The organism is Lentzea cavernae, assembly GCF_014653695.1.
GTDB lineage: Bacteria > Actinomycetota > Actinomycetes > Mycobacteriales > Pseudonocardiaceae > Lentzea > Lentzea cavernae.
Window position 1 is genome coordinate 572,967 of the sequence record NZ_BNAR01000004.1, and the last position, 56,922, is coordinate 629,888.

Annotated in this window: 51 protein-coding genes and 1 pseudogene (1 of these 52 cut by a window edge); 16 read left to right on the forward strand and 36 right to left on the reverse strand. The window is 70.9% G+C overall.

Annotated features, from left to right (window positions below):
• Positions 1-533 (forward strand): annotated as a pseudogene (locus IE307_RS16565) (dihydrofolate reductase family protein); it begins 114 nt to the left of the window's first position.
• An 8-nt stretch (positions 534-541) separates the two neighbouring features.
• On the opposite strand, the gene IE307_RS16570 reads toward IE307_RS16565, so the two are convergent.
• From IE307_RS16570 to IE307_RS16580, 3 genes are all read right to left on the reverse strand, one after another.
• Entirely contained in the window at positions 542-1,042 is a 501-nt protein-coding gene (locus tag IE307_RS16570; RefSeq protein WP_191298828.1) for a methylated-DNA--[protein]-cysteine S-methyltransferase, read from the reverse strand.
• A 111-nt stretch (positions 1,043-1,153) separates the two neighbouring features.
• Complete coding sequence (locus IE307_RS16575; RefSeq protein WP_191298829.1) at positions 1,154-1,456, reverse strand: hypothetical protein; 303 nt, start codon at positions 1,454-1,456, stop codon at positions 1,154-1,156.
• Between the two features lie 136 nt (positions 1,457-1,592).
• A complete protein-coding gene (locus IE307_RS16580) occupies positions 1,593-1,829 on the reverse strand; it encodes a hypothetical protein (protein ID WP_191298830.1) in 237 nt (78 codons plus the stop codon).
• Positions 1,830-2,426: 597 nt separating this feature from the next.
• Here IE307_RS16580 and IE307_RS16585 point away from each other — a divergent pair.
• Positions 2,427-3,494 carry a glycosyltransferase gene (locus tag IE307_RS16585; protein ID WP_229904764.1) on the forward strand — a complete coding sequence of 356 codons (1,068 nt, stop codon included), beginning with the start codon at positions 2,427-2,429 and terminating at the stop codon, positions 3,492-3,494.
• A gap of 2 nt (positions 3,495-3,496) precedes the next feature.
• Here the strand turns inward: IE307_RS16585 and IE307_RS16590 are convergent, their stop codons facing one another.
• Genes IE307_RS16590 through IE307_RS16605 form a run of 4 tightly spaced genes read right to left on the reverse strand, consistent with a single transcriptional unit; the run spans position 3,497 to position 7,713 of the window.
• Positions 3,497-4,708: a glycosyltransferase gene (locus tag IE307_RS16590; RefSeq protein ID WP_191298831.1), complete on the reverse strand. Its 1,212-nt coding sequence runs from the start codon at positions 4,706-4,708 to the stop codon at positions 3,497-3,499.
• Positions 4,705-5,562, reverse strand: a complete 858-nt coding sequence (locus IE307_RS16595; RefSeq protein ID WP_229904765.1) for a DUF3152 domain-containing protein — start codon at positions 5,560-5,562, stop codon at positions 4,705-4,707. Before IE307_RS16595 ends, IE307_RS16590 begins: the two co-directional genes overlap by 4 nt.
• Positions 5,563-5,578: 16 nt before the next feature.
• On the reverse strand, positions 5,579-6,295 hold the full coding sequence (locus IE307_RS16600) for a hypothetical protein (protein ID WP_191298832.1): 717 nt from the start codon (positions 6,293-6,295) through the stop codon (positions 5,579-5,581).
• A complete protein-coding gene (locus IE307_RS16605) occupies positions 6,292-7,713 on the reverse strand; it encodes a coiled-coil domain-containing protein (RefSeq protein WP_191298833.1) in 1,422 nt (473 codons plus the stop codon). Before IE307_RS16605 ends, IE307_RS16600 begins: the two co-directional genes overlap by 4 nt.
• A gap of 172 nt (positions 7,714-7,885) precedes the next feature.
• Between IE307_RS16605 and IE307_RS16610 the strand changes: the two genes are divergently transcribed.
• Positions 7,886-8,236, forward strand: coding sequence for a hypothetical protein (locus tag IE307_RS16610; RefSeq protein ID WP_191298834.1), 351 nt, complete (start codon positions 7,886-7,888; stop codon positions 8,234-8,236).
• A gap of 42 nt (positions 8,237-8,278) precedes the next feature.
• Here IE307_RS16610 and IE307_RS16615 read toward each other — a convergent pair whose 3' ends face one another.
• From IE307_RS16615 to IE307_RS16625, 3 genes are all read right to left on the reverse strand, one after another.
• The gene (locus tag IE307_RS16615; protein WP_191298835.1) at positions 8,279-8,803 is read right to left on the reverse strand and encodes a hypothetical protein; all 525 of its coding nucleotides are present in this window, start codon (positions 8,801-8,803) and stop codon (positions 8,279-8,281) included.
• A 115-nt stretch (positions 8,804-8,918) separates the two neighbouring features.
• Positions 8,919-10,103: a putative glycoside hydrolase gene (locus IE307_RS16620; RefSeq protein WP_191298836.1), complete on the reverse strand. Its 1,185-nt coding sequence runs from the start codon at positions 10,101-10,103 to the stop codon at positions 8,919-8,921.
• A gap of 3 nt (positions 10,104-10,106) precedes the next feature.
• Positions 10,107-10,865: a lysozyme gene (locus IE307_RS16625; RefSeq protein ID WP_229904766.1), complete on the reverse strand. Its 759-nt coding sequence runs from the start codon at positions 10,863-10,865 to the stop codon at positions 10,107-10,109.
• A 276-nt stretch (positions 10,866-11,141) separates the two neighbouring features.
• On the opposite strand from IE307_RS16625, the gene IE307_RS16630 reads away from it, so the two are divergent.
• Positions 11,142-13,847 carry a penicillin-binding protein gene (locus tag IE307_RS16630; RefSeq protein ID WP_229904767.1) on the forward strand — a complete coding sequence of 902 codons (2,706 nt, stop codon included), beginning with the start codon at positions 11,142-11,144 and terminating at the stop codon, positions 13,845-13,847.
• Between the two features lie 56 nt (positions 13,848-13,903).
• Here IE307_RS16630 and IE307_RS16635 read toward each other — a convergent pair whose 3' ends face one another.
• The 8 genes from IE307_RS16635 to IE307_RS16670 form a co-directional block, all read right to left on the reverse strand.
• Positions 13,904-14,668: an SDR family NAD(P)-dependent oxidoreductase gene (locus IE307_RS16635; RefSeq protein ID WP_191298838.1), complete on the reverse strand. Its 765-nt coding sequence runs from the start codon at positions 14,666-14,668 to the stop codon at positions 13,904-13,906.
• A gap of 13 nt (positions 14,669-14,681) precedes the next feature.
• On the reverse strand, positions 14,682-16,502 hold the full coding sequence (locus tag IE307_RS16640; protein WP_191298839.1) for a glycoside hydrolase family 3 protein: 1,821 nt from the start codon (positions 16,500-16,502) through the stop codon (positions 14,682-14,684).
• A 14-nt stretch (positions 16,503-16,516) separates the two neighbouring features.
• On the reverse strand, positions 16,517-18,097 hold the full coding sequence (locus tag IE307_RS16645; RefSeq protein ID WP_191298840.1) for a glucoamylase family protein: 1,581 nt from the start codon (positions 18,095-18,097) through the stop codon (positions 16,517-16,519).
• A gap of 19 nt (positions 18,098-18,116) precedes the next feature.
• A complete protein-coding gene (locus IE307_RS16650) occupies positions 18,117-18,935 on the reverse strand; it encodes a carbohydrate ABC transporter permease (protein WP_191298841.1) in 819 nt (272 codons plus the stop codon).
• A gap of 1 nt (position 18,936) precedes the next feature.
• Positions 18,937-19,833, reverse strand: coding sequence for a carbohydrate ABC transporter permease (locus tag IE307_RS16655; protein ID WP_191298842.1), 897 nt, complete (start codon positions 19,831-19,833; stop codon positions 18,937-18,939).
• Positions 19,830-21,104 (reverse strand): sugar ABC transporter substrate-binding protein, encoded by a 1,275-nt coding sequence (locus tag IE307_RS16660; RefSeq protein ID WP_191298843.1) that lies wholly within the window; start codon positions 21,102-21,104, stop codon positions 19,830-19,832. Before IE307_RS16660 ends, IE307_RS16655 begins: the two co-directional genes overlap by 4 nt.
• A 29-nt stretch (positions 21,105-21,133) precedes the next feature.
• Positions 21,134-22,165 (reverse strand): LacI family DNA-binding transcriptional regulator, encoded by a 1,032-nt coding sequence (locus IE307_RS16665; protein ID WP_191298844.1) that lies wholly within the window; start codon positions 22,163-22,165, stop codon positions 21,134-21,136.
• 195 nt (positions 22,166-22,360) lie between these two features.
• The gene (locus IE307_RS16670; RefSeq protein WP_191298845.1) at positions 22,361-23,263 is read right to left on the reverse strand and encodes a LysR substrate-binding domain-containing protein; all 903 of its coding nucleotides are present in this window, start codon (positions 23,261-23,263) and stop codon (positions 22,361-22,363) included.
• Positions 23,264-23,341: 78 nt separating this feature from the next.
• On the opposite strand from IE307_RS16670, the gene IE307_RS16675 reads away from it, so the two are divergent.
• From IE307_RS16675 to IE307_RS16690, 4 genes are read left to right on the forward strand one after another with little or no spacing between them, the layout of a single operon-like run.
• Positions 23,342-24,550 carry an acetyl-CoA C-acetyltransferase gene (locus tag IE307_RS16675; RefSeq protein ID WP_191298846.1) on the forward strand — a complete coding sequence of 403 codons (1,209 nt, stop codon included), beginning with the start codon at positions 23,342-23,344 and terminating at the stop codon, positions 24,548-24,550.
• Positions 24,550-25,305 (forward strand): 3-oxoadipate enol-lactonase, encoded by a 756-nt coding sequence (gene pcaD, locus IE307_RS16680; RefSeq protein ID WP_191298847.1) that lies wholly within the window; start codon positions 24,550-24,552, stop codon positions 25,303-25,305. The genes IE307_RS16675 and pcaD overlap by 1 nt, the downstream gene beginning before the upstream one ends.
• Positions 25,302-26,078 (forward strand): CoA transferase subunit A, encoded by a 777-nt coding sequence (locus IE307_RS16685; RefSeq protein WP_191298848.1) that lies wholly within the window; start codon positions 25,302-25,304, stop codon positions 26,076-26,078. The genes pcaD and IE307_RS16685 overlap by 4 nt, the downstream gene beginning before the upstream one ends.
• Before the next feature lies 1 nt (position 26,079).
• On the forward strand, positions 26,080-26,709 hold the full coding sequence (locus IE307_RS16690; protein ID WP_191298849.1) for a CoA transferase subunit B: 630 nt from the start codon (positions 26,080-26,082) through the stop codon (positions 26,707-26,709).
• Between the two features lie 4 nt (positions 26,710-26,713).
• Here the strand turns inward: IE307_RS16690 and IE307_RS16695 are convergent, their stop codons facing one another.
• From IE307_RS16695 to IE307_RS16710, 4 genes are all read right to left on the reverse strand, one after another.
• Positions 26,714-28,195: a CHASE3 domain-containing sensor histidine kinase gene (locus IE307_RS16695; protein WP_229904768.1), complete on the reverse strand. Its 1,482-nt coding sequence runs from the start codon at positions 28,193-28,195 to the stop codon at positions 26,714-26,716.
• 134 nt (positions 28,196-28,329) lie between these two features.
• Entirely contained in the window at positions 28,330-28,668 is a 339-nt protein-coding gene (locus IE307_RS16700) for a DUF4387 domain-containing protein (RefSeq protein ID WP_191298850.1), read from the reverse strand.
• Entirely contained in the window at positions 28,661-30,031 is a 1,371-nt protein-coding gene (locus IE307_RS16705) for an acyclic terpene utilization AtuA family protein (protein WP_191298851.1), read from the reverse strand. Before IE307_RS16705 ends, IE307_RS16700 begins: the two co-directional genes overlap by 8 nt.
• A 23-nt stretch (positions 30,032-30,054) precedes the next feature.
• Complete coding sequence (locus tag IE307_RS16710) at positions 30,055-31,311, reverse strand: MFS transporter (RefSeq protein ID WP_191298852.1); 1,257 nt, start codon at positions 31,309-31,311, stop codon at positions 30,055-30,057.
• 99 nt (positions 31,312-31,410) lie between these two features.
• On the opposite strand from IE307_RS16710, the gene IE307_RS16715 reads away from it, so the two are divergent.
• From IE307_RS16715 to IE307_RS16725, 3 genes are all read left to right on the forward strand, one after another.
• Positions 31,411-32,133, forward strand: coding sequence for a GntR family transcriptional regulator (locus tag IE307_RS16715; RefSeq protein ID WP_191298853.1), 723 nt, complete (start codon positions 31,411-31,413; stop codon positions 32,131-32,133).
• A gap of 84 nt (positions 32,134-32,217) precedes the next feature.
• A complete protein-coding gene (locus IE307_RS16720) occupies positions 32,218-32,937 on the forward strand; it encodes an anti-sigma factor (protein WP_191298854.1) in 720 nt (239 codons plus the stop codon).
• A 44-nt stretch (positions 32,938-32,981) separates the two neighbouring features.
• Complete coding sequence (locus IE307_RS16725; protein ID WP_191298855.1) at positions 32,982-33,362, forward strand: NAD-binding protein; 381 nt, start codon at positions 32,982-32,984, stop codon at positions 33,360-33,362.
• A 69-nt stretch (positions 33,363-33,431) separates the two neighbouring features.
• Here IE307_RS16725 and IE307_RS16730 read toward each other — a convergent pair whose 3' ends face one another.
• Positions 33,432-34,085: a fasciclin domain-containing protein gene (locus IE307_RS16730; RefSeq protein ID WP_191298856.1), complete on the reverse strand. Its 654-nt coding sequence runs from the start codon at positions 34,083-34,085 to the stop codon at positions 33,432-33,434.
• A gap of 83 nt (positions 34,086-34,168) precedes the next feature.
• Positions 34,169-35,671, reverse strand: a complete 1,503-nt coding sequence (locus IE307_RS16735) for a molybdopterin-dependent oxidoreductase (protein ID WP_191298857.1) — start codon at positions 35,669-35,671, stop codon at positions 34,169-34,171.
• An 83-nt stretch (positions 35,672-35,754) separates the two neighbouring features.
• Between IE307_RS16735 and IE307_RS16740 the strand changes: the two genes are divergently transcribed.
• Entirely contained in the window at positions 35,755-36,651 is an 897-nt protein-coding gene (locus IE307_RS16740; protein ID WP_191298858.1) for an SMP-30/gluconolactonase/LRE family protein, read from the forward strand.
• Here the strand turns inward: IE307_RS16740 and IE307_RS16745 are convergent.
• Positions 36,648-38,723 (reverse strand): serine/threonine-protein kinase, encoded by a 2,076-nt coding sequence (locus IE307_RS16745; protein WP_191298859.1) that lies wholly within the window; start codon positions 38,721-38,723, stop codon positions 36,648-36,650. The two genes, IE307_RS16740 and IE307_RS16745, sit on opposite strands and share 4 nt — an antisense overlap.
• A 222-nt stretch (positions 38,724-38,945) precedes the next feature.
• Between IE307_RS16745 and IE307_RS16750 the strand changes: the two genes are divergently transcribed.
• Positions 38,946-39,362 carry a MarR family winged helix-turn-helix transcriptional regulator gene (locus IE307_RS16750; protein WP_191298860.1) on the forward strand — a complete coding sequence of 139 codons (417 nt, stop codon included), beginning with the start codon at positions 38,946-38,948 and terminating at the stop codon, positions 39,360-39,362.
• A 3-nt stretch (positions 39,363-39,365) separates the two neighbouring features.
• Here the strand turns inward: IE307_RS16750 and IE307_RS16755 are convergent, their stop codons facing one another.
• From IE307_RS16755 to IE307_RS16795, 9 genes are all read right to left on the reverse strand, one after another.
• Positions 39,366-39,692, reverse strand: a complete 327-nt coding sequence (locus IE307_RS16755; RefSeq protein ID WP_191298861.1) for a LuxR C-terminal-related transcriptional regulator — start codon at positions 39,690-39,692, stop codon at positions 39,366-39,368.
• Positions 39,693-39,851: 159 nt separating this feature from the next.
• A complete protein-coding gene (locus tag IE307_RS16760; protein ID WP_191298862.1) occupies positions 39,852-41,066 on the reverse strand; it encodes an ROK family transcriptional regulator in 1,215 nt (404 codons plus the stop codon).
• A gap of 44 nt (positions 41,067-41,110) precedes the next feature.
• Positions 41,111-42,118 carry a sugar phosphate isomerase/epimerase family protein gene (locus IE307_RS16765; RefSeq protein ID WP_191298863.1) on the reverse strand — a complete coding sequence of 336 codons (1,008 nt, stop codon included), beginning with the start codon at positions 42,116-42,118 and terminating at the stop codon, positions 41,111-41,113.
• Positions 42,119-42,180: 62 nt separating this feature from the next.
• The gene (locus IE307_RS16770; protein WP_191299006.1) at positions 42,181-43,317 is read right to left on the reverse strand and encodes a Gfo/Idh/MocA family protein; all 1,137 of its coding nucleotides are present in this window, start codon (positions 43,315-43,317) and stop codon (positions 42,181-42,183) included.
• Positions 43,318-43,376: 59 nt separating this feature from the next.
• Positions 43,377-44,405: a substrate-binding domain-containing protein gene (locus IE307_RS16775; protein WP_191298864.1), complete on the reverse strand. Its 1,029-nt coding sequence runs from the start codon at positions 44,403-44,405 to the stop codon at positions 43,377-43,379.
• Between the two features lie 43 nt (positions 44,406-44,448).
• Positions 44,449-45,480: an ABC transporter permease gene (locus tag IE307_RS16780; RefSeq protein WP_191298865.1), complete on the reverse strand. Its 1,032-nt coding sequence runs from the start codon at positions 45,478-45,480 to the stop codon at positions 44,449-44,451.
• Positions 45,477-46,988, reverse strand: coding sequence for a sugar ABC transporter ATP-binding protein (locus tag IE307_RS16785; protein ID WP_373306016.1), 1,512 nt, complete (start codon positions 46,986-46,988; stop codon positions 45,477-45,479). The genes IE307_RS16780 and IE307_RS16785 overlap by 4 nt, the downstream gene beginning before the upstream one ends.
• A 152-nt stretch (positions 46,989-47,140) precedes the next feature.
• Positions 47,141-47,332, reverse strand: a complete 192-nt coding sequence (locus IE307_RS16790) for a hypothetical protein (protein WP_191298867.1) — start codon at positions 47,330-47,332, stop codon at positions 47,141-47,143.
• Positions 47,333-47,420: 88 nt separating this feature from the next.
• Positions 47,421-48,581 (reverse strand): beta-ketoacyl synthase N-terminal-like domain-containing protein, encoded by a 1,161-nt coding sequence (locus IE307_RS16795; protein ID WP_191298868.1) that lies wholly within the window; start codon positions 48,579-48,581, stop codon positions 47,421-47,423.
• 206 nt (positions 48,582-48,787) lie between these two features.
• Between IE307_RS16795 and IE307_RS16800 the strand changes: the two genes are divergently transcribed.
• The 3 genes from IE307_RS16800 to IE307_RS16810 all read left to right on the forward strand — a co-directional run bounded on the left by IE307_RS16800 (position 48,788) and on the right by IE307_RS16810 (position 54,940).
• Positions 48,788-51,547: a sensor domain-containing protein gene (locus tag IE307_RS16800; RefSeq protein WP_191298869.1), complete on the forward strand. Its 2,760-nt coding sequence runs from the start codon at positions 48,788-48,790 to the stop codon at positions 51,545-51,547.
• Between the two features lie 253 nt (positions 51,548-51,800).
• Entirely contained in the window at positions 51,801-54,518 is a 2,718-nt protein-coding gene (locus IE307_RS16805) for a GH92 family glycosyl hydrolase (RefSeq protein ID WP_191298870.1), read from the forward strand.
• A gap of 128 nt (positions 54,519-54,646) precedes the next feature.
• Positions 54,647-54,940, forward strand: a complete 294-nt coding sequence (locus IE307_RS16810; RefSeq protein ID WP_191298871.1) for a hypothetical protein — start codon at positions 54,647-54,649, stop codon at positions 54,938-54,940.
• A gap of 9 nt (positions 54,941-54,949) precedes the next feature.
• On the opposite strand, the gene IE307_RS16815 is transcribed toward IE307_RS16810, so the two are convergent.
• Together IE307_RS16815 and IE307_RS16820 are read right to left on the reverse strand one after the other, a co-directional pair.
• Positions 54,950-56,020: an NAD-dependent epimerase/dehydratase family protein gene (locus IE307_RS16815; protein WP_191298872.1), complete on the reverse strand. Its 1,071-nt coding sequence runs from the start codon at positions 56,018-56,020 to the stop codon at positions 54,950-54,952.
• 48 nt (positions 56,021-56,068) lie between these two features.
• Positions 56,069-56,803 (reverse strand): DUF1990 family protein, encoded by a 735-nt coding sequence (locus IE307_RS16820; protein ID WP_191298873.1) that lies wholly within the window; start codon positions 56,801-56,803, stop codon positions 56,069-56,071.
• Between the last annotated feature and the right edge of the window lie 119 nt (positions 56,804-56,922).

A 56,922-nucleotide genomic window follows, 5' to 3' on the forward strand; every position in this document is an offset into this window, starting at 1 on the left:
CCGCGTGGGCGGGAGCCACGGCCAGCTGGCCGAACCGCACCGACCCCGGCGGCACCCGCGGCCTCGACGACTACCTGACCCGCGACTTCGCGCAGAACATCGGCGCGGAGATCATGGGCGCGCACAAGTTCAGCCCGCACCGAGGCCCGTGGCAGGACCACGACTGGCAGGGCTGGTGGGGCGACGAGCCGCCGTTCCACACCCCGGTCTTCGTCCTGACCCACCACGAACGGCCGTCGTTCACCCTCTCCGACACGACCTTCCACTTCGTGAACGGCGACCCGGCCGACGTGCTGCGGCAGGCGAAGGAGGCCGCGCAGGGCAAGGACGTCCGGATCGGCGGCGGCGCCACCACGATCCGCTCGTTCCTCGACGCCGACCTCATCGACACGCTGCACGTCGCGGTGTCCCCGGTCGAGCTCGGCCACGGCGTGCCGCTGTGGAAGTCGCCCGACGAGCTGCTCGACCGGTTCCACGTCGACGTCGTGCCCAGCTCCAGCGGCGTGACCCACCACCTGTTCTGGAGGAAGTGACGCCGAGGTCAGAACAGGCGGCCGACCTCGCCGGGAGGGGGTTCCTCGAGCTCGAGGAGGTAGCGCTTGCGGGTCAGACCGCCCGCGTACCCGGTGAGGCCGCCGCGCGACCCGACCACGCGGTGGCAGGGCACGATGATGCTGATGGGGTTCCACCCGTTGGCGTTGCCCACCGCCTGAGCCGCCCTGGGGTCGCCGAGCTCCGCGGCCAGTTGCCCGTACGTCCGCGTCTCGCCGTACGGGATCGCCGTCAGGAGCGCCCACACGCTGCGTTCGAACGCCGACCCCCGGGGCGCCAGGGGGAGGTCGAAGCTCCGCCGCTCGCCGGAGAAGTACTCGTCGAGCTGCCGGCGGACCTCGTCGAAGCCGGTGCTCGTGCGCGGGCCGAGGTCGCTCAGCCGCGGGGTGCGCAGGTGACCGTCGAAGTAGAGGCCGGACAGGGCCTCACCGTCTCCGACCAGTGTCAACGGCCCGACCGGTGAGTCGGCGACGGTGTGCTGAACGCTCATCCTGGGGTCTCCGGGGGAAGGGCCTGTGCCCCCGGACGATATCGGACACCGCGAAGCGCCCGGCTGGGCTCCAGCCGGGCGCTTCGGTCGAGCTTCACGTGCTGCCGCGAATCAGCGGTCCGAGTCACCCTCGTGGGAGTGCACGGCCTCGATGTCGGGGTTCACGCACGGGCCACCGTCGTTGTTCGAGAACAGCGGCACCGCGATGACGTTCACGTCGACGTGGCAGACGTTGATGTCGCTGAGGAGCTCGGAGTCCTCCATGTTGACCAGACCGACCTGGTGGTCGTGGTCGTACTTCGAGGCGAGGTCCATCATGTCGTCCATCGCGTCGCCCTGCGTCGCGAACGCGGGCGTGCCCATCATCAGAAAACCGGCGCCCACGGCGGCCGCGGCAAAAGCCTTCTTCAGCATGACGTCTTCTCCTCACGAACCAGTCGTCGTTTGACCTGCACCTGCGACAAGAGGAGGAACGGGGCCGGCACCCCTGCCAAAACCCCGTTCCTCCTCAGGAGGACGGCGCGCCGCTGCGGGCGGGCGCCGTCTCACATCACTTGTCGTCGGGGTTGGCGCAGAGGCCGCTGTCGTTGTCCGACAGCACCGGCACAGCGATGACGTTGACGTCGATGAAGCAGGCGTTGAGGTCGCTGGCGACCTCGGAGTCGTTCAGGTCGGCGACGCCGACCTGGTCCGTGATGTCCAGCTCAGGGGCATCGGCCATAGCGGTGGAACCAATACCGAGGAAAGCGCCCGCGATAACGACGGCCGCCCCTGCCTTCTTCAGCACAGAAATCTCCTTGTTCGATTCTTTCGAGAACGGACCCCGGCAACGGTCCGAACCGGCCGCAAGTCCGACAGGACCGTATCCAAGCGGTTCGACCAAGCCAAATCAGGAACCGTTCGCGAACGCGGTCCAATGCCCCCAAACCACACCTTCGGGTGATGCTGGGTTGAGGAGGTTTAGGAATAATTCGGGCGGTGAGCAGGCGGTATCTCGGTATTCCCCGTGAGACCCCTTGCTTTGGGGTGAACAATCCCGTGCGCATCGGCCGGAGCCCTGGACCGCGCTGGCACTTCACCGTGACCAGGCCGCGGGACACGGGCCCTCCGCACGCCTGCAGAGCCTTGCCGTCCTGCTCACACGGGCGTCTACCAGCACTTCTGCCTCCACCATCCCGACCTCGCTGACCGGCCGGGAACCCCGATTCGCGACTTCGGGCGGATCACCGCCGGCACTTCGGTCAGGAGGGTGGTCCTGGCGGCGGGACCTCGGCGTTTGTCGGCGGCGGGGAAAACCAATACGGTCGCCGACGGAGAACCGGAACTGATCGAGTTGAGCCGGCAGCTCGGAATCGCAGTAGAGACCTAGGATGCGGCCGGGTAAATGCGAATCGCGATGGTGTCGACCCAGGCAAGTCCGCTCACCGGAAACACGGCACAGGGCGCTCACGTGGCGGAGTTGTGCGCGGGACTGAGCGCTTCGAGGTACGAGGTGGTGGTCTACACCCGCCGCGATGACTCCGACTCGCCCGACGACGTCAGGACAGCCGACGGTTACGACGTCGTGCACGTGTCCGCGGGACCGGCCCACGCCCTCGCGGAGAAGGAGCTCGTGCCGCACCTCGCCGACTTCGCCAAGTTCCTCGCCGGGCGGTGGCGGGTGCGGCCTCCGGACGTGGTGCACGCGCACCACTGGACGTCCGGGCTCGTCTCCCTGATCGGCGGGCACCGCCTCCAGGTCCCGGTGGTGCACTGCTGCCACGGGATCGGCGAGTCCGAGGTGGAGCAGCGCTCCGACGCGGAGACCCTCATCGAGCGCAGGGCCGCGTGGATCACGGCCACGAGCTCGGTGGAGGCGGCCCGGCTGTGGCAGTCCGGTGTGCGCCGCACGCAGGTGTCCGTCCTGCCCAGCGGGGTGGACCCCGCCCTGTTCACCCCGGAGGGCCCGGCCGCGGTCCACGACGGGCGGACGCGCGTCGTCGTCGCCGGGGAGCTGGATCCCGCCGCCGGCTGCGCGGCGATCAGCGCCGTGCTGTCCACGATGGACCACGTCGAACTGGTCGACGCGCGCGCCGTGCCGCGCGGGGACCGGCCAGCGGTGCTGAGGTCGGCCGATGTCGCCGTGTGCGCCCCCACCACCGACGTGTACGGCACCGCGGCGCTCGAGGCGATGGCGTGCGGAGTGCCCGTGGTGGCCACGGCGGTCGGCGCGCTCAACGACGTCGTGCTGCCGGACGTGACCGGACTGCTCGTCCCGGCGCGGGACGGCCGGCGACTGGCCCGGTCGCTGAAGGCGGTGCTCGCCGACGAGACGCTCGGCGAGCGGTTCGGCATCGCCGCCCGCGACCGCGTTCTCAGCCGGTACTCACGGCGCCGGCTCGCGAGGGAGGCGGTGGCCGTGTACGAGCGGGTCACGACCAGACGGGGAAACCGCGCCGGCCGCGTGTGCTGACCTCACCCGGCGGGTTCGTCGCGGCCCAGCACCCGGCGCAGCTTCGTGTAGACCTGGGAGTGCCCGCGCTGGGCCGTGATCACCTCGGGCCCGGTCACCCGGTCGTACGCCCGGAGGACGTCGAGCGCGACGCGGTCCCACGTGTACCGGATGGTGACGCGGTCCTGGCCCGCCGCTCCGAACTCCTGGCGGCGGACCTCGTCTCCCAGGAGGGCCCGCAGGGCCCGTGCCAGTTGCGCGGGGTTGTGCGGCGGGACGAGCAGCCCGGTCACCTGGTGCACCACCGAGTCGGCCAGGCCGCCGGCCGCTGACGCCACCACGGGCACACCGCAGGCCATCGCTTCGAGCGCGACGACTCCGGCCGACGCGTGCCTTTGGGGACACGCCACGACGTCCGCGGACCGGATCAGCGCGGGCATCTCCGGATGCGGCACGTGCCCGACGAAGCTGACCCTGTCCGCGACCGCGTGCCGGGCCGCCAGGTCGCGCAGGCGCTCGTGCTCCGCGTGCCCGCTCAGGAAGCGCCGCGCGGGACCGCCGGCGACCACCAGTTCGGTGCCGGTCACCGCGGTGAGCGCGAGGATCAGGTCGTCGAGCCCGTCGCGCGGCGCCAGGTCACCGGCGAAGAGGACGCGGAGCCTGCCGGTGCGCGCGGTCGCCGGCCCGTACGGCGTGAACAGGTGCGTGTCCACGCCCCAGGGCACGGTCGAGATCCGGGACCGGCGCACGCCGAGCCGCGCCAGTTCGTCCGCCTCGGCACCGGACGTCGCGACCACTCCGGCCGCTCCCCTGCCGACCAGCCGCTCGACCTCGAGGGAGTCACCGCCCGCCAGCCCGTGGAAGCTCTGCACGATCGGGATCGAGGTGCGACGCGCGCTGAGCACCGCACCGAGCCCGGACACCCACTGGTGCGCGTGCACGACGTCCGGGGCATCAGCCGCCCACCGCGCCGTCAGGAACCGCGCGAACTCCCCGATGTGCGGCACGACGTCGTCCTGGCGGAGCCTGCGCGCCGGTCCGGCCGGAACGTGCACGACCTCGAACCCGTCGGCCACCTCCACCCGTGCGGGCAGGCGCTCGTCGACCAGGCGCGTGTAGACCGTCAGCTCGTGTCCCAGCCGGTGCAGCTCCCGCGCCAGCGTCGCGACTCGCCTGCGCCTGCCGGGTGCGTCCGGCTCGGGGTTGTCCTGCACCGAGATCATCGCGATCCTCACCTGGTCACCTCCTGGTGCGGCCACGGGTTCGGGGTGCACGTCCTGCCGTCCCGCGGGACGCTCAGCCCCTGAGGCGTCCTGGCCGTGATCTCGGCCAGCGCGTCGTTCGAGACGGAGAAGGTCTGCTGCATCATCACGGGCGCCGGCGCGCCGTCCGCGGGGCAGAACTCGTGGCCGTGCCCCAGGAAGTGCCCGACCTCGTGGTTGACGACGTACCTGCGGTACCCCTCCAGATCACCGGCGAACGACTGCGCTCCCCGGAACCACCGCGGCGCACTCACGTAGACGACCCCCTCGTGGTAGCACGACGTGTCGTACGGCAACTCGAACCCGCAGGTGGCCCGCGCGGTCTGCGTGGCGGTCAGCCGGATCCGCACGTCCGGCTCGGCCACGTCCACCCGCCGGAACGCGACGTCGCCCGAGGCCGTCCACCCGCGCGGGTCCGCGAGGGCGGCGTCCACCGTCGCCGCGAACGCCTGGTGGGCGACCGGCAACACGGCCCCCTGCTCGACCTCGACGGAATAGGTGTGCACCTTCCCCGTGCCCACCTGCTCCGTGGTGCCCGCGATCGTCCGCCACCACCCCTCGCCCATCTCGCGCACCGGAACCCCGGGCGGCAGCTCCGGTCCTGGCCGCTTCGCCGCCTCCTTGACGACGGCGGCCGGCGGCGGTGCGGAGGTGGTCGGTGGAGGTGTCGTCGTTGCCGCCCTCACCGAAATGCTGGCCGCCGGGACCTGCGGCAGCGCCAACTCCTGCGGCGGCATCTCCTTCTGCGGCAACACCTTCAGCATCCCGACCGTCACTCCCGCAAGGGCCGCCGCCAGGACGTACAGAACGATTCTTCCCACGCTCATGGTGCGCACTCCCCCGTCACGAGCAGCTGAACAACACAGGGCAACGCGCCTGGTGCAGCGCCGCCCTGGCGTCCGGTTGAAGACCTTCCCCGGGCCCGCGCTCCCGCCCGGACACCACGAGCAGGTCACTCGGGAACAGCCGCGTCTCCTCGTCCACCGACCGCGCTTCCCGCGCCAGCTCGACGATCACGTCAGGACAGGCCTCGTGGACCAGATCCGCGGCGGAGTCGAGCCACCCCCCGGACCGAGGCCCCGACGGCCGCGCCAACACCCTCAGGCGCGTGGCCCCTCGCACCCGGCACAACGCCGTCGCCCGCCGCAGCACACCCTCACCACCAACACGATCCGCAACGGCGGTGACCACCCCGAACCGCCCCGCGATCGCAGCGGCAGGTCCACCCACGACCACGACGTCCCGCAGCTCCCGCCCGGCCAGTGGCGGCACCGCCAAGGCCCGCGACCGGGACAGGACCACCAGAGCGCCTTCCCCGCGCTCGGACGGGCAGCAGTCCCGGCGTTCCACGTGGACGTTGAGATCCGGCCGCCCCGCCAGCAGTGCCGCGACGTCGACGTGCGCGGGATCGTGCCGGGTCGCGGTGTGCACGACCATGTCGACCCCGAGCGCCTCCGCACACCCGGCGGCCCAGCGGACGGCGGTGACCCCGGCATCGCGCACGTTCACCAGCACACAGGTGGCGGTGATGCGCACGGACTCGTCGGCGACCGCGGTCATGCCGTCACGCTCGGCATTTGGGCGGTGGAACTCGCCTCGTCATCGGCTTCGGGAGCCCGCTGCGCCACGATGGACGCGGGCTCGGACTCCGGCTGGGCCCCAGCGAACGCAGGTTCGGACTCCGGCTGAGCCCCTGCGGACGCAGGTTCGGCGCTTTCCGCCATCGCCATCGCCATCGCCACCGACGCCGGCACGAAGCGGCCAGCCGCCTCCACGGACGCGGGTTCGGCACTCCCCAACCCGAAGGCCGCAGGCTCGAACCCCGGCTGCGTCTCCACCAGCGCGGCCTCGGAACGCCCCCGCGCCCAGACCGACGTGGATTCGGAATCCCTCTGCGCCTCCACGAACGCAGGCTCGACCCCCCTCGTCGCCTCCACTGACGCACCCCCGGAGTCCCTCCGCGCCTCCACCGACGCAGGCTCAAAGCCCCTCGTCGCCTCCACAGAGACAGGCTCGGAACTCTCCGACGCCAGATCAGAACTCCCCAACGCCCCAACCGACGCAGTTCCGGCACTTCCCGCCCCTCCGGCGGGTGCTAGCTCCGCGCTCCTGGTCATCTCGGCGGACGCCGGCTCCGCACTCCCAACCCCTCCAGCGGACGCCAACTCCGCACTCCGGGCCATCTCGGCGGACGCCGGCTCCGGACTCCCCGCCCCTCCAGCCGACGCCAACTCCGCACTCCGGCCCATCTCGGCCGACGCCAGCTCCACACTCCCGGCCCCTCCAGCGGCCGCCAGCTCCGCACTCCGAGCCACCTCAACCGCCGCAGGCACAAACCCACCGGCCCCCACCGAAGCCGCCTCAACCCCCCGCCGCGTCCCGAATGCAGCAGGCTCCACCCCCACCTCGGACGCAGCCGGCCCCCGAGGCGACGGCATCTCCGGCGCCGTCTCGATCTCCCCGTACCACTGGTCCAGCAACCGCTGCCGCTCACCGAGGTCCGCCAGCAACCCGCGGGACCGCTCCAACGCCTCCCCCACGATCTCCCGCGCCCGCCGGCTCGCCTCGGCCAGGCGGCGCTGGGACTCCTGCTCCGCCTCGTCCAGCAGGCGGGCGTGGCGGCCGGCCGATTCCTCGGCTCGGTGCACGGCGTCCGCCGCGCGGGTGCGTGCTTCGGCTTCGATCTCGTCTGCCTTGCGCCTGGCCACGTGGAGGAGGTAGCGGATGCAGCCGGAGACGGCGTTGTCCTTGTTGTGTCCTGCGTGGAGGGTGTGGTACTCCGCGAGCTCCGTGCGTGCTTCCTCGAGGTGGCGGGTGAGTTCCTCGGCCGTCTCGAGGGCGGCGTCGCGGTCGGCGCAGGCGAGTTCGAGTTGTGCTTCCAGGCGGGCGCGTTCCTCGTTGACCTGGGCGCGGTCGTACCCGAACAACTGCGTGCCGAAGGCCGTGCGGCCCTCGTCCAGGAGGTCGTCCATGGCCATGCCGGTGTCCTTTCCTGAACGGAGCGTTACCTCTGTCCAGGTGGCAGTACCCGTGAAAAGGCCTGCCAGACATCTCCGACCGGCAAACACCCTGTTCAGTGAATTCCTCACGGACTGTCATCACGGGCTCCAGTGCCGGGTATCCGCCCAGAACCCCGATCGGAGGCCTCACATGAGCAACCACTCCACTGCGGGCGACGCGGCCTGGCAACCGTTCGTCGACGCGCTGTGCACCGCGGCGTCCACCTGGGACGCCGATCTCGCGCGGTTCTCGGGAGGCGGCGACGTCACCGCGCCGATCAGTTCCGCTCAGGCGGAGAACGTCATGCTCGCGCTCGCCGCGCTCGCGCAGCGGATGGCGCGGGCGGCCGCGTCGATCGTGCGGGCGATCGCCGATGCGGGACTGGAGTCCGCTGAGGACGAACTGTCCGAGCAGGTCGAGTCGTTGGGGCGCATGGCGTTGTGCGTCGAGGCGATGGATCACGCGGCCGAGATGGCGCGGGCGGTGGTCAACGACGTGTAGGCGCGCCGGGTGTCACCGGCGCGCCTGCACAACGTGCTGAAGTCAGTTCTTGCGCAGGTAACCGATGTAGGACTCGGCGGCCGCACGGGCCCTCTCACGCAACGCCTGCGGGTCCGTTCCCGCCGCGGCCTTCATGCCCTCGCAGCTGGTGGCCAGCGCGTCCGGGCCCAGTGCGGTCATCGCCATGTCGGGCAGTTCCTCCTTCATGCACCGCGTGGCGCGCCCGACGGCCTCGGGACTGCAGTAGTCCTCCGGCGAGTAGCACTTCTCCACGACGGCGTCCACCACGGGCTCGGCCCGGTTGTAGATCATCTCCATGCTGCCCAAGCCCGCCACGGCCTTCGGCAGCACGACGTCCGTGAGCTCCTGCACGTCCTTGCGGTCTGTCCCGGGTTGGAGCTGCGCCTGGCACACCGGCGTCATGAACTCCTCCCGCGCGATCTCCGTCAGCTTGCCGACCGTGTCGCTGAAGTTGCCGTAGCACGCGATCGCGTTCGCGGCGGCGGGAGCGAGCACCAACGGGACAGTGGCGATCAGCGCGGCCAGAGCGGTGGTCCTGGACTTCATGCCGTCCTCCTGGGACTTCAGTCGATCGGGTCCACCGACTGGTACCCGCGCGGCATCACCGCCCACGCGGGTTTCACCAGGGTCGACCGCATCGGGTGACCGCGGTTGCGAAGCGTCATCGTCCAGAGGGGACGACGAAGTCGGCGACACCGCTGACGCCGGCGGCACCGTCGGCAGCGACCACTCCGAAGCAGGCACCGGCCTCCCGCACGGCGTCCCTGACCTCGGCGAGGAAGTCCACATCGGACTCGACGCCGAGGTGGTCGAGCACGACGTCGTCGAACCCGAGCGACGCGGCCTCTCGTGCCAGGGCCACGACATAACCCCGAACCTCCGGGTGAGCGGGGTTCGTCAGGGTCAGCCCGGTGTCGCCGACGTGGTCGCGCAGGCCGGACCGCGCGGAGGCGCGAGCGAGCACGGGGTCGTGGAACGCGACGATCCGCGCGACCGCCCGCACTCCGGCGCGATGCAGTTCCTCGACGGCCGCCCGCGGGTCGTACCGGTCCCCGGCAGCACCGATCTGCTGCGCCAGAGGCACTTCCGACAGGTACGCGACCTGCCCCGTCTCGTCCTTCACGTCGAGCCGGACCGCGTCGATCTTCCCGTCCCGGGCCAGGGCGAGCACCCGTTCCCGTGACGACGGCGACGCCCAGTCGGCCGCGGACACCTGTTCCGCCCGCACCGCGGGACGGGAGATCGGCACCACCACGTGCTTTCCGGCCGAGTTGCCCGCCGCGTCCCGCGCTTCGACGAAGACGGTCGCCGCCGACGGCACGGTGGCCGCGAAGACGCCGTTCACCATCAGCGCACGGGTCTGCCCGATCCGCACCAGCGCAGCGCCGTGAGCGGTGCCTCTGATCATGACGGGCGCACGGGGCCCCGCGGAACGGATGTGTTCCACCGCAAGGGATGGCGCGGTGTTGTCGATGGTGAACTCCTGGTCCACCACCGCGTCCATGACCAGCGGGGTGGCGCTGCGGACTCGGGCGATCAGCGAGTGCTCGCCCTCGGTCGGGGTGAAGCCCTCGAGGACCAACCGGTCGTCGTGCCGGCTCGTCGGGACCACCGAGTCGTCGACCAGGACCTCCACCCGGTCCAGCACGTCCGGGTCGCCCGTGCTGACGCTGACGTCGCGGAACGCGGCGGCCCTCAGCACCGTGCCGTCCTCCAGGCCGTGGACGGTCAGGCCGATCTTCCCGATGTGCGCCACGGAGCCCACCACGAGAGTCGACGACGCGGCGAACACCACGCCCAGGAAGACGAGCAGGACGAGCTCAGACCTGCGGACCGGGGCGGACACGGCTCATCCCGCGGCCAGGGCCGCGAGGCGGTCGGCGCCCCCGTTGAAGACGTTCTGGTCGATCGGCGACGACGTGAACTGCCAGATCGTGTGGAACGGCCACTTGAACGGCATGGGGCCGACCGCCGACGCGTACCTGGCCACCCACAACGGGTTGGTGGCGCTGAAGTCACCGGAGCGGCCGGTGCACTTGTCCCACCACTGCGTGGACGTGTAGATGACCGGCCAGCGCTTGGTCAGCGCGTGGTAGGTGTCGCTGAAGCTGCGGATCCAGTTCACCATCGCGGCGTGGGTGAGGCCGTAGCAGGTGTCGCCGCCGTACGGGTTGTACTCGATGTCGAGGGTTCCCGGCAGCGTCCTGCCGTCCTTCGACCAACCACCGCCGTTCTGCACGAAGAACCGGGCCTGCGTCGCGCCGTCCGACCGGTTCGGCAGCGCGAAGTGGTAGGAGCCCCGCGTCATGCCGACGCCCGCGGAACCGTTGTACTGCTGGGTGAAGCTGGGATTGCGGTACCCGGTCCCCTCGGTCGCCTTGATGTAGACGAACCGCTTGCCCGAACGCCACCAGTGTCCCCAGTCGACGTTGCCCTGGTGGCTGCTCACGTCGATGCCGTGCACGCTGCCCACGTTCTCCGGGCCGAGTTCGGACGGTGATCCGAGCATGTCGCCCGTGCCCTCGTGCTTGGCGATCTGCGAGCCCGCCGTGTGGTTCTCGGAACCTTCTTCCGCACGAGCGGGAACGGGGAACAGCACGCCCGTCATCAACACCACCACAGCGGTCCGGACGACATGAGAGCGAGCACTTCGTTGCGACCGCATTGGATTCCTCCCCGTTGCGTGAATGTCCTCTTGGGCACTTACCCGCGTCAGGAACGGAAAAACCGGACAGGCGGTTGTTGGCACGAGAGAGTGACCAAACCGCTGTTCAAGCACGCTGGGTCACCATTTTCCGGTCCCTGGTTCATTCGATGTGGTCGCCTGATCGCTGATTCACCGGGTAACCGCCGAAAGGCACTTGAAAAATGAGGGGAGTCCGGTGTGGACCACAAGAGGATCGGCCCCTGCGTGGGGAAGCTCGCCGGGCTCAGCCTGCTCGCCGGCACGTTGCTCGCCGGGCTTCTCCTCCCCGTCACCGCGACCATGGGGGCGTTGTCGAACGAGCTCAGCGACCAGGTCAAGTCCACTTTGGCCCAGATGCTGAACTCCGACCCGCCGCTGATGACGACCGTGGCCGACAAGGACGGCGCGCCGATCGCCTACCTGTACGACCAGTACCGGGTGCGCACACCACCGGACAAGATCTCGCAGAACATGAAGGACGCGCTGCTCGCGATCGAGGACCGCCGGTTCTACGACCACCACGGCGTCGACTGGCTGGCCACCCTGCGCGCCGCGGCCCGCAACAACTCGAGCGGGTCGGTGCAGCAGGGCGCGTCCACGCTGACCCAGCAGTACGTGAAGAACTACCTCGTGCACGCACTGGCGCGCACCGACAAGAACGCGCAACGCGAGGCCCAGGAACAGAGCATCACCCGGAAGCTGCGCGAGGCGCGCATCGCGGTCGGGGTGGAAACGGCGCTGAGCAAGGACGAGATCCTCCGCCGGTACCTCGACCTCGTGCCGTTCGGTTCGACGATCTTCGGTGTCACGGCGGCTTCGCAGGCCTACTTCGACACGACTCCGGACGAGCTGACGGTCCCCCAGGCCGCGACGCTCGCGGGCATGGTGAACAGCCCGACCGCCCTGGACCCGGAAGCACGGCCCGACAAGGCACTGGAGCGCAGGAACCTCGTCATCGACGCGATGGTGACCGAGGCGAAGCTGTCCAAAGAGGACGCGGACAAGCACAAGGCCGCTCCGCTCGGCCTGCAGGAGCCCGTGCGCCCGTTGCAGACCGGGTGCGTCGGCGCCGGACCGTCCTACGGGTTCTTCTGCTCGTTCCTGGTCGAGTACCTGACCGAGTCGGGCTTCAACCTGGAGGAGCTGAAGATCGGCGGCTACCGGATCGAGACCACGCTCGACCCGAAGATCACCGACCACGCGAAGCAGTCGGTCGAGGCGCAGGCGCCGAAGAACACGCCCGGCGTGGCGAACACGATGGCCGTCGTGCGCCCCGGCAAGGACGCGCACGAGGTCGTCGCCCTGGTGGCCAACCGCGACTACGGCCTCGACAAGGAGCAGTTCCAGACGCAGTTCGACCTGCCGAGCGGGGTGGAGAACAAGTTCGGCACGGGCTCGGTCTACAAGGTCTTCACCGCGGCGGCCGCGCTGGAGAAGGGGATCGGCATCGACACCGTCGTCGACTCCCCCAACACCTACGCCTCCAAGGTGTTCAAGGGCGGCGCCGCCTCCTGCCCGGCCACGGGCGAGCCGAACACCTACTGGTACTGCCTCTCCAACCACAACGACCGCTACCCGCCGAAGATGCCGCTGAAGCAGGCGCTCGCGACCTCGCCCAACACGGCGTTCGTGATCCTCGAGGAGAAGACGGGCCTGGAGGCGGTGGTGGACATGGCGTCCCGGCTCGGCATGCGCGAGACCATGGCCACCAACATCGCCGGCGTGAAGCCGGACCCCAAGGGCTCCAAGGACCTGCGGGTCTCCCAGGCGGAGTTCTACGCGTCCAACGGCAACGCCTCCTTCACCCTGGGCCCCGCGCCCTCCAGCACGCTCGAACTGGCGAACGTGGCCGCGACGATCATGAGCGGCGGCACCTGGTGCAAGCCCACCCCGGTCCGCCGGGTCGTCGACCGCCACGGCAAGCCCGTCGAGCTCAAGAAGCCCCCGTGCGAACAGGCCGTGGCCGAACCCCTCGCCAACGCCCTCGCCAACGGCCTGAGCGAGGACAGCAAGGGCCAGGGCACCGCGGCGATCTCGGCGCAGAAGGCCGGCTGGAAGCGGCCGATGATGGGCAAGACGGGCACGACGGAGGAGTACAAGTCCGCCGCGTACCTCGGTGCCACGCCCGACTACGCAGGCGCCGTCCAGGTGTTCAACGACAGCACCTCGCCGAAGGGCATCTGCGTCGGCGCGGGCGCGCCGAGGCTCTGCCCCGAGGGCAACATCTACGGCGGCACCGTGCCCGCGGCCACCTGGTTCGACACCATGATGAAGGTGCACGCGGACCTGCCGGAGAAGCCCCTGCCCCAGGTGGAGGAACGCTTCCTGAAGGGTGACGCGCAGTTGAAGGTGCCCGACGTCGTCGGGTCCGAGCTCGGCAAGGCGAAGGCCCTGCTGCGCGACGCGGGGTACGAGGTGACGACCGTGTCCGTCGCCTCCTCGGAACCGGCGGGCGCGGTGGTCGACCAGTCACCGCGCGGCGTCGCGGTGCGGGGCACGCCGGTGACGCTCTCGGTGAGCAGCGGCCCGCCGGCCGCCGCTCCGCCGGCCCCGCCCCAGCAGACGGCCCCGCCTTCGGCCGAGGCGGCCACTCCCCCGGTCGAGGTACCGCCGTCCCCCGCTCCCGAGCCTTCGACTCAGGCCCCCGAGCCGTCCCCGCCGGCACCCACCCGGTCGACGCCGGCTCCCGAACCCTCGTCACCGGCTCCCGGTCCGACGACGCAGGCACCCGAACCCTCGTCACCGGCTCCCGGTCCGACGACGCAGGCACCCGAGCCCTCGTCGCCCGCTCCCGGTCCGTCCTCGCCGGCTCCGGAGCCGCCGTCACCCGTTCCCGGGCCTTCGTCACCGGCACCCGAGCCGTCACCCCCACCGTCCACCAGGCGAGGTGCTGACCTGCTCTGAGCGATCAGAGCACGCGGATGTGGACGCGGCGGTCCGAGGAAGCCGCCGCGTCCACGTCATGTGCGCAGGTGGGACGCTCCGTTCAGGTCCAGGACCGTCCCGGACGACCAGGCCGCCCCGGGCGAGGCCAGGTACACGATCGCCGAGGCGATCTCCTCCGGCGTTCCCACCCTGCCGAACGGGCTCTGGTCGCGCACCGCGTCGCCCTCGTCGCCGGCGAGCTTGCCCGCCTGGCGTTCGGTGGCGACGAACCCCGGCGCCACCGAGGTGACGGAGATCCCGTGCGGGGCGAGCGCCACCGCGGCCGACTGCCCGAACGCGTGCAGGGCCGCCTTGGTCGCCCCATAGGCCGGGTAGTCGGGTTCGCCGCGGAACGCGCCGCGCGAGCCGACGTTGACGATGCTGCCCGGCGCCCCCCGGTCGATGAGGTGTTGTGCCACCGCCCAGGTGACGTTCACGGCGCCGAGGAGGTTCACGTCCACCATGGACCGCCACGCGCTGGTCCACGCCTCCCACGAGGTGTCGCCGACGCGGTGCACGTTGCCGGCGCCCGGTGCGACCGCCGCGTTGTTGACCAGCACGTCCACGGCGCCCAGGTGGTCCACCGCCTCGGCCACCAGGCGGCGGGCGGTGCCGGGGTCGGCGAGGTCGCCGCCGATCAGCACGTGGCCGTCGCCGGCGAGGCGGGCGAGCGTCGCCTCGGCGTCGTCGCGGCGGCTGCTGTAGTGCACGGCGACGCGGTGGCCCCGTTCGGCGAAGGCCTCGGCCGTCGCGCGGCCGATTCCCCGCGACGCCCCGGTGATGATCACTCCACTCGACATGCCCCCACGGTACCTACAGGCCGTGTCCGAACGGGAAGAGCGGATCGTCATAGCCCGCAACGTCCTCGTGGTGGCGGCGCACCTGCTCCATCGAGCGCGGGAGGTCGAACGGGAGCTTGCCCTCCGGTGCGATGACGCCCGACAGCGCGTCGGCGAGGGCCTCGTCGGTGGTGCCGTAGCTGACCACCAGCGTCGAGGCGATCTCCAGCAGCGGGGTCAGGACGGCGGGGCGGTCCAGGGTCACGTCGACCAGCAACGGGCAGGCGGCGGCGACTCGGGCCAGGCGCGTGGCCAGTCCGGGCTGGAAGTCGAGCGAACCCTGGTGGAACCACGACTCCAGGAACAGGTCCGCCCGCGGGTCGAACGGGGCCATGAGCCGCACCAGCGCCACGTCGGCCTCTTCCGGAGTGGCCACCACGGTTCCCAGGCGTGCGGCTACCTCGGGCGAGAAGTTCTCCACGTAGAGCTTCAGTCCCGGCCTCATCGGCAACGCCCCGGCGTCCGCGTGCAGAACCGTGACCGAACGGGCCTGCGCGGCGTGGCCCTCGTCGCGGAAGTCCTGCCGTCCCAAGACCTCCGCCGCACGGTCCTCGTCGACGAACGGATCGTCGAACAGGCCCAGGCGGAACTTCACCGCGAGGAGCCTGCGCGCCGACTCGTCGATCCGCTCCTCCGTCACCCGGCCCTGGGCCACCAGTTCCAGCAGCACCTCGACGCACTCCTCGCCACCGAACTGGTCGGCGCCCGCCTCGAGGATGAGTTCCATGCGCCCGTGCGCGTCGAGGTGTTCGACACCCCAGGCACGGGCGGGCAGCACCTTGTCGCCCACGTGGTTGTCCATGACGAGTTCCCAGTCGGTGAGCACCACGCCGTCGAAGCCGAGGCCCTCGCGCAGCATCCCGGTGACGACCTGGCGGTTGTAACCGAACCCGACCTCCGCGATCGGTTCGCCGTCCACCTCCAGCCCGACGGGCATGCCGTAGTACGGCATGACCAACGCCGTTCCCGCTTCCACGACCGCGCGGAACGGTGCCATGTGGTCGTCGAAGCGACCGCCGGGGTAGACCTGCTCGCGGCCGTACGGGAAGTGCGCGTCCTCGCCGTCCTTCTGCGGGCCGCCGCCGGGGAAGTGCTTGCTGCAGCAGGCCACGGACTCGGGTCCCAGGGACGCGCCCTGGAACCCGCGCACGTACGCCACGGCCAGTTCGGCCGTCAAAGCGCTGTCCTGCCCGAACGTTCCCGCCTGCCGGGCCCAGCGCGGCTCGGTGGCCAGGTCGATCGCCGGGTGCAACGCGCACCGGATGCCGGCCGCCGCGTACTCCTGGCGGGCGATGTCCGCGAAACGTTCCACCAGGGACGGATCGCGCAGCGCGGCGAGGCCCAGCGACTCCGGCCACTGCGAGAAGGCCTTGGCGCTGAAGGAAACTCCGGCGTTCTCGATGAACGCGTGCCGCGGGTCGGTGGAGATCGTCACCGGGATCCCGTGCGGCGTGCTCTCGGCGATGAGCTGCAGGTTGTTGTGCCACCGAGCCGCCATGCGCGCGTCGAGCAGGGCGTGCACGTTGAAGTGCGACAAGTGTTTCTCCGTCACCACGACGCTCGTGGGCGACTTGCTGATGTCGCCGGGAGCCTCCTTCACCGTGCCGTCCGCACCCGCCTCGATGACGGTGTGGAACAGCAGACCCGCCTTCTCCTCCAGCGACAGGCGCCCGAGCAGGTCCGCCACGCGCTCGGCCACGGGCAGGCGCGGGTCCTCGTAGGGGTCCATGACGCCGTTGCCGTTGAGGTCGCGGTACTCGACGCCGTCCTCGGAGATCAGCCGAACAGGCCGCATGTCAGAACCCTCCATCACACTCGGCTCGCGCCGAACTCCTCGACACCGATCACCGGACGAAGCGCGCGTTCGACGGCCGGTGTCGCGAACGACCGCCGGATCACGTCCCGGCACAGGACGTTCCCGACCGCTCCCATGACCATGGCCTGGTCCAGCGACAGGTAGCGGCGCGCGATGGCGCCCGACCGCACGGCGACCGCGTCGAAGAACCCGCCCCTGCCGTACGCGCGCAGGTCGTCCTGGATGCGCGCCAGGTTCGTGTACGCCTCGTCGCGCTCGTGCATCATCGCCAGGAACGCGGCGTGCGGGGTCACCACTCCGTCGCCGTAGGTGGGCGTGGGCGCGGTGGCGGGGCGGCACGAGCCGAAGCCGACGTCGTAGTTGGTCATCTCCTGGTCGGAGAAGTACCCGTTCGCACCGTTGCCCGGTTCGTTGCCGGGCCCCAGGCCGAGCGCGTCGACGCCGTACTCGCGGTAGCCGCCGGCGGGGTTGCTGGACGGGCTGAAGCCCCAGAAGCCGTACTTCGCCTCAATCAGACCGTGCTCGCGCTGCGCCCGCACGTGCAGAGGGTGGTTGCGGCCCCACGACTTCGGTGCCCACTTCGCCTCGGGCACGAACACGTCCGGCATGAGCTCCTCGAACATCGACCCGCCCCAGCCCGGCACGATCCGCATGCCGCGGTAGGTGTAGGCGCCTTCGAAGACGTCGATGCCGTAGTAGGTGCGGTTCTCCCCCACCGGCTGCATCTCGTGCCACGACCAGTCGCACGAGGCCGGGAACGTCCGCCACATCGCGAAGTACTGCTTCGGCGGGATCTGGCGGGTGATGATGCCGAGGTAGCTGGTGATGCGCGTCTCGGAGACCGTCGTGTCGTAGTGGTGCGTCGTCAGCCAGACAGGGTCGCCGCCGATGTGCGTGCCCTGGTAAACGCCGCCGGGCCGGTCGTGGTCGAACGGGAAGAAGCCGCCGTGGATCAGGCCTCCCGGCCGCACGGGGTGCGCGGGGTCGTCGCCGGGGTTGTAGAAGGCGTCCCACCGCATGCGGGCGAAGAGCCTGCGCGCCAACGCCCCCGCCGCGCGGTCCGCCCCGGCCACGACGAGCAGCGCCGCGCCCAGCCATCCGTTGTCCACACTGGAGCAGAACGGGTGGACGACCGCGCCCGTGCCGGGCCAGGAGCGCAACGCGTCCCCGGTCTCCTCGTCGTACCAGTTGAAGTACATGCCGCTCGGGACGTGGTGTTCCATCCGGTCCAGGGTGGTCAGCGTGCGGACCAGGCGAGCCGAGGCCTCGTCCTTCGAGATGAGCCCGAGTTCGCGCGCCACGACGGTCGACCACAGGTAGCCGCCGATGTTCGTCGGCGAGGTGTAGCCCGAGCGGTCGGACGCGGCCAGCGACTCGGGGATGTTGTCCGCGGGCAGGCCCGTGCCCGACGGGGTCATGGCGACGAGGCTGCGCCACGTGTCCTTCGCCCAGCCCCGGACGCGGACCGGGTCGAAACCCCGTCCCGGGGCGGCCGCGGCGGAGGCGGGAACGGCGAGCGCGGCGGCACTCGCGACGAGCAGGGTTCGGCGGGTGATCCTGACTGGCGATTCCATGAGAGTCCCCTTTGGACGATCACTTGATGCCGGTGGTCGCGATGCCCTCGATGAAGCGCCGCTGGAAGACGAGGAACACGAGCAGCACCGGGACGACGACGATGGTGGCCCCGGCGAGGAGCAGGCCGTACTGGATGGAGTTCTGACCGGTCGAGTAGAGGGCGAGCGCGACCGGGAGCGTGTACTCGCTCTCCTGCTGCGCGACCACCAGGGGCCAGAGGAAGTTGTTCCAGCTGCCGAGGAACGTGAGGATGCCGAGGGTCGCGAGCGCGGGCCCGCACAGCGGCAGGACGATCCTGGCGAAGATCCGCAGCTCGCCCGCGCCGTCGACCCGTCCGGCGTCGAGCAGCTCGCCCGGCAGGCCCACGATGAACTGGCGCATCAGGAACACGCCGAACGGCGAGACGAGGAACGGCAGGATCAACGCGGGCAACGAGTTCGCCAGGCCCGCGTTGACGACGAGCACGTACAGCGGCACGAACGTGACCACGCCGGGGATCATCAGGGTCGCCATGACGATCAGGAACAGCGTCCGCTTCCCCCGGAACTCCAGCTTGGCGAGCGCGTAGCCGACCATCGAGCAGAACAGCAGGTTTCCCACCGTCACCAGCACGGCGACGATCGCCGAGTTGAGGAAGTACGTCCCGAACTGCAGGCGGGAGAACAGCTGCGTGTAGTTGTCCAGGGACGGGCTCTCGGGCAGCCACGTGGGCGGGTTCGCCCGGATCTCGCCCTCGCCCTTGAAGCTGCCGAGGACCATCCAGGCGAACGGCGAGACCACGGCGACGAGCGCGAGGGTGAGCGGGACGTAGAGCCACCAGCGGTTCTTCGCGGTCATGTCAGCTCCTCTCCCGCAGCAGGCGGAACTGCAGCGCCGTGACGACCGCGATCACCACGAAGATCAGGTAGCTCATGGCCGAGGCGAAGCCGTAGTTGCCGAACCCGAACTGCTTGTACGTGTACATCGAGGCGGAGATCGTCGAGTTGAGCGGGCCGCCGTTGGTCATGACGTACGGCTCCTCGAAGAACTGCAGGTAGCCGATCGCCGTCGTCACCGAGACGAACAGCAGCGTCGGGCGCAGCAGCGGCAGCGTGATGTGCCGGAACCGCTTGACCGACCCGGCGCCGTCGATCGACGCGGCCTCGTGCAGCGACGCGGGAACCGCCTGCAGCCCGGCCAGGAAGATGATCATCGCGGTGCCGAAGTTGCGCCACGCCGCCATGAGGATCAACGCCGGCATGGACCAGTCCGGGTCGCCGAGCCAGTTCGGGCCGGTGATCCCGACCCAGCCGAGCACGGTGTTGATGAGCCCGAACTCGTCCTGCAGCAGGAACCTCCACACCACGGCGACCGCGACGATCGACGTGATCACCGGGGTGTAGAAGCCCAGCCGGAAGAACGCGCGGAACCGCGAGATCCCCTTGTCCAGCACCACGGCCGCCGCGAGCGCGATGCCCAGCGTGAGCGGCACGCCCACCAGCACGAAGTACGCGGTGTTCGCCGCCGCCGTGCGGAACAGCGGGTCGGCGAACGCCTGCACGTAGTTGTCGAGCCCGACGAACTCCACCGAGAACGGCGTGCGCAGGTCCCGGTTGCGGGTGTCGGTGAAGCTCATGAACAGCGACTGGACCACCGGCCACGCCGTGAACACCGCGAACAGCAGGCAGAACGGCAGGATCAGTCCCCACGCCGCCCGCTCCACCCCGCGGCGGCGGGCCGGGGCGGGCGAGCTCACTTGCCGGTCCCGATGGAGTCGGCCGCGGACTGCGCCGCCTTGAGCGCTCCGGCCGGGTCGGCGCCGGAACGGGCGACCTTCTCGACCTCGGTGTCGAGTGCGGTGATCGCCTGCTCCCAGGTGGCGAAGGTGGGCGGCGACTGCGCGGTGTCGAGCTGCTTGCCGAACGTCGCGAGCTTGGTGTCGGCGGTGAGGGCCGGGTCCTGCCAGGCGCTCTTGACCGACGGCAGGTCCGTCGACTGCTGGTACCACTTCACCTGCGTCTTCGGGTCCGTCAGCCACTTCGTGAACTTCCAGGCGGTGTCGCGGTTCTTCGTCTCCTTGAACACCACGAAGTTCGACCCGCCGACGAAGCTCGACGAGGTCTTCTTCGTCGGCATCGGCATGACGTCGTACTTGTCCTTGAAGCCCTCGCCGCCGAGCTTCTCGACCGCGGACATCATCCACGGGCCGGAGATGAACATCGGGACGCGGCCGCTGACGAAGTCCGGCTCGGTCGTGGGCTGCGCGGGAGCTTCCTTGTCCGCGATGCCGTCGGTGAAGAAGGAGCCGTAGTACTGCAACGTCTCCTGCATCTCCGGGCTGTCGAAGTTGTAGGCGCCGCCGTTGTCCTTGGTCAGCTGCGCGCCGTTCGACCACGCGAAGGGCAGCAGCGACTGCCACGAACCGGTGCCGCCGGCCTGCAGGCCGATCCCGAACTTGGCGCCCGCCTTGGTCTGCATGGCCTTGGCCATCTCCTTGAGACCCGCCCAGTCCTTCGGCGGCGTCTCGTACCCGGCGGTCTTGGCCAGGTCCTTGCGGTAGTAGACGAGCCGCGTCTCGACGTACCACGGAATGCCGTAGGAGGCTCCGTCCACTTCGGTCGTTCGTTGCGCACCGTCGAAGAACGCGCCCTTGTCGATCGAGGACGGCGTCGGGTCGAGCGCGCCCATGCCCGCGAACTCGCCCATCCACGTCGACCCCACCATGGCCGCGTCCGGCGCCTGGCCGGCGGTGATCGCCGAGGTGAACTTGTTGTGCGCGGCGTCCCACGGGATCGCCGTCACCTGGACCTTCGCGCCGGGGTTCGCGTCCTCGAACTCCTTGGCGAGCGCCGGGAGCTTCTCCCCCTCCGCGCCCATGGCCCAGACGGTGATCGTGCCCGTGGCGGGCCCCTGCGCGACGTCGGCGCCCTGCTGTCCGCCGGCCTGGTCGTCGCCGCGGCCGCAGGCGGCCAGCACCAGCACCAGGGCCGACACCCCCGCGAGCATCCTGGAAGTCTTGTGCACCATTGCCTTTCGCTTCCTCTCGTCTGAGGTGGTCAGTGGGTGGGCGGGCAGCCGCAGGACGAGCGCACCACCAGCTGCGTCGGCAGCATCTGCGCCTGCGACCGCGGCGGCTCACCGCTCACGAGCTCGTGCAACCGGTTCGCGGCCAGCGCGCCGAGCTCCTGGACGGGCTGGCGCACCGTGGTGAGCCCCGGCCGCACGTACCGCGAGGTCATGACGTCGTCCCAGCCGACCACCGCGATGTCACCCGGCACGTCCCTGCCCGCGTCCTGCAGCGTGGTCATGATCGACAACGCCAGCTCGTCGTTGGCGCACATCAACGCGTCCGCCTCGTACTCCCCGTCGAGCAGCCGCTGGGCGAACGCGGCTCCGTCGGCCTCGCTCAACGACACGCGAACGGGCTCGGCGGCGTCGAGCCCCCGCTCCCGGTGCGCGGCGACGTACCCCGCGTACCGGTTGCGGATGTCGGGGCCGCTGTCCGGATCACCGACGAACAACGCCCGCCGCCTGCCGTGCCCGAGCACGTGCCCGGCGAGCTCGCGCGCACTCCCCAGGTTCTCCGCCGCGATCGTCTCGGCCCCGTCGTGCGGCTCTCCCGCGATGACGACGACGGGCTTCTTGGCGCGCAGCAACCGGACCACGTCGGCCGAGATCGCGGGCGACCCGAACACGGCGATCGCGTCGACCCTGGTCGCGAGCTGCCGCACCGCCGCGGCCAGGTCCGTGCGGCTGTTCGTGAGCACCAGCACGATGGATTGCGCCAGTTCAGCGGCACGCGCCTCGAAACCCATGAGCAGCTCGGCGTAGTAGGGACCGGACAGCTCCGGCAGCACGAGCCCGTGCGCCTCGTGGTGCCGCACGGCGAGGCTCCGCGCCGCTCCGAGCGGCACGTACCCGAGCTCCTCGACGGCGGCCAGCACCTTCTGACGGGTGGTCTCGGCCACGACCGTCGCGCCCTGCAGCACCCGCGAGACGGTGGCGATGCTAACGCCGGCGTGGTCGGCGACCGAGTAGATCGTCGCCCCCGCGGACTTGGCCTCGGGAGAGGCTTGCTGCTTGGCCATCGCGGCGCTCTGCCCACTCTCGTCGTCACTGCCTGGTTCATGTAAGCGCTTACATGTCACTTGTTGTAATGTAAGCGCTTACATGAGGTTGATCTGGCAAATATAGGCACGAGCGGACGGACGACACAAGGGGTCAGGACGAGCGGCGTGCCGCCGGGGCGGTCGTTCGAGCCGGGCCCCGGTGAGCCCCGCGACCTAACGGACCTGCGGTTTCGTCCCCTCCTGCCACCGCGCCAGCAGCCCGAGCGCCCGAGCGAGCACCGGCGAGTCGTCGTCAGCCCGCACCGCCGCCACGAGGTCGACCCCCTGGTCGCCCGCCAACGGCCGGTAGGTCGCCCCGGGCACCCCGAGCTCCGCCACCGGCTGCGGCACCACGGCCACCCCGAGACCGGAGGCCACGAACGTGACCAGGGTCGACGTCTCCTCCACCTCGTGCCGGATCCGCGCCTCGAACCCCGCCGACCTGCACAGATCCGTGACGATGCCGTGCATGACGGACCGGCCGCGCGACGCGTGCACGATCAGGTCCTGCTCCCGCAGGTCGGCGACCTCCAGCCGTTCGCGGTGGGCGAGCGGGTGGTCCTCCGGCAGCGCGACGATGAGGCGGTCGCGGCGGACCGTGGTCACGCGCACCGCGGAGTGGTCGACCGGCGGCCGCAGCAGGGCGAGGTCGATGCGGCTGCCCAGCAGGGAGTCGAGCTGGTCCGGGGCCAGCATCTCGCCCCGGAACGTGAAGTCGACGGCCGGCAGCGCGTCGCGCAGGGCGCGGGCGAAGGCGGGCAGCAGGCTGTAGGTGGCGGAGCCGACGCAGCCCACGACCAGGCGGCCCTGCAGGCCCTTGGCGACTCGTTGTGCTTCTGCGGCCGCGTCGTCCACGGCGGCGAGCACGGCTCGGGCGCGTTCGAGGTAGACCGCTCCGGCACCGGTGAGCTCCACCTTGCGGGTCGTGCGGTGCAGCAGTGTCACGCCGAGCTCGGCCTCCAGCTGCTGGATCTGCTGGGAGAGCGGCGGCTGGGCCATGTTCAGGCGCGCGGCGGCGCGGCCGAAGTGCCGTTCCTCGGCGACCGCCACGAAGTAGCGCAGGTGGCGAAGTTCCACCGATTGATACTCGCAGAGTCTCACCGGCCACGAAATGAGTATTTCTGAATATCGCCGACCGGGCCTAGCGTCGGAGGCATGACCGACGTCGTGATCTGCGAACCCCTCCGGACGCCGGTCGGCCGGTTCGGCGGGGCACTGTCCTCGCTCAGCGCCGCCGACCTCGCCACGGCCGTGCTCACGGAACTGGTGCGGCGCACCGGCCTCAGCGACGTCGACGACGTCGTGCTCGGGCAGAGCTACGCGAACGGCGAGTCCCCGGCGATCGGCCGGATCGCGGCGCTGGACGCGGGCCTCGGCACGCACGTCCCCGGAGTCCAGGTCGACCGGCGCTGCGGGTCGGGCCTGCAGGCCGTGCTGTACGCGGCCGGGCAGGTCGCGACCGGTGCGGCGAAGGTGGTCGTGGCGGGTGGCGCGGAGTCGATGTCGCAGGTGGAGCACTACGCGCTGGGGTTGCGCAACGGCGTCCGCAGCGGCGGGATCCAGCTCGTCGACCGGCTCGACCGGGCCAGGGAGACCGCCGGTGGGCGGTTCCACCCGGTGCCCGGCGGCATGCTCGAGACCGCCGAGAACCTCCGCCGCGAGTACGGCATCTCCCGCGCCGAGCAGGACGAGCTCGCCGTGCGGTCCCAGCAGCGCTGGGGTGCCGCCGACGAGGCGGGCCTGTTCGCCGGCGAACTCGTGCCGGTGACGGTGCCCGGCCGCCGCGGCAAGCCCGATCTCACCGTCGACCGCGACGAGCACCCCCGCCCCGGCACGACCCTCGACGACCTCGCCAAGCTCAAGCCGGTGCGGCTGAAGCTCGACCCCGAGTCCACGGTGACCGCGGGCAACGCCAGCGGGCAGAACGACGGCGCCGCGCTGTGCGTGGTCACGACCCGTGAAGAAGCCGAGAAGCGCGGGCTGCGGCCGGTGCTCGCGCTCAGGTCCTGGGCCGTCACCGGCGTCGGGCCGGAGGTCATGGGCATCGGACCCGTGTCCGCCTCGGCCGCGGCGCTCGGGCGGGCCGGGCTCACCCTCGACGACATGGACGTGATCGAGCTCAACGAGGCGTTCGCCGCCCAGGTGCTCGCCGTGCTGCGCGAGTGGAAGCTCGACCCCGCCGAGGAACGGCTCAACCCCAACGGTTCCGGCATCTCGCTCGGCCACCCGGTGGGCGCGACCGGCGCGCGGATCCTCACCACGCTCGCACACGAGATGCGCCGCCGCGGCAGCCGTTACGGCCTGGAGACCATGTGCATCGGCGGCGGGCAGGGCCTGGCCGCGGTCTTCGAGGCGGTGCGCTGATGAGCGTGCACCACGTCGTCACCGGCAGGCCGGACGGTCCTGTCGTGGTGCTGGCCGGTTCACTCGGTTCGGCACTGCAGATGTGGGACGCCAACGTTCCCGCGCTCGAGGAGCACTTCCGGGTGGTCCGCTACGACACCCGCGGTCACGGACGCTCCCCGGCCGTCCCCGGACCGAACACCATCGACGCGCTGGCCGACGACCTGGTCGGGTTGCTCGACCGGCTGGGCGTCGCGAAGGCGCACCTCGTGGGCCTGTCGCTCGGCGGTATGACCGCGCTGCGCGTCGCCGCCCGCGATCCCGAGCGCGTCGACCGGCTCGCCGTCCTGTGCACCAGTGCTCACCTCGGACCCGCCTCGAACTGGACGGACCGCGCGGCGCTCGTCCGCGCCGAAGGCACCCGAGCGGTCGCGGAATCCGTGGTGCAGCGCTGGTTCACCCCCGCGTACCAGGACCGCGCACGGTGGGTCGAGATGGTCGCCGCCACCGACGCCGAGGGGTACGCGGCCTGTTGCGAGGCCATCGCCGCGATGGACCAGCGCGCCGACCTGCACCGGATCACCGCACCCACCCTCGCGATCGCGGGCGCCGACGACCCGGCCACCCCGCCACCGCACCTCGACCTCATCGCCACCTCCGTGCGCGACGGCCGGCTCCTCGTCGTGCCCGGCGCCGCCCACCTCGCCAACGCCGAGCAGCCAGAGGCCGTCACGGCCGCGCTCGTCGGCCACCTCACGAAGGAGAGCAGTTCATGAGCCTGGACAAGGTGGTCGGCGGGCCGGCCGAGGCCGTGGCGGGCATCCGCTCCGGCGCGAGCGTCGCGGTCGGCGGCTTCGGGCTGGCGGGCATCCCGTGGTTCCTCATCGAGGCGTTGCTGGAGCAGGGCGCCGACGACCTCACGATCGTGTCCAACAACTGCGGCGTGGACGGCGCCGGTCTCGGGCTTCTGCTCGAACACCGCCGCATCAGCCGCGTCGTCGCGTCCTACGTCGGGGAGAACAAGGAGTTCGCCCGGCAGTACCTCGCCGGCGAGCTGACCGTCGAACTCACTCCACAAGGGACACTCGCCGAACGGCTCCGCGCCGGGGGGTCCGGCGTGGGGGCCTTCTACACCCCCACCGGCGTCGGCACGCTCGTCTCCGAGGGCGGCCTGCCGTGGCGGTACAACGCGGACGGCTCCGTCGCGCTCTCCTCGCCTCCCAAGGAGGTCCGCACCTTCCACGGCAAGGAGATGGTGCTGGAGGAGGCGATCGTGACCGACGTGGCGCTCATCCGCGCCGCTGTTGCCGACCGCGCGGGCAACTGCGTCTTCCACGCCGCCGCCCGCAACTTCAACCCGGCCGCCGCGATGGCCGGCCGGTTCACCGTCGTCGAGGCCGAACGCGTCGTCGAGACCGGCGAGATCGACCCCGACCACGTGCACCTGCCCGGTGTCTTCGTGCAGAACGTCGTCGCGCTCACGCCGGAGCAGGCGTCGCGCAAGAACATCGAGAAGCGCACCACCCGCGCCCGCCAGGAGGCGAACTGACATGGCCTGGACCCGCGACGAGATGGCCGCCCGCGCCGCGCTCGAACTGCGCGACGGCGAGTACGTGAACCTCGGCATCGGCCTGCCCACGCTCATCCCGGACCACCTGCCGGCGGACTCGACCGTGACGCTGCACGCGGAGAACGGCATCCTCGGCGTCGGCCCGTTCCCCTACGACGACGAGGTCGACCCCGACCTGATCAACGCGGGCAAGCAGACCGTCAGCGTGCTGCCGGGAGCGTCGTTCTTCGACTCCCCCACCAGCTTCGCGATGATCCGCGGCGGTCACGTCGACACCGCGGTGCTCGGCGGAATGCAGGTCTCCGCGCACGGCGACCTCGCCAACTGGATGGTGCCCGGCGCGATGGTCAAGGGCATGGGCGGCGCCATGGACCTCGTCAGCGGCGCCCGCCGCGTCATCGTCCTGATGGAGCACGTGTCCCGTGCGGGAGACCCGAAACTGGTGGACACCTGCACCCTGCCGCTGACCGGGCGCGGCGTCGTCTCCCGCGTCATCACCGACCTGGCCGTCCTCGACGTCGAGGACGGCGCCTTCCGCCTGGTCGAACTCGCGCCCGGCAGCTCGGTCGAGGACGTCGTGGCCGGAACCGGGGCGCCGGTGCGCTCCTGAACGGCTATCCGACCGGCGCCAGGACGTCCGCGCCGGGCAGCGTGAAGCGGATGGTGGTGCCAGCGGTGGTCCCGGTGTCGAGCCAGATGCGGCCGCCGTGGTGTTCGACGATCTTGCGGCACATCGACAGCCCGATGCCGGTACCGGCGTAGCGCTCCTTGGCGTGCAGCCGCTGGAAGATGACGAAGATCCGTTCGGCGTACTGCTGGTCGATGCCGATGCCGTTGTCGCGCACCGAGAACTCCCACATGCCGTCGTCACGGGGTTCGGCGTCGATGCGCACGTGCGGGGCGTCCTCGCCGCGGAACTTCACGGCGTTGCCGATGAGGTTCTGGAACACCGCGGTGAGCAGGCGGGCCTCGCCCTGCACGTCCGGCAGCGGGCCCACCTCGACCTGGGCCCCCGTCTCCTCCAGGACCTGGGAGAGGTTGCCGCGCGCCTCCTCGACGAGATCGCCGGCCGCGACGACCACCTGCTCGTCGCGGTGGCGGCCGACCCGGCTGAACGCGAGCAGGTCGTTGATGAGCCGCTGCATGCGCTTCGCGCCGTCCACGGCGAAGTCGATGTACTGGACGCCGCGCTCGTCGAGCTGGTCGCGGTAGCGCCGTTCCAGCAACTGGCAGAAGCTCGCGACCTTGCGCAACGGCTCTTGCAGGTCGTGGGAGGCGACGTAGGCGAACTGCTCCAGCTCCGTGTTGGAGCGGCGCAGGTCCTCCGTGGCGGCGTCCAGGGCCGCGTTGCGCTGCTGCGCCTGGTCCAGCTCGTCGACGATGCGGGTGCGCATCGTGTCGACGTCCTTGCCCAGCACCCGGAGCTCCTGCGGGCCCGTGGCGCTCACCACGTGCGTGAAGTCGCCGGCCGCCACCGTTCCGACGTGCTCGCGCAACCTGCTCAACGGGCGCACGACGTGCACGAGCACGGCGGCAACGCAGCCCAGCACGGCGACCAGCAGCACCGCCAGGGCGACGATGCAGGTGACCGCCATGTTCGTGGCCGCGTCGTTGAGCGCCGCCCGCCCTTCGGCCCGTTGCACCGCGAGCTCCGCCTGCAACGCCGACAGCGCGACGCGGACGGCGTCGAACCGCTGCTTGCCGGCGGCGTCGCCCGGGACCTGGCTCCCCGCGCGGACCGCGGCGATCGCGGGGTCGGCGTACTCGCTGCGCCAGGCCGCGAGCGCCGCGTCCACGGCGGCCACGCCCTCGGCCACCTTCGGGGTGTCGAGGACGACGACGGTCGCGCGTGCCGCGGCCTGGCGGTCCAGTCCGTTCTCGTAGGGCTCGAGGAAGTCGGCGCTGCCGCTGAGCACGTAGCCGCGGACGCCGTTCTCCTGGTCGACCAGGTCGGCCCCGAGCTGCTGCGAGCTGACCACCGCGGGCCCGACCACGTCCAGCAACCGCGACCGCGCCTTCGAGAGGTCGCTGATGGCCAGCAACACGGCCGTGGTCGCCGCGAGCAGCACCACCACCAGTGCCACGGAGATCCACACCGACCACCGTCTCAGCGACGGACCGGCAGAACCCTGATCCGCGTGCACGGCACCTCCCACGGCTACGACGCGAAACCCTTGCGCACTCAACACGTGTTGAGTGCGCAAATCTTAGGGTCGCGCCCGCACCGGCCTCACACAGGCTCGGGTGGCGCGGCGCGCAGGGCCGCCAGCGGGACGTGGTGCTGCCCCGCGTGCACGTCGCGGTCGTGCAGCCCTCCTTGGGAGACGGGCCGCGGGAACGAGATCTTGACGACGTTCAGCGCGGGGATGCGGAAGATCTGGACGTCCTCGGCGCGCACGTCGTACAGCGCGGCGATGACGTCCTCGTTGACGTTCGCCGGTGCCGCGGCCAGTGCGTAGCCCGCCTCGTCGCGCATGAAGAGCTCCATGGTGACCCAGAACGGTCCGGCGTTCTTGGACCGGACCTCCAGCGCGAGGTCGCCGAAGGTCGGCGTGGTCTGGTCAGTCATGGGAACGGGCCTTCCGGTGGTCGATGCGGAACATCTCGGTGGGCGTGCGGGTGTCGACGACGTGGTTGAGCACGAACTCGTAGACCGGCCCGCGCTCGGTCTCCGCGGGGGACGTCGCGAACGCCAGGCTGGGCAGGTAGGCCATGTCGGGCGTCGGCAGGTGCAGCATCAGGGGGTTGGCGACCTTGGCGACGGCGGTCGCGAGCTCCTGGGTCGCCGCGCGGACCAGGAGCATCACGGCGATCTCGCGCGGTGGGCGGGTGGCGGGCTCGAGAGCGCCCAGAACGGCGTCGTAGCCGTAGCGGCGCAGGTCGTAGGAGTACTCGGTGCCGTCGAGGCCGAGGGTCTGGGCGACGCGCTCGGTGAAGACCTTGTCGAACAGGTCGGTCCACGCCTCGATGTTCGCGAGGATGTGCTCGTCGCGGATGGCGGTGAACGACATGGTCTCGTAGCCGGTGATCCTGGCGCCCTCCAGCTTGACCGTGTGCTGGTCGGCGAGGTGGAAACGGGACCCCTCGACGCGGACGCGCCGGTCGTCGAGCGCCGTGTAGGTGGCGTCCTCGACGTCCAGCTCCCCGGCGGGCTCGCGCATCCGGAACGGGTTCACCGTCTCGTAGAGCATGTGCGCCGCGACGGAGATCGGCGTGCAGGCGGCGTCGGGGTCGAGCGGTTCGATGGTGAAACCGGTCTGGTCGATCGTCGCGAGCACACCGCCCGTGCGCGGGTTCGTCGTGCACTGCCCGCCGCATTCGACGATCTTCGCCGCGTGCCACGACGGTCCCGCCGGCATGCCCTTCATCAACGGGAACGCGGCGGCGACGGCGGTGTCGGTCGCGCGGCCCGCGAGCACGACGTCCGCCCCGGCGCGCAGTGCCTCCTCGATGGGTTCGTGGCCCATCATCCCGACGACGTGCGTGCAACTGTCCACAGTGGCCTCGTCGAGCGCACCGGCCGGCGCCAGCGGGTGCACCGCTCCCGCGCGCAGGCGCTCCTTCAGGAAGTCCGCGCGCTGTTCGCTGCGGATCGTGGCGACCGACAGGTCGAGTTCCTCCTCGGACAAGATGTCCTCGACGATGCCGGCGACCCAGTCGACACCGGAGTCGGTGCCGCTGGTGCCGCACGACCCGACGACCAGCGGGATGCCCGCCTTCGCGGCGGCGCGGAGCAGGACGCGCAGGTCCCTGGCGACGGCGGCGGCCGTCGTCTTGGGGGTGCCGGAGCCCAGGTAGTGCGGACCCGAGTCGGTCGAGCCCGCGTCGACGGAGATGACGTCGGCACCGAGCTCGAGCCCGCGATCCACTGTGGACTGCGCGAACCCGGCGCCGAGCATGCCCGTGGGCGACAGGACGCGGACGGCTTTCATGAGCGAGGTCCTTTCGGGGGTGTTCACAGAGAGGTCGCGTGCCGGCGTCCGAGAACGCCGACGCGCACGATCGCGAGGGTGGCCAAAGCGGTGACCAGCGCGATGTCGAGGAGCATGTAGCGCCAGCCGGTGACGTCGACCATGGCGCCGACGACGCCGGGGCCGATGAACCCGCCCGCCGCCCAGCTCACGGTGTAGAGGCCCGTGTAGACGCCGATCACGCGGGCGGACGGCGCCAGGTTCCACAGCACGACCGCGGCGTTGATGAGGAACCCGGACGCGCCGGCGGCGGCGACGCAGAAGGCGACGACGGTGGCGGTGGGAGTCGGCACGAGCGTTCCGCACGCGAGCGCGACGCCGAACACCGTCATGCCGATGGTCATCGTGCGGACGCGTCCGATGCGTTCGGCGAGCAGTGCGGCGGGATAGGCCGCGAGGAGGAACGCGACGCCGCTGGGGAACGTCAGCGAGCCCGCCTGGCCGCGGGTGAGGCCGAGCGCCTCCATGCCGTACGGGGTGAACAGCGAGCGGGAGGAGAACCAGGCCGACGCGAAGAGCAGCACCGCCGTGACGACGAGGAGCCGGCTGCGGTCGCGGTCGCGGAAGATGTCCTTCGCGAGGTCGCGCAGCCGGGTGGCGGGCGCGTCCGCCGAGTCCTCGGTGAGCGAGAGCTGGTACGCCCTCGACGTGTTGTCCCGCACCCGCCAGACGAGGACCGCCGTGCACACCAGCATGAGCGCGGCCGGCACGGTGAACGCGAGCTTCGGGTGGTCGTCCACCAGCAGGGCGCTGACGAGCGCGGACACGATGACGGTGAGCCCGGACGCGATCTTGACCACGGCGTTGGCCCTGCCGCGCCGCTCCGGCTCGATGAAGTCGGGCAGCAACGCCTGGGCGATGGGCTTGAAGCTGTTGCCCACCAACGAGTACACGAAGATCACCGCGATCAGCGACGGCAGCGCGGTCGCGAGCGGGATCAGCGTGAACAGCACCGCGGCGAGCGGCATGCCCACCGCCAGGTAGGGAATCCGGCGGCCCCAGCGCGTGCGGGTGTTGTCGGAGCGGTTGGCGATCCACGGCTGGACGAAGATGCCGAGCAGGTTGTCCATCCCCATGATCAGGCCGACCAGGGCCGTGCTCGTGATGTGCTCGCGCAGCAGCGGTGGCACCTGGGCGTCGTAGAAGTCCCAGGTCGCCTCCTGCGCGAACACGGCGAGCGCCACGAAGAACGTGATCCGCCGGGTGGTCCGCCTGTCCGCCGGCGTGGCGAGAGCTGGCACGAGAGCCTCCGTTGGCTCGGGAACGCGTCGCCACAAACTAGGATGCTATAGCAAAACAGTCAAGCCATAGCTTGCGGGTTTGACGTAGTATCGGCGCTCGTGACAGCCGACGAAGATCCGCGCGCGACACTGGCCGACCGCGCCTACCGCACGGTCGGGGAGGCCATCACCGCCGGTGAGCTGGCGCCCAACGAGAAGATCACCGAACGCGGCCTCGCCGAGCGGCTCTCGATGAGCCCCACCCCGGTCCGCGAGGCCATCCGCCGCCTGGAGCAGGACGGCCTGATCAGGAGGACCGGTCCGCGCACGGTCGTGGTCGCCGACATCGGCACGTCGGCCGTCGAGGACCTGGCCGAGGTCGAGATCGCGCTGCGCGGTCTCATCGCCCGGTTCGCCGCGCGCCACGCGACCCCCGCCCAGCTCGACGCGCTCGACGCCGTGCTCGACGAGGCGGACGACCTGCTGATCGTCATCAAGCAGCGCGACGCCGACGGCCGTCCCGTCGAGAAGCACCTGAACACCTTGCTGGACACCATGCAGCGCTTCAACGACGCCGTGGCGGCCTGCGCGGGCAACGCCGTCCTGGTGAGGCTGCTGGAGCAGACGAGGGTCTTCACCCGAGCCGAACGCCGCACCCGCACCCTCGAACGGGTCCTCGCGAACCACCGCTACGGCCTCGACCGCTACACCACCCACCGCGCCCTCGTCCGCGCCCTGCGCGCGGGCGACTCGGCCACTGCCGAGCGGATCGCCATCGACGACGTCCGCGGAGGTCTCGACGACCTGCGGCACGAACCCGGCCAGGTCACGCGCAGGCGGTGACCGCGGGAGTCCACTTCGGACTCCGATCGTGGACCGGGCAATCCGATCACCGGACGGCTTCGAAGCAGAAGCGTGAACCCGGGAATGACGCGTGCGCTCGATCCGCACCTGCCGACCGGTGCTCACGCACTCGGCGCACTGCCCGAGGACGAGCGGGCCGAGTTCGAAGCGCACCTGAGCGGGTGCCGGGACTGCTCCGCCGAAGTGGCCGGGCTCAGGGAGACCGCCGCCCGGCTCGGATCGGCGGCCGCACAGGCCGCCCCGAGCGCGCTGCGGCCCCAGGTGCTCCAGGCGATCCGCTTCGCGCGGCAGGTGCCGGCGGTCTCCGAGATCGTGACGGTCTTCTCACGGGGTCAGGGTTTCCGACGGGCTGCGGCGCTCTTCTCGGCCGCCTGCGTGGCCGCAGCGGTCGTGGCCGGCACTCACGGCGCGTTGTCGACATCCACCGTCAAACCGGTGGCCGGCCGTCCGCACACCCACGTCGGTGATCTGCTGGCGGCACCGGACCTGCGGCTCGTCACCGCCCGGGACGCGAAGGGCACGGCGGTGACGTCCAGCAGCCGCGACGAGATGCTCGTCCTGGCGGACGGCCTGCGCGCGCTGCCGCGCGACCGGGTCTACCAGCTCTGGCTGGTCGACGGCCACGGGCCGCGGTCCGCGGGAACGGCACGTCCGGCGGGAGAGGTGTTGTCGCTGCTCACGAGCGGGATCGAGGGCGTCGGCGAAGCCCTGCTCACCGTCGAGCCGGCGGGCGGGTCACCGGGCCCGACGAGTTCTCCGGTGCTCACGTTCGTGCTTCACTGAATCGGACGCCAATCCGAATTCCCCGGCACACCGAATCACCGGGCGTGACCGACCACATCCTCGTCATCGGGTACGGCGACGCCGGGCGCCGCGCCGTGAACTCGGTGCTGGCGTCGCAGCCGGACGCGCGCCTGACCGTGCTGGACACCGACTTCCTGGCCGTCGCCGAGGCCGCGGCCAACGGCGCCCGCGCGTTCGTCGGGGACGGGCGGGACAGATGCGCCCTCGACGAAGCGGCGGCCGACCTCGCCGACCGCGTCATCGTCGCCGTTCCGGACGACCTCAACGCATACCTGATCACGAGAGCGGTGCGGCCGTTGAACCCCGACACCGTGTTCGTCGTCGTCATCCGCGAACCGGAGAACCACGCGATCTTCACGTCCGACGGGACGCTGACCGTCCACATGCGACATCTCGACTGGTAGACGCGAAAACTCCGGGAACCGCCTGTGGAGCGCGGTTCCCGGAGTTGCGGTGCTGCTGCCCTGGAGATGTCAGGCGGGCATCAGGACCGAGTCGATGAGGTAGACGGTCGCGTTGGCGGTCTTCACGCCACCGCAGATGACGTTGGCGTCGTTGACCTTGATCGCGTTGCCCGAGCCGGTGACCTTCACGGTGCCGGTCTGCACGGTCTTCTGGTCACCCGCGATCTTGTCGGGCGTGATCTGACCGGGGACGACGTGGTAGGTCAGGATCTTGGTCAGCAGCGCGTCGTCGGTCTTGAGCGTCTCGATGGTGGCGGCGTCGATCTTGGCGAACGCCGAGTCGACCGGCGCGAAGACGGTGAACTCGGCACCGTTGAGCGTCGAGACGAGGTTGACCTTCGGGTTGAGCTTGCCCGACACCGCGCTGACGAGCGTGGTGAGCAGCGGGTTGTTGCTCGCCGCGGTGGCGACCGGGTCGGCGGCCATGCCGCTCACGGAACCGGCACCGGAGGGGACCTGCTTGGCGTAGTCGGCACAGCCGGGGCCGACGAGGTTGGCGGCCGGGTCGGCCATCGCCGCGGACGACGAGGTCGCCGTCGAGGTCGGGGCCGCACTGGACGAGGTGCCGCTGCTGGCCATGTCACCCGAGCCGCACGCCGCGCCGAACAGGGCGAGCGAGGCGGCGCCGAGGGCCAGGACGGTGTTGCGGACGGTCTTGTTCATGACAGGACATCTCCCAAGGGTTTTCGGGCTTGTTGCGGGTGATTCGTCGCAGTTCGCGGGCCGGATTGGTCTGATTTGAAAAATCAGGAGCCGGCCACCGACGTGAAGACCATCGAGTGCCATCCGGTGGCGCCGTCCGGGATCGGTGCGGCGCGGTCGTTGGTCTGGGTGTAGCCCTTGCGGTCCGTGGCACGGCATTCCACGGTGTGGTTGCCTTCCTTCAGGTCCAGCTCGATCCGCCACATGCGCCACGTGTCCACGTTGACCTCGGTGCTCAGCGTCGCGTCCTGCCAGGGCCCGCCGTCGACGCGGACCTCGACGCGGTCGATGCCGACGTGCTGCGCCCAGGCGATGCCCGCGGCGACGAACCGGCCCGCAGGCACCCGTTCGAAGGACTTCGGCCGGTCGACCCGGGACATGGTCTTGACCGGTGCCTTCTTCCCCCACTTGCGCTGCGCCCAATAGGCGTCGAACGCGTCGAACGTCGTGAGTTCCGCGTCCACCAGCCACTTCGTCGCCGAGACGTACCCGTAGAGGCCGGGAACGACCATGCGGACGGGGAATCCGCGCTCGAGCGGCAGCGGTTCACCGTTCATGCCGATGGCCAGCATCGCGTTCGAACCGGGAGCCATGATCGACTCGACCGGGGTGCCGCACGTCCAGCCGTCCACGCTGCGCGTCGCGAGCTGGTCGGCGCCGGGGCGCACACCGGCTTCGCGCAACAGGTCCGGCAGCGAGACGCCGATGAAGTTCGAGGTGGAGATGTACGGGCCGCCGACCTCGTTGGACACGCACACGAGCGTGATGGTCTTCTCCACCAACGGCCGCCGCAGCAGGTCGTCGTAGGTCAGCACCATCTCGTTGTCCACCATGCCGTGCACGCGCAGCCGCCAGTCCTCCGCGCGCAGGCGGGGAATGGTGAGCGCCGTGTCGACGCGGTAGAACTTGTCGTTCGGCGTCAAGAACGTCGGCGTGCCCTCGCGGGAGAAGTCGGCACCGAACGGGATCTCCGGCGCGGTCTCGCGCGGCCGCAGCGTGATGCCGCGCCGGGACGCCTCGACGTCCACCCGGCCGGCGAGGAACTGCCCCGCCACTCCCGACACCGCCGCGCCCGCGGCCACCGCCGCGGTCGTCAGCAGGAACTTCCGCCTCCCCGGAGCCACCGAGGGCGCCAGCGACCACAGCCAGCGGAAGACCACGACCCCGACCACGAGACTCGCCAGCGGGGCGACCACGGACCACCCGCTCGTGGTCGGTCTGGCCAGCACGGCCGCGATGCCGAGCAACCCCAGCAGACCGGCGAGGGCGGTGCCGGGCCACGGGCTGCGGCGCGACACCAGTCCCGCCACCACACCGAGCCCCGCGAGCACGACGGCCATGCCGCCGAGCAGCACCAGCTTGTCGTTCTCGCCGAACGTGCGGATGGCGAAGTCCTTGACCGGGTGCGGTGTCAGGTCGATCGCGGTGTTGCCGACCGCGAGGAACGGCGACGCCAGCGGGCTGACCAGCCCCGCGACGAGGTGCCCCGCCGCCAGCGCCGCGGCCACCGACACCAGGCCGATGAGAACGGATCGTGTTGCCTTCACGCAGGTGGTTCGAAACGATCCCCTGACCGGATTGGCGTTCCTCGTGAATCCGGTGGATCGGGTGACGGCGACCGGGAGCGTTCATGGACGAGGTCAAGGCGGAGTTCGTCGTGCTGGACGAGCGGTTCGCGCGCGTCAACGGCGACGAGTGGATCCAGCGGCTGCACACCGGCTGCCGGTGGACCGAGGGTCCCGCGTACTTCCCCGCCGGCCGCTACCTGCTGTTCAGCGACATCCCGAACGACCGCGTGCTGCGCTGGGACGAGCTCACCGGCGCCGTCGGCGTCTTCCGCGAGCCCGCGGGATTCCACAACGGACACACGATCGACCGCCAGGGCAGACTCGTCAGCTGCGAACAGGGCACCCGGCGCGTGACCCGCACCGAGCACGACGGCTCCACCACCGTGCTCGCCGACACGTACCAGGGCAAGAGGTTCAACAGCCCCAACGACGTCGTCGAGTCCTCGGACGGCGCGATCTGGTTCACCGACCCCAGCTACGGCATCGACAGCGACTACGAGGGACACCGGGCCGAGAGCGAGATCGGCGCGTGCCACGTGTACCGCGTCGACCCCGCCGACGGCTCGGTGACGATCGTCGCTGACGACTTCAACCGCCCCAACGGACTCGCGTTCTCCCTCGACGGGTCACGGCTCCACGTCTCCGACACGGGCCAGGACCCCAGCCACATCAGGGTCTTCCAGGTCTCCGGAGGCACGCTCTCGGGCGGTGAGGTCTTCGCCGTCTCCGACGCCGGAGGGTTCGACGGCATGCGGGTCGACGCCGAAGGACGCCTCTGGGCCGCCGCCCACGACGGCCTGCACTGCTTCGCGCAGGACGGCACGCGCATCGGCAAGCTCCGGATCCCCGAGGTGTGCTCCAACCTGACCTTCGGCGGACCCCGCCGCAACGACCTCTTCATCACCGCGTCGAGCTCGGTGTACACCCTGCGGGTGAACTTCTCGGGGCCGCGCCCCTAGAACTTCGACAGGATCTGGTGGTTCCACCACAGGTCGAGCTTGTCGAGCGTGTCGAGGTCGGTGCTGTTGCTCGGTCGCTTCAGCACGCCGATGGTGAGGTTCTTGGTGTCGGACCACCAGACCTGGGCCGTTCCCTCGCCGATGAAGCACGTGGTGAAGTCGCCGTCCAGCGGACCGGACACGTCGCGGTAGTAGAGCGCGTAGTGGATGGCGTCGACCTTGGGCCGGCACCCGCCCCGGTCGTCCTTGCGCGGAATGCCCCTGCTCGTCACCAGCCCCAGGAAGTACGCGTCCTGCGCGGCCCGGTCCGCGAACAACCGGAACTCCGCCTCGGTCGGCGGCGGCGCGAACTGGTCGGTCGTGTTGGCCGTGGTGCAGCGGACGGCGGCGACCGGGCCGTTGTCGGCCTTGGTGGGCGCGCACGAGTTGGCGGTCCTGTAGACGCCCGGCACGGCGGCCAGCAGCGCGTCCTCCTGCGGCGACCGGGTCGTGGTGACGACCTTGGACTCGGTGGTCGTCGTGGTCGTGGTCGTGGTGCCGGCTGACGTGCTGCCGGACGTGCCGGTCCCGAGGGTCGTCTTCTTGCCGTTGCTGATGATCAGCGCCGTCGCGACGATCCCGACCACCAGCGCCACGGCTCCGCCGATCAGCGCGGCCCGCTTGGCGGGTGACGTGGTGGCTGACCGGGGCGGGTACGGCTGGGGGCGCACGGGCTGGGAGCCGGTGTGGTCGAAGTTGAGCGGCGGGCCGAGCTGGGGTGTCGTCGGCCTGGGGAACTGCGCCTGGCCCTGGTGGCCCGGCTGCGGCCAGCCGGGAGGGCTCGTCAGCGGGTGCGGGCCGCTGGTGGGTGAGGCGTGGCCGCCCGCCGGGGTCGCAGGGGCGCCGTACACGGCTTGGCCGCCGGGAGGCGTCGCAGGACCGCCATGCGGGGCCTGGCCACCCGGCTGCGAAGCAGCACCGTGCGCGGCCTGCCCACCCGCAGCCGTCGGTGAAGCGCCCCGTCCAGCCTGGCCATCCGGCGTCGAAGAGGCACCGAACCCACCCGGTGGCGTCGACGAGCCTCCGGCGAACTGCCCACCCTGCGGGCCAGGAGCACCAGGTCCGGCCTGTCCTCCCCCCGGCATCGCAGACGCACCTGCCTGACCAACCGGCGGTGCCGAAGGGCCTCCAGCAGCCGCCACCCCGCCCGCCGCAACCCCACCCGGCGGGGTCGCGGGACCAACCGGCGCGGTCGGCCCCGCCAGCGGGATCGCCGAAGCCGTCAGCGCGTGGGCCGCCGCCCGCGCGAACGCCCCCGCCGTGGCGTGGCGGTCGGCCGGGTTCTTGGCCATGCCCTGGGCGATCACGTCGTCCAGGGCCGCCGGCACCGCCGGGTTCAGCGGGGACGCCTTGGGCGGCGGCTGGTTCATGTGCGCCCAGATCTGGGCGGCGGTGCCGTCGGCGGTGAACGGGCGGCGGCCCGCCAGGCAGGCGAACAGGACGCAGGCCAGGGCGTAGACGTCGGCGCGGCCGTCGACCGGGCCGCTCTCGAAGCGTTCCGGGGCCATGTAGTCGAGGGTGCCGACTACGGAGCCGGAGGCCGTGAGGCTGGTGGCGGCCGGGGAGGCGCTGCGGGCGATGCCGAAGTCCACCAGGTACACGAAGTCGCCGGCGGCGACGAGGATGTTGGACGGCTTGACGTCGCGGTGCACGAGGCCGTCGGCGTGGGCGGCGTCGAGGGCGCTCGCCACCTGTTCGACGATGCGGACGGCCCGTGCGGGTTCGAGGGTCTGGTCGCGGATCAGGTCCGAGAGGTCGGAGCCTTCGACGAGGCGCATGTCCAGGTAGAGGCGGTCGTCGATCTCGCCGTAGGCGTGGATGGGGATGACGTGGGGTTCGCGCAGCCTGGCGACGATCCTCGCCTCGCGGCGGAAGCGGGCGCGGTAGTCCTCGTCGTCGTGGTAGCCGGGTGACAGCCTCTTGAGCGCCACGATCCGGTCGTGGGTCGTGTCGTAGGCGCGGTGCACCTCGCCCATGCCACCTCGACCGAGCAGGTGCTCGATCCGGTACGGCCCGAACGTCTCTTCCGTCATCGTCCTCGTGTCCCGAGCGCCTTGTCCGTTCGAACCGACGCGCGCCGGCCGCCGCGGGTTCCCCCGAACGCCCGCTTCGACAGCCTACAAATTCGGGAATCCGCCGGTGTGCGGAAGTCGGTGGAAAGTGCGGCGGTGATGATCTGCTCACCCTCCGCGACGAAGTGCCGTCCGGAGTGGACGGTCCCCCACGACTAAGCATCCTTGGTTAAGCTGCGCACCGTGAAGCACCAGCCCGCCGAGGTCGGACTCGCCGTGAAGCGCCTGCAGCACCGCCACCACCGGGCGCTGAGCCAGGCGCTGGCCCCGCTCGGGCTGTCCCTCGTCCAGTGGGACACGCTGCGCCACCTCGACCGGCAGCCGGACGCCTCGTTGCACGACCTCGCGGTGCTCACGTTCCAGACCGACCAGTCGTTCGGGTCGCTGGCGGTGCGGATGGCCGAACGCGGGCTCATCGAACGCGTCCCCGGTCCGGGACGGGCCGTGCGCCACCGCCTCACCGAGGAGGGCGCCCGGTTGCGGGCAGAGGGCCAGGCGCTGGCCGACCAGGTGGTCGAGTCGTCGTTCAGCCTGCTGTCGCCCGCGCAGCTCGACGAGCTGGGCGATCTCCTGGCCATCGCGCTCGGCAGCGACGCCTGACGTCTACTCCCCGACGGCGCGCGACGGCGGCATCGGGAGCCAGTCGAGCTCGGCCGCGAGCACGCCGAGCTGGAACCGCGACTGCACGCCCAGCATCGACTGCAGGCGCGCGATGCGCCGGTTCAGGGTGCGCAGGCTGACGTCCAGCTCGCGGGCGATGGCGCGGTCGGTCGCGCCGGTGCGCATGAGCCGCAGGAGGTCCTGGGTCTCCGTCGTGGGCTCGCTGCCCACGGCCACGTGATCCGCTCTCGGGCGCGGCACCACCGTCAGGAGCGTTCGTCCACTGGAGGGGTGCGCGGCCACCCCCGTTGTTACGCCGGTCACAGCCATGTGACGAAGGTATGTCGGACTATTGGCGACTGTCAATCAAAAGTAGGGCACGTTGCGGTCACAACGACCAGACCTTACGGACGATGATCGCCAATACTCGGAGCGCACACGAAAAGGCCCCCGTGCGAGTGCACGGGGGCCTTCTCGAAAGACACGAACTCAGTGCGAGGACAGCACCTCTCTCGTGGAGGCACCGGCGGCGACCGCGCCGAGCCGCGCGTCCAGGACCTCCGGCGACAACACGTGCCGCACCACCATGGCCGCCGCGCCCAGCGCCCCGGCCGTGACGCCGGCGCCCGACGCGACGATCCGCAGGTTCTCCGTGGCCAGGGGCAGCGAGCGCCGGTAGATCGACTCGCGCACGCCGGCCAGCAGCATCTCCCCCGCCTCCGCCAGCAGCCCGCCGATGACCACGAGCGACGGGTTGAACATGCTCACGCAACCGGCGAGCACCTCCCCAATGTCCCTGCCCGCCTGGCGCACGACCCGGCCGGCCTCGAGGTTGCCGGCGCGGACGAGGTTCACGACGTCGGCCGTCGACGAGGCGGGATGCCCCAGGTCCCGCAGTTTCGCGGCGAGCGCGGGACCGGCCGCGACCGCCTCCAGGCATTCGGTGTTGCCGCAGCGGCACAGCACGTCGGCGCCGTGGGGCACCCGGATGTGCCCGAGGTCCCCCGCCGCGCCCGCCGCGCCGCGGTGCAGCACGCCGTTGCTGATCAGACCGGCGCCGATGCCGGTGGCCGCCTTCACCACGATCATGTGGCGCACGTCCGGGTGCGAGGCGGTGTGCTCGCCCAGCGCCATCAGGTTGACCTCGTTGTCGACGAGCACCGGCACGCCGAACTCCGCCTCGATCGCCGCCGGCACGTCGAACCCGTCCCAGCCCGGCATGATCGGCGGGTTGTTCGGCCGGCCCGTGGAGTGCTCGACCGGGCCGGGCAGGCCGATGCCCACGCCCGCGACCTCCGCGCTGTCGACCGAGACCAGCATCGAGCGCCAGGTCGCGGCGAGCAGCGGCAGGATGACCTCCGGCCCGTCCGCCACGTCGAGGTCGACCTGTTCGACGGCGAGCAGCCGGCACGCCAGGTCCGAGATCGCGACGGTGGCGTGGGTGGCGCCCACCTCGGCGGCCAGCACGAGGTGGGCGGTGGGGTTGAACCCGAACCGGCCGGCGGGACGCCCGCCGGTCGACTCCCCAATGCCGCTGTCGCTCACCAGCCCGGCGGCCACGAGCAGGTCGAGCCTGGCGCGCACCGTGGAGCGGGCGAGGCCGGTCGCGGCCACGATCTCCGCTCGGGTGCGCGGGCTGCCGTCCATCAACATGCGCAGCACAGCGGCCGGCGATCCCGCCTCGACACCCAAGGTGCTCTCCATCGAACAATTGTCACATCGGAACGAAAAGGCAGTGCGCGGCGGCGTCAGCCGCCCGAGCTGAACGCGGCGTCGAACGAGGCCGACGGCGGGTCGAAGGCGTTGCGGCGGATGAACTCCAACGCCTCGGGCGCGCCCGTCAGCCGGTCCATCCCCGCGTCCTCCCACTCGACGCTGATCGGTCCTGTGTAGCCGATCGTGTTGAGCATTCGGAACGACTGCTCCCACGGCACGTCACCGCGTCCGGTGGAGACGAAGTCCCAGCCGCGCCGAGGGTCTCCCCACGCCAGGTGCGAGCCCATCCGGCCGTTGCGGCCGTTGCCGACCTGACGGCGGGCGTCCTTGCAGTCGACGTGGTAGATCCGGTCGCGGAAGTCCCACAGGAACCCGACCGGGTCGAGGTCCTGCCACACGAAGTGCGACGGGTCCCAGTTCAGGCCGAACGCCGGCCGGTGCCCGACCGCCTCCAGCGCGCGCACGGTCGTCCAGTAGTCGTAGGCGATCTCCGACGGGTGGACCTCGTGCGCGAACCGGACGCCGACCTCGTCGAACACGTCCAGGATCGGGTTCCAGCGGTCCGCGAAGTCCTGGTAGCCGGCGTCGATCATCGACTGGGGCGCCGGTGGGAACATCGCGACGGTCTTCCAGATCGACGAGCCGGTGAAGCCCACGACGGTGTCGACGCCGAGCTTCGCCGCGGCCCGCGCGGTCATCTTCATCTCCTCGGCCGCACGCTGCCGCACGCCCTCGGGGTCGCCGTCGCCCCAGTTGCGGGCGGACAGGATGCCCTGGTGCCGCTCGTCGATCGGGTCGTCGCAGACGGCCTGACCGGTGAGGTGGTTGGAGATCGTCCACACCTTCAGGTCGTGCTTGGCGAGGATCGCGAGCCGGTCCGCGACGTAGTCGTCGTCCTCCGCCGCGCGCCACGGGTCGAGGTGGTCGCCCCAGCAGGCGATCTCGAGGCCGTCGTAGCCCCAGCCCGAGGCCAGCCGGCAGACCTCCTCGAACGGCAGGTCTGCCCACTGCCCGGTGAACAACGTGATCGGACGTGCCATCTTCCGGTCTCCTCCTCGAACCTGCCCAGACCTCGCGAACCTGCCCAGGTCTCTCGAACTGCTCAGACCTGCTGCCACGTGCGGGACGCGGCGCTGTCCTCGACGGCGGCGAGGACGCGCTGCACCTGCAGCCCGTCGGCGAACGTCGGCGCGGGGTCGACGCCCGCCGCGATCGCCCGCACGAGGTCGACCGCCTGGTGGGTGAACGCGTGCTCGTAACCCAGCCCGTGCCCGGCGGGCCACCACGCGCCCACGTACGGGTGCTGCGGCTCGGTGACGAGGATCCGGCGGAACCCTGAGACCGCCGGATCCTCGGTGCCGTCGAAGAACTCCAGCACGTTCATGTCCTCGAAGTCGAACGCCAGGCTGCCCGCCGAACCGTTGACCTCGATGCGCAGCGCGTTCTTGCGGCCGTTGGCGAACCGCGTGGCCTCGAACGAGCCCAGCGCGCCGCTGCCGAAGCGCGCCAGGAACAGCGCGGCGTCGTCCACGGTGACCGGCCCGGTCTCCTCGGACGCCGTGCCGGACAGTCCGGAGTGGCTGGTCGCCAGCGGACGCTCCGGCACGAACGTCACCAGCGTCCCCATCACCTCGCTGATGGTGTCGCCGAGGATGAACTGGGCGGCGTCCACGATGTGCGCGCCGATGTCGCCCAGCGCACCGGAACCGGCCTTGTCCTTGTCGAGCCGCCAGGACAGCGGCGCGGCCGGGTCGACGATCCAGTCCTGCAGGTACTGCGCCCGCACGTGGTGGATCCGCCCGAGCCTGCCCTGCGCGACCAGGTCGCGGGCCAGGCCCAGTGCGGGCACCCTCCGGTAGCTGAAGCCCACCATCGCGCGCACACCGCGCTGTGCGGCGCGTGCGGCGGCTTCGGCCATGGCGACCGCTTCGTCGACGGTGTTGGCCATCGGCTTCTCGCACAGCACGTGCTTGCCCGCGTCCAGCGCGGCGATCGCGATCTCGGCGTGGGTGTCACCCGGTGTGCAGATGTCCACCACGTGCACGTCGTCGCGGTCCAGCACGGACTTCCAGTCGGTCACCGCCTCCGCCCAGCCGAGGCGTTCGGCGGCCGCCCTGGTCCGGTCGGGGTCCCGGCCGGCCAGCACGGACATCACCGGGCGCGCCGGCAGGTCGAAGAAGCGCGGCGCCACCCGCCACGCCTGGGAGTGCGCGGCTCCCATGAAGGCGTGGCCGATCATCGCGACGCCGAGCTCAGGTGTCGTACCGGAAGTCGTCACTGTGCGGTCCTCTCAGGTTCTCAGGACTCGAAGGCGGTCGGCAGGTAGCGGTCGACGTTGTCCTTCGTGACGACCGGGGCGTAGAGCTGCACCTGACGGGGGACCTCCACCTCGACCAGGTCGCCGAGGGCCTTGCCCTGCACCGCGAGCCGCGCGAGCCGGATGCCGTCCGCGCCCTGGGTGGACGGGTAGATGACGGTCGCCTTGTGCGGGCCGTTGTCCGCCTTGATCTCGCGCATCACGTTGGCCGAACCCGCGCCGCCGACCATGAAGAACTCGCTGCGGCCGGAGTTCTTGACGGCGGCGGTGACGCCGACGCCCTGGTCGTCGTCGTGGTTCCAGAGGGCGTCGATCTTGGGTGCGGCCTGCAGCAGGTTCGCGGCGGCGCGCTCACCGCTCTCCACCGTGAACTCGGCGGCGACGCGGTTGTTGACCTTCAGCCCGCAGCCGGCGAGCGCCTCGGCGAAGCCCTTGCTGCGGTCCTGGGTCAGCGGCAGCGAGTCGATGCCCGCGATCTCCGCGACCACCGAGCCCGGCTTGTCCTTGAGCCGCTCGCAGACGTACGTGCCGGCGGACACGCCCATGCCGTAGTTGTCGCCCAGCACCGTGGACCGCGCGGCGAACGGGCTGTCGAACTGGCGGTCGACGTTGATCACGGTGATGCCGGCCTTCATCGCCTTGAGCGCCACCGGGGTGAGCGCGGCGCCGTCGAACGGCAGCAGGACGATCGCGTCGACCTTGTCGTTGATGAACGTCTCGACCTGGCTGATCTGGAGGTTGGGGTCGTTGGTGCCCTCGACGACGCGCAGCTCGACGTCGGAGTACTTGCCGGCCTCCTTCTTGGCGGCGTCGGTGATCGCGGCCATCCAGCCGTGGTCGGCGGCCGGGGCGGAGAAGCCGATGACGACCTTCTTGCCCGGCTCGTCGTTGGCGACCTTCACCCCGCCGCCCTGGTTGCCGCCGCCCTGCGGCTCGGGCGTGTTGCCCGTGCAGGCGGTGAGCGCGAGTGCCGAAGCGGCGACCAGCAAGGTCATTCTCTTGAACTGCATGGGTTCTGTTCTCCTCGGGTGGCAGCGGTCGAGAGGTGCGGCGTCAAGCGCCACTGCGTCGTGCCAGGCGCTGCTGGAGGAGAACCGCGACCACGATGATCGCGCCCTTCGCGACGGCCTGGGCGGAGATGGAGAGGTTGTTGAGGGTGAAGACGTTCGACAGCGTGGTGAAGATCAGGACGCCGAAGACGGTGCCCGCGATCGTGCCGCGCCCACCGGAGAGCAGGGTCCCGCCGATCACGACCGCGGCGATCGCGTCGAGCTCGTACAGGCCACCGTGGGTGGCGCTTCCGGTGGTGGTGCGGGCGATGAGCATCACGGCGGCGAGCCCGCAGCACAGGCCGAGCAGCGAGTAGAGCATCACGGTGTGGCGCCGCACGTCGATGCCGGCCAGCCGCGCCGCCTCGGGGTTGCCGCCGACCGCGAACGTGCGGCGGCCGAACGTGGTGCGGTTGAGCAGCACCCAGCCCCCGGCGGCGACCAGCGCGAAGATCACCACGAGCACCGGTACCCCCAGCACCGATGCGTCGAAGAACGCGGTGAAGCCGGGCACGTTCACGATCTGCGTCTTGCGGTTGGAGAGGATCTCGGCGAGACCGCGGGCGGCGGCGAGGCTCGCCAGGGTCGCGATGAACGCCACGACCCGTCCGTAGGCGATGAGCGCGCCGTTGACCAGTCCGCACGCACCGCCCACCAGCAGTGCGGTGAACACGATGACGATCCAGTGCGTGTCGTTCGCGATCCCTTGTGTGGCAAGGGTGGTGGCCCACACCGAGGACAGCGCGACGATCGCGCCGACCGACAGGTCGATCCCGCCGCCGGTGATCACGAACGTCATGCCGACGCTCACGACGCCGATCACGGCCGCGAGCCTCAGGATGGTCAGGAGGTTGTCGACGTCGGCGAACCGGTCGCCGGCCGTGACCACACCTCCTATGCACAGCAGGACCAGTGCGACCACGAGTCCGGTGTTGCGCCCTGCCGGGGAGGAGAGCAGCGCCGAGACGCCGGACTCCTTCGCGGGTGGGACCTTCTGAACCTGCTGCGCGGGCACGGCGGCGGTGTCCTCGCTCATGCGGCGTGTCCTTCCATGACCAGGTCGAGGACCCGGGACTCGTCGATCTCGTCGGCCGGGCCGTCGTGGACGACCTGGCCCTCGCGCACCACCAGGACCCGGTCGGCCAGGCCCAGGACCTCCTCGACGTCGCTCGAGACGACGACGACGGCGACACCGGAGTCCGCGAGCGCGCGGATGAGCTCGTAGATCTCGCTGCGCGCGCCCACGTCGACGCCTCGGGTGGGTTCGTCCAGCAGCAGCACCCGGCACTCCCGCAGCAGCCACCGCGCGAGCACGACCTTCTGCTGGTTGCCGCCGGACAGCCCGCGCACGACGCGGTCGACGCCCGCCGGGCGGACGTCGAGCGACTCGGTGAGGCTCGTCGCGCGGGCGCGTTCGGCGCGGTCGTCCAGGAACCCGAACTTCGCGAACGACGACATCGACGAGACGGTGATGTTGCGGTAGACGGCCTGGTCGAGCAGCAGCCCCTGGCTCTTGCGCTCCTCCGGGCACAACCCCATCCCGGCGCGCACGGCGGCGCCCACGCTCCCCCGGCGCAGCTTCCTGCCGTCGACCTCGACCGTGCCCTGGGCCGCCTTGCGCGCGCCGTAGACGGTTTCGAGGATCTCCGACCGGCCCGACCCGACGAGTCCCGCGAGCCCGACGATCTCACCGGCGTGCACCGTGAGGTCCACGTTCTCGAAGCGGTCACCGTCGGCGAGTCCGCGCACGGTGAGCACCTCGGGCGCGGCCGGGTCGACCGGCCTGCGCTGCGGGAAGACGTTGTCGATGGCGCGCCCGGTCATCAGCGCGATCAGGTCCGAGGTCTTCACCTCGCGGGCGGGCAGTCCCGTCGCGACGGTGCGGCCGTCCTTGAGGACGGTCACCCGGTCGCCGATCTCCCTGATCTCCGCGAGCCGGTGCGAGATGTAGATCACCGCCACCCCCTGGGCGGTGAGCTCCCTGATGATCCCGAACAGGACCCGCACCTCGTCCGGGTCCAGCACGGCCGACGGCTCGTCCATGATCAGCAGCTGCCCGTCCAGCGACAGCGCCCGCGCCATGCTGACGATCTGCTGGTGCGCCACGGACAACCGGCCGACGTCGCGGTCGGGCGAGATCTCCGGGTGCCCCAGCCTCTGCAGCAGAGCGCGTGTCCTGCGCCGCGCGTCCGCTCGCCGCGTGAAGCCCGCTGTGGACAGTTCGTGGCCCAGGAACACGTTGTCGGCCACCGACAGGCCCGACACGAGGTCGAGCTCCTGGTAGATGGCGGCCACCCCGCTGCGCATCGCGGCGGTCGGGTTGCCGAACGACACGACCTCGCCGCGCCAGCGGATCTCGCCCTCGTCGGGCCGGTGCGCGCCGGCCAGCACCTTGATCAAGGTCGACTTGCCGGCGCCGTTCTGCCCGAGCAGGCAGTGCACCTCGCCCGCGCGGACCTCGAAGTCCACACCGCCCAGGGCCGTCACGCCGGGAAAGCGCTTGATCACGCCCCGGACCGACAGCAGTGCCGCGTCCGTGCTCACCATTGAGTCCTCCGAGGCCCGGCAACCGTTGTGCCGGAAGGAAATCCTGTCCTGAGGACTGCAAAGCTAATGAGCCGGATTTGTCCTTACAAGATGGTCGGGGTGGCACATATCGGCCATCTTCGGCCTTGACCGGAGGGCTCTCGTCGGCATCAGCGCCGGCGGTGCTCCACGACCAGACCGGCACCGCACAGCAGCACCAGGAAGCCGAACACGATCCCCACGGCGGTGAGGCCGGCGAGGGACGCGGCCGCGTTGCAGAGCGCGGTCACGACCAGCGCGGTCCACAGCAGGGGGCGGCGGTGTCGTGCCTGGGAGTTCGTCGCGATCTCGTTGTTCGTCATGGTGAGAACGCTAGTGACGACGTGGCTCTCGGAGGATCCCCTGAGCTGCCCGGTCGTGGGTGGAGCAGGCTCCACCCACGGCGGCACGTCAGGCGGGCGGCGCCAGCACGACCACGGAGTTGTGGCCGCCCATGCCGAGCGAGGACTTGATCGTGAGACCGTCGCGCAGAGGGGTGGGGCCGTCGAGCAGCCGCGGGTGCCCCGACGCGACCACCGGTGGCGCGGGGATGATCCCGCTGTCGTACGCCATCGCGGTCACCGCGACCTCGATCGCCGAGGCCGCGCCCTGGCAGTGCCCCGTCATCGGCTTCACGGAGTAGACCCCGGTGTCCGGTCCGAAGAGCTGTTCGAGCACCGCGGCCTCGGCCGTGTCGCACTGGGCCGTGCCCGGACCGTGCGCGTTGAGGTAGCGGACGTCGGCCGCGCTCACCGCGGCGTTGTCCAGGGCGTCGGTGAAGCAGGCGGTGATCTGGTCGAGCCCCGGGTCGATCGACGTCACGTGGTAGGCGTCGTGCGACATCGCGCCGCCGAGGGTGCGGGCGTAGGGGTTCTTGGCGTCGCGCGACAGGACGAACGCCACCGAGGCCTCGCCCATCACGAACCCCCGGCTGCCCTCCTGGAACGGCCGGCAGGCGTCGAGCGGCTCCGCGTCCACGATCGCCACGCCGAGCCGCACGAAGTGGGAGACGTTCTCGGGGGTGAGGGACAGATCCGTCGCCACGAACACGACGTCGTCGACGATTCCGGCGTCCAGCCAGGCCTTGGCCGTGATCAGTCCGGCGTTGCCCGACGCGCACATCGCCGAGACGTTCATCGCGGGCCCGTGGAAACCGTATTCCTGCATGAACGTCGACATCGGCGTGGACGGCATCAACGCCAGGTAGTCGTGCACCGGCAACCGGCCACCGCGCGTGACGTAGAAGTCGCGCCACAGGTCGACCTCGCCGAGCACGACCGCGTGCAGCAGGCCCACCCGGCGGCCGGGGGTCCACCCGCGTCTGCCCGCGTCCTCGACGGCCTCCCTGGCCGCCGAGCGCATCGCCTGGGCGAACCGGCTCGGCCCGTCCGCCGGATCACCGCCCTCGCCCACGCACGCGGCCCAGACGGTGTCACCCGGGAACCGGCCGAGCTCGGGGACGATCGACGCCGCGGGCTTGCCGCTGAGCAGACCCTCCCAGAGCGACGCACGGTTCCACCCGTAGGCGCTGACCACGCCAATTCCGCAGATACCTACACCTAGAGCGACCACATCCAGCTCCCCTCACCCCGAGGGTCGACACCTATTAGAGTGAGGATAACGGTGTAAACCAACTCTCGGTAACACAATGATCGTCCACAGTAGACTCAGGAGAGTGGGCCCTGATCATCGGCCGGTCTCGGCGACCCGATATAACGGCACACCATGTTCACGCCAGACGGATGCGCCGCTGGTCGACTGTGTAGTAGGACTTCCCGATGGTCACACCACCGCGGTCCCCGGATGACGCCGGATCGGGGTACCAGGACGTGAGCGGCCTGATCGGTGACGCCGAGTTCGACCACGAGCTGCTGGTCGACCTCGCGCTCTCGGTCGGCGCCGCCGTCGTGTGGTGGCTCGACCTCGGCTCCGACCAGCTCGGCTGGAAGCCCGGACTCGACGCGGTGATCGGCGTGCCCGGAGCGGACGACGACACCGTGCGCACCCGGCTGACCGAGCTGATCGCCCCGCTGACCGTGGCCGCGAAGGCCGCGCCGGCGTGGCAGGACTTCGAGCTGGAGCAGTCCCTCGAGTCCCCGGTGGGCACGCGCTGGCTGCAGTTCCGCGCCCGCGTCTCGACCCACGACTCGGCGCGCGCCCTGGTCGGCGTCGTCGCCGACGTCACCCGGCGGCACGTCCAGCAGCAGGAGCTCGCGGACCTCGCCGACCGCTACCGGCTGCTGGTCGACCTCGCGCCCGAGGCGATCGTGGTGCACGAGTCCGGGCTGCTCGTGTACGCGAACCCGGCGGCGGTCGAGTTCGTGCGGGCGCAGTCCGAGGCCGACCTCCTCGGGCGGCCGATCACCGACTTCGTGCACCCGGACTCGGCGCCGGAGATGCTGCGGCGGATCGCGAAGCTCACCGAGCCCGGCGCGACGAGCGACCCGTCGGACGCCGTGCTCGTCCGGTTCGACGGCGGCACCACCGACATCGAGTCGGTCTCGGTGCGCACGACGTGGGAGGGCAAGCCGGCGTTCCAGGTGATCATGCGGGACGTCACCGAGCAGAAGGCGGCCGCGGCGGCCCTGCGTTACCAGGCCGCGCTGGCCGAGCACGTGAGCGACGCGCTCATCGGCACCACCTCCGACGCCGTCGTGACGGCCTGGAACCGCAGCGCGGAGAAGGTCTACGGCCGGCGTGCGATCGAGGCGATCGGACGCCCCATCGCGGAGGTCGTGGGCGCGCCGCTGGACCCGGTCGCCGTGCTGGAGGCGGGCGGTGTGGTCGACGCCGTGCACCGGCGCGCCGACGGCAGCGCGCTGGCGATGCGGGTGTCCGCAGCCCGGATGGACGACGGCTACGTGCTGATCTGCGCGGACGAGACCGCCCGCCGGCGGGCCGAGCACCACTTCACGGCCGTGGTCGCCGCCATCGAGGAGGGCGTGCTCGTCGTCGGCAGCACCGGCCTCGTCGAGTCGGTCAACCCCGCCGCCGAACGGATCCTCGGCGTGCGCGCGCAGGAGGTGATCGGGCAGCCGGCGGCGCTGGCCGAACTGCACGACGAGTCCGGCCAGCCCGTCCCGCAGGAGCAGTACTCGTCGGCCATCACCCGCGCCACCGGCAGGGCGCAGCACGGCCGGATCCTCCGCTCGCTGCGCCCCGACGGCAGCCACGTCTGGCTGTCGCTGAGCGCCCGCGCGCTCTCCCCGGACGGCATGCTGCCGTCCGCGACGGTCGTGTCGTTCACCGACATCACCGAACGCCGCATGATCGACAGCCAGCTGGAGCACGAGGCGACGCACGACGCGTTGACCGGCCTGTGCAACCGCACGGTGACGATCAACCGGCTCAGTCCCGCCGCGCGCACCCACCGCTCCGGCCTCACCGCCGTGCTGTTCATCGACCTCGACAAGTTCAAGGTCATCAACGACTCCCTCGGCCACAGCACCGGCGACGAGGTGCTGCGCGTGGTCGGCACGAGGCTCAGCCGCAGCGCCCGCCGCGGCGACGTCGTGGGCAGGCTCGGCGGCGACGAGTTCACCGTCATCGCCTACGGCGTGACAGGCCCCGACGAGGCGACCGCGCTCGCGGACCACGTCCGCGCGGAGCTCAACCGCCCGATCTCGGTCGACGGCCGGAAACTGCACGTCGACGCCAGCGTCGGCATCGTGCTCGCCGAGGCGGGCGACCCCCGCGGCGGCGCCGACCTGCTCCGCGACGCCGACCTCGCGATGTACCAGGCGAAGACCAGGGGCCGCGGCCGCATCGCGTTCTTCGACGTGGAGCTGCGCGACAGCATCCAGCGCCGCCTGCAGCTGGAACAGGACCTGCGCACCGCACCCCTGAGCGACCAGCTCTGGCTCGCCTACCAGCCGATCGTCGACCTGCGCACCGACCGGCGCACCGCCGTCGAGGGCCTGCTGCGCTGGACGCACCCGCGCTACGGCCTCATCTCCCCCGGCGAGTTCATCACGCTCGCCGAGGAGAGCGACCTCATCAACATCGTCGGCGCCCACATGCTGCACACCGCCACCCGCGAGATCGCCGACCTGGCCCCGGACCTCGAGCTGACGGTGAACCTGTCGGCCCGCCAGCTCGACGACCCGTGGCTCGTGTCCGCCGTCCGGCACGCCACCCACAAGGCGGGCCTCGACCCCAGCTCGCTGTGCCTGGAGATCACCGAGAGCGCCCTCACCCGCGACCCGGCCCTGGCCGCCCGCACGCTCGCGGCACTGCGCGACCTCGGCGTGAAGCTGGCCATCGACGACTTCGGCACCGGCTACTCCTCCCTCGCCCAGCTGCTCACCCTGCCGCTGGACACGCTCAAGATCGACCGCTCGTTCACCACGGGGCTCGGCCGGTCCGACGAGGCGGAGGCGATCGTGACGAGCATCGTCGCGATGGCGCACGCGGTGGACATGACGGTGATCGCCGAGGGGGTCGAGCAGGTCGAGCAGCTGGAGATCCTGCGGACCCTCGGGTGCGACCAGGCGCAGGGGTTCCTGCTGGGACGACCGGTGCCGCTGGCGGACCTGTGAGCCCGTGGCCGGGTGAAGTCGTGGCCGGGTGAAGTCGTGGCCGCGTGACGTCGTGGCCGGGTCGGCAGGAACGGACTCTGGTGTGAGCTGACCGTGAGTTCTGCGGCCGAACGGTCTCCTGTGCCGGAACGTGAGCACTAGTAGCGTCCCGCAGGTGACACGACTGCTCAGCGTCGCGCTGTCGTTACTTCCTGCGGACCGGCCTGCGCGTTGACAACGTTGTCTTCCCTGCCTGACGAGGAGAGGAAGGTCGATGCTCGGCTCCCTGCACCGACGCGCCAGACACCCGATTCCGCTGGCGGTCGCCGGTCTGCTGATCGCAGGTCTGGTCACCGCGACCCCGGCGTCCGCCGCACCGGCGGCGCTCGCCCTGACACAACACGTCAACCCGTTCATCGGCACCGACAACAGCAACTCGCCCAACCCCGTTCCCGGTGGCGCGGGCGGCAGCACCTACCCCGGCGCCGTGGTGCCGTTCGGCATGGTGCAGTTCAGCCCGGACACCCCGACCGCCTCGCCGTCGGGCTACCGCTACAGCGACACCAAGATCGAGGAGTTCAGCCTCACCCACTTCAACGGCGCGGGCTGTCCCAACAACGAGGACCTCGGCATCCTCCCGGTCACCGGCACCCTGGCCACCTCCCCCGGGACCAACTGGACGGGGTACGCGGGCACCTACACGAAGGCCAGCGAGTCGGCCGCCCCCGGCTACTACAAGAACCGGCTCGACACCTACAACACCGGCGTGGAGCTGAGCGCGACCAAGCGCACCGGGTTCATGAAGCTCACCTATCCGAGCACCGCCACGGCCAGGGTGCTGATCAACAGCAGCCGCAGCGCCACGGGCAACCGCAACGGGTCGATCGCGATCAACGGCAGCCAGCTCACCGGGACGTTCACCGGCGGCGGGTTCTGCGGGGCGTCCAAGACCTACCCGCTGCACTACGCCATCCAGTTCGACCGCGCGCCGACCGGGTTCGGCACGTGGCTGGGCGGCACGGTGACGGCCGGGTCCGCGAGCACCAGCGGGGTGAACTCGGGTGGTTACGTCACGTTCGACACGTCCGCGAACCCCGTGGTGCAGCTGAAGGTCGGTGTCTCGTTCGTCAGCATCGCGGGGGCGCAGGCGAACCTCGCGGCCGAGAGTCCCGGCTTCGACTTCGCGGGTATCAGGGCGGCCGCCGACACCGCGTGGAACGACGTGCTGAACAAGGTGCAGGCGACAGGTGGTTCCGCCGCTGACCTGCAGAAGTTCTACACGGCGCTGTACCGGGTGTTCCAGAACCCGAACATCGCCAGCGACGTCAACGGCCAGTACCGCGGGTTCGACCAGACCGTGCGCACGGCGTCGCACACCGTCTACCAGAACTACTCCGGCTGGGACATCTACCGGTCGTGGGCGTCGCTGATAGCCCTGCTCGCGCCCGCGGAATCCAGTGACATAGCCAAGTCCATGGTGCTCGACGGGCAGCAGGGCGGGTTGCTGCCGAAGTGGTCGCACAACAGCAACGAGCACTTCGTGATGAACGGCGATCCCGGCCCGATCGTCGTGTCGAGCCTCTACGCGTTCGGGGTGCGCGGGTTCGACACCACCGCCGCGCTCGCGTTGATGGACAAGAGCTCCAACGGCGGCACGACGCAGGGCCAGGCGATCCGCGGCCGCCAGTCCGGGTACCTCAGCAGGCACTACATCACCGAGGACCCGTCGGACTCGCTCGAGTACTCGGCGTCCGACTTCGCCGTCGCCCAGTTCGCGCGGGCCGTGGGCGACACGGCGAAGTACAACACCTACATGACCCGCGCGCAGTGGTGGGCCAACGTCTACAACCCCGAGTCCGGTTACGTGCAGAAGCGCAACGCCGACGGCTCGTGGGCGTGGCCGGTGACCCCGGCGAGCCCGAGCGGCTACACCGAGGGCAACGCGTCGCAGTACACGTGGATGGTGCCGTACAACTTCGGCGGCCTGATCAACCTGATGGGCGGTCCGAAGACGGCGGTCCAGCGCCTCGACCACCACTTCACGCAGCTCAACGGCGGGCTGAGCCAGCCGTACTTCTACATCGGCAACGAACCCGAGCACGGCGTGCCGTGGGCGTACCACTACGCCGCCTACCCGCAGGGCACGAGCGCGGCCGTGCGGCGGGTGATGACCGAGTCGTTCACGACGGCCGCCGGCGGGCTGCCCGGCAACGACGACCTCGGCGCCACCTCGGCGTGGTACGTCTGGTCCGCCATGGGGCTGTACCCGCCCACGCCCGGTGCGGACGTGCTCGCGTTGCACGGCCCGCTGTTCCCGTCGGTCACCATCACCAGGCTTTCGGGCACGCTGCAGATCAACGGCACGGGTGCCGGCCCGTCCGCCCAGTACGTGCAGGGCTTCAACCGCAACGGGGTGGCCTCGACGCGCACCTGGTTGCGGTACGGGGACATCTCCGGCACCGCGACGCTCAACTTCACCATGGGCTCCTCGCCCAGCACGTGGGGTACGAACGCGGCGGACGTGCCACCGTCCTACAACGACGGTTTCACTCCCCCGCCCGCTGCCCCGAACCTCGGTACCAACCTCGCGCTCGGCAAGGCCGCCACGGCGTCCACGCCCTGCAACGCGAACGAGGCGGCGGCCAAGGCGTTCGACGGCGGTCTGGGCGGCAAGTGGTGCTCCCTGGCCACCGGGACGAAGTTCCTCCAGGTGGACCTCGGCTCGACGCAGAACGTCGGGTCGTTCGTCTTGAAGCACGCGGGACTCGGCGGTGAGAGCACGGGTTACAACACCGGCGCGTACAACGTCCAGACGTCGGTCGACGGCACGAACTGGACCACGGTCGTGAACGTGTCGTCGGTACGGGCGAGCCGTGCGCACCACCCGATCACCCAACGGCAGGCGCGGTACGTCCGGCTGAACGTCACCACGCCGGCGAACAACGGCAACACCGCGGCGCGGATCTACGAGTTCGAGGTTTACGCCAGTTAGCGGATGTGCTCCTGACCAGGCCGTGTTGCCTGGTCAGGAGCACACGCCTGATCCACATCCGATCGACAAACCGTCGACCTCCCCGCTCCACAGTGCGTTCGTCACGTACTGAAGAGGGGGAATCATCCATGCCGTCCCTGCGAGTCGGCTCTGTCAGGAAATGCGCGGACAAGAAGGTCGTCGTTCTCAAGACCGGGGTGAAGGAGGGCGACGACGACGCCGTGAAGATCGCCCCGCTCACTCGCACCAAACCGTCCGACGGGCCCGGCGTCGAGTTCCGGGACACCCTCTACGGCGCCTACTGGGTTCTGGTCGGTCAGGTGACGACGGTGCGGGTCGCGAGCCTGAACACCGTCTGGGGCGGGATCGACCGGGTCAAGCCCGCCGTGATGAAGATCGTTCTGCGGGAGTCCGGCGCGTAGGGCCGGAGCTCACAACCGGGCCAGGCGCACCGGCGGGGAACCCCGCGGCTCGGTCTTGAAGCGGTCCCGGCGCAACGCCGGGCTCGGCAGCGCGGCCGCGTCCGCGATGCCGCCGATCTGCTCGCGCGCGCAGTCCGCACTGGACTTGCGCGGTGCCCACCCGAGCTCCTCGCGGGCTCGGGTGGTGTCGATCAGCGGCGACCGGGTGCCGACGTCGAACCACCCCGGCGACATGTGCAGCACCCGCAGCCTCCACAGCACGCTGACCGCCGCCTTCACGAGAGGCGCGGGCACGGGAAGGCCGCGTGCGCCCGCCGCGGAGGCCAGGTCGTTCAGCTCCAGCGTGTCCGCGGCGATGTTGAACGGCCCGCGTGCGCGTGCGCGCAGGATCCGCACGATCGCGTCACCGACGTCGTCGGCGTACACGAGCTGCACCCTGAGCGGCGAAGGCAGTAGCAGCACCGGAATCCGGCCGCGGCGCAGCAGGCCGAACAGCTGCTGAGGCACCAGCGGGTCGAGGAACAGCGCCAGGAAGCTCGCCGACGCACCGGCCTGGATGACCAGGGTCGGGCGGACCACCGCCACCGCGATGTCCGGGTTCTCCGCGGCGAAGCGGGCCACTTCGGACTCGGCCTCGGACTTGCCCTCGCCGTACTCGGAGCCGGTGATCCCCGTGGTCGCCGCGTCCTCGCGCACGGTGGACGTCGGCGCGGGCGCGTAGGCCGCGATCGACGAGCCGTGCACGACGTGCGGGACCCCGGCGCGGCGGGCGGCCCTGAGGACGGCCGCCGTGCCCTTGAAGTTCGTGCGCTGCAGGCGGGTCCCGTCGCGGACGGGCTGGAACATCCATGCCAGGTGCACCACGGCGTCGGCGCCGCGCATGACCTCCTCGAGGACGTCCGGCGCGTCGTCGGAGGCCAGGTCGCAGCTCTGCCACGTCACCGAGTCGTACGGCGCCACCGTCCCGGGTGGACGGCGGCACACGCCCACGACCTCGTGGCCGGGGCCGTCCGCCGCGAGGGCGCGAACCAGACCGGTGCCGACGTTGCCCGACGCCCCGGTGATCACGATCTTCACCATCGACCTCATCTCCGCGCTGGAAGTCCTGTTCGGGGGCGTGTACTCGAGCTAGGGGCCGGTATTCGCCCGTCCGGGGTCGCGCGCCCCGTCGAGCACGGCGATCGCCCAGAACGGCTCCTTCCCGGAGCCGGCGTCGCGGGGCACCTCGACGACGTCCTCGTCGCCCGTGCGCGTGTCCGTCGCCTCGGGTTGCCGGGCCAGACGGCGCAGGTTCTCCCCGACGGAGGTGTAGAACCGGTGCTGGGCGCTCCTGCCGAAGACCGACCAGCCCAGCCGGATCAGCGGGTGGGCGCGCGGGTTGACCTGGTTGTAGCTGTTCACCTCCAGCGTGACCAGGCCGGACTCGAGGTCCTTGACGACGCGGTAGTCGACCCGGCCGCGCTCGATGTGCCCCTGCAGTGTCTCGTAGCTCCAGCCCCAGGAGTAGCGCACGCCGTCCTCGTCGAACCCCGTCTCGGTGATCCGCACGCCCATCACGAACCTCATCACGGCGAACCGGCCCACGAGCAGCAGGTCCTTGCCGAGCAACGGGGCTTCGCGCAGGTAGTGGGCGTGCAGCAGGCCCGCCGGGGTGAACGCGTACGCGGCCACCTCCTTGTGGGCGTGCCACCACACGGAGTCCTCCCGCGGGCGGCCCGGCGGGTCGGTGCCCAGGACGAACCGGTGGTGGTCGAAGTGCCACGACGACCCGCGGACCTCGTCCACGTCGTAGTTGACGGACCTCTCGCGCAGTCGCGAAACCGCCTCGTGAACAGGGAGTTCGCTCGCCCGCATGATGCGCATCCAGGCCGAGTACCCGAAGCTCGCCGCTTGATCCTGACCGGCGGGAAATAGGCATGTTGTGCCGATGTGGCACCACGCGGGACGGGGTGATGATCACAGCGCGGAACGCATCCCCTCGC

What these genes read in the sequence shown, in the direction of transcription:
- IE307_RS16770 (WP_191299006.1), bottom strand. Translation starts at nt 43,317, where the DNA reads ATGATCGGCCACGCCTTCATGGGAGCCGCGCACTCCCAGGCGTGGCGG.
- IE307_RS16640 (WP_191298839.1), bottom strand. Translation starts at nt 16,502, where the DNA reads ATGCGGCCTGTTCGGCTGATCTCCGAGGACGGCGTCGAGTACCGCGAC.
- pcaD (WP_191298847.1), top strand. Translation starts at nt 24,550, where the DNA reads ATGAGCGTGCACCACGTCGTCACCGGCAGGCCGGACGGTCCTGTCGTG.
- IE307_RS16660 (WP_191298843.1), bottom strand. Translation starts at nt 21,104, where the DNA reads ATGGTGCACAAGACTTCCAGGATGCTCGCGGGGGTGTCGGCCCTGGTG.
- IE307_RS16740 (WP_191298858.1), top strand. Translation starts at nt 35,755, where the DNA reads ATGGACGAGGTCAAGGCGGAGTTCGTCGTGCTGGACGAGCGGTTCGCG.
- IE307_RS16810 (WP_191298871.1), top strand. Translation starts at nt 54,647, where the DNA reads ATGCCGTCCCTGCGAGTCGGCTCTGTCAGGAAATGCGCGGACAAGAAG.
- IE307_RS16595 (WP_229904765.1), bottom strand. Translation starts at nt 5,562, where the DNA reads ATGAGCGTGGGAAGAATCGTTCTGTACGTCCTGGCGGCGGCCCTTGCG.
- IE307_RS16760 (WP_191298862.1), bottom strand. Translation starts at nt 41,066, where the DNA reads ATGGAGAGCACCTTGGGTGTCGAGGCGGGATCGCCGGCCGCTGTGCTG.
- IE307_RS16570 (WP_191298828.1), bottom strand. Translation starts at nt 1,042, where the DNA reads ATGAGCGTTCAGCACACCGTCGCCGACTCACCGGTCGGGCCGTTGACA.
- IE307_RS16600 (WP_191298832.1), bottom strand. Translation starts at nt 6,295, where the DNA reads ATGACCGCGGTCGCCGACGAGTCCGTGCGCATCACCGCCACCTGTGTG.
- IE307_RS16720 (WP_191298854.1), top strand. Translation starts at nt 32,218, where the DNA reads ATGACGCGTGCGCTCGATCCGCACCTGCCGACCGGTGCTCACGCACTC.
- IE307_RS16685 (WP_191298848.1), top strand. Translation starts at nt 25,302, where the DNA reads ATGAGCCTGGACAAGGTGGTCGGCGGGCCGGCCGAGGCCGTGGCGGGC.
- IE307_RS16820 (WP_191298873.1), bottom strand. Translation starts at nt 56,803, where the DNA reads ATGCGCATCATGCGGGCGAGCGAACTCCCTGTTCACGAGGCGGTTTCG.
- IE307_RS16815 (WP_191298872.1), bottom strand. Translation starts at nt 56,020, where the DNA reads ATGGTGAAGATCGTGATCACCGGGGCGTCGGGCAACGTCGGCACCGGT.
- IE307_RS16585 (WP_229904764.1), top strand. Translation starts at nt 2,427, where the DNA reads ATGCGAATCGCGATGGTGTCGACCCAGGCAAGTCCGCTCACCGGAAAC.
- IE307_RS16665 (WP_191298844.1), bottom strand. Translation starts at nt 22,165, where the DNA reads ATGGCCAAGCAGCAAGCCTCTCCCGAGGCCAAGTCCGCGGGGGCGACG.
- IE307_RS16675 (WP_191298846.1), top strand. Translation starts at nt 23,342, where the DNA reads ATGACCGACGTCGTGATCTGCGAACCCCTCCGGACGCCGGTCGGCCGG.
- IE307_RS16805 (WP_191298870.1), top strand. Translation starts at nt 51,801, where the DNA reads ATGCTCGGCTCCCTGCACCGACGCGCCAGACACCCGATTCCGCTGGCG.
- IE307_RS16610 (WP_191298834.1), top strand. Translation starts at nt 7,886, where the DNA reads ATGAGCAACCACTCCACTGCGGGCGACGCGGCCTGGCAACCGTTCGTC.
- IE307_RS16775 (WP_191298864.1), bottom strand. Translation starts at nt 44,405, where the DNA reads ATGCAGTTCAAGAGAATGACCTTGCTGGTCGCCGCTTCGGCACTCGCG.
- IE307_RS16575 (WP_191298829.1), bottom strand. Translation starts at nt 1,456, where the DNA reads ATGCTGAAGAAGGCTTTTGCCGCGGCCGCCGTGGGCGCCGGTTTTCTG.
- IE307_RS16790 (WP_191298867.1), bottom strand. Translation starts at nt 47,332, where the DNA reads ATGACGAACAACGAGATCGCGACGAACTCCCAGGCACGACACCGCCGC.
- IE307_RS16615 (WP_191298835.1), bottom strand. Translation starts at nt 8,803, where the DNA reads ATGAAGTCCAGGACCACCGCTCTGGCCGCGCTGATCGCCACTGTCCCG.
- IE307_RS16635 (WP_191298838.1), bottom strand. Translation starts at nt 14,668, where the DNA reads ATGTCGAGTGGAGTGATCATCACCGGGGCGTCGCGGGGAATCGGCCGC.
- IE307_RS16780 (WP_191298865.1), bottom strand. Translation starts at nt 45,480, where the DNA reads ATGAGCGAGGACACCGCCGCCGTGCCCGCGCAGCAGGTTCAGAAGGTC.
- IE307_RS16650 (WP_191298841.1), bottom strand. Translation starts at nt 18,935, where the DNA reads ATGACCGCGAAGAACCGCTGGTGGCTCTACGTCCCGCTCACCCTCGCG.
- IE307_RS16755 (WP_191298861.1), bottom strand. Translation starts at nt 39,692, where the DNA reads ATGGCTGTGACCGGCGTAACAACGGGGGTGGCCGCGCACCCCTCCAGT.
- IE307_RS16605 (WP_191298833.1), bottom strand. Translation starts at nt 7,713, where the DNA reads ATGGCCATGGACGACCTCCTGGACGAGGGCCGCACGGCCTTCGGCACG.
- IE307_RS16645 (WP_191298840.1), bottom strand. Translation starts at nt 18,097, where the DNA reads ATGGAATCGCCAGTCAGGATCACCCGCCGAACCCTGCTCGTCGCGAGT.
- IE307_RS16800 (WP_191298869.1), top strand. Translation starts at nt 48,788, where the DNA reads ATGGTCACACCACCGCGGTCCCCGGATGACGCCGGATCGGGGTACCAG.
- IE307_RS16705 (WP_191298851.1), bottom strand. Translation starts at nt 30,031, where the DNA reads ATGAAAGCCGTCCGCGTCCTGTCGCCCACGGGCATGCTCGGCGCCGGG.
- IE307_RS16765 (WP_191298863.1), bottom strand. Translation starts at nt 42,118, where the DNA reads ATGGCACGTCCGATCACGTTGTTCACCGGGCAGTGGGCAGACCTGCCG.
- IE307_RS16700 (WP_191298850.1), bottom strand. Translation starts at nt 28,668, where the DNA reads ATGACTGACCAGACCACGCCGACCTTCGGCGACCTCGCGCTGGAGGTC.
- IE307_RS16690 (WP_191298849.1), top strand. Translation starts at nt 26,080, where the DNA reads ATGGCCTGGACCCGCGACGAGATGGCCGCCCGCGCCGCGCTCGAACTG.
- IE307_RS16745 (WP_191298859.1), bottom strand. Translation starts at nt 38,723, where the DNA reads ATGACGGAAGAGACGTTCGGGCCGTACCGGATCGAGCACCTGCTCGGT.
- IE307_RS16730 (WP_191298856.1), bottom strand. Translation starts at nt 34,085, where the DNA reads ATGAACAAGACCGTCCGCAACACCGTCCTGGCCCTCGGCGCCGCCTCG.
- IE307_RS16625 (WP_229904766.1), bottom strand. Translation starts at nt 10,865, where the DNA reads ATGACGGGCGTGCTGTTCCCCGTTCCCGCTCGTGCGGAAGAAGGTTCC.